The organism is Xanthomonas sp. F1 (assembly GCF_014199855.1).
The window spans coordinates 114601-158587 of the sequence record NZ_JACHOK010000002.1 but is presented as its reverse complement, the minus strand read 5'-3'; the positions used below and the strand labels follow the sequence as shown (position 1 = coordinate 158587).

General features: G+C 70.1%; 49 protein-coding genes (1 of these 49 cut by a window edge). 33 read left to right on the top strand and 16 right to left on the bottom strand.

The annotated features are described in order from the left end of the window. Positions 1–243: 243 nt before the first annotated feature. Positions 244–1836 carry a murein biosynthesis integral membrane protein MurJ gene (murJ, locus tag GGR71_RS05430; RefSeq protein ID WP_184451837.1) on the bottom strand — a complete coding sequence of 531 codons (1593 nt, stop codon included), beginning with the start codon at positions 1834–1836 and terminating at the stop codon, positions 244–246. Between the two features lie 116 nt (positions 1837–1952). On the opposite strand from murJ, the gene rpsT reads away from it, so the two are divergent. Continuing rightward, entirely contained in the window at positions 1953–2225 is a 273-nt protein-coding gene (gene rpsT, locus GGR71_RS05425; protein WP_010341167.1) for a 30S ribosomal protein S20, read from the top strand. A 121-nt stretch (positions 2226–2346) separates the two neighbouring features. Here rpsT and cgtA read toward each other — a convergent pair whose 3' ends face one another. The 3 genes from cgtA to rplU form a co-directional block, all read right to left on the bottom strand. Next, positions 2347–3402, bottom strand: coding sequence for an Obg family GTPase CgtA (gene cgtA, locus GGR71_RS05420; RefSeq protein ID WP_160962761.1), 1056 nt, complete (start codon positions 3400–3402; stop codon positions 2347–2349). A 224-nt stretch (positions 3403–3626) separates the two neighbouring features. Beyond that, positions 3627–3887, bottom strand: coding sequence for a 50S ribosomal protein L27 (gene rpmA / locus GGR71_RS05415; protein WP_010341169.1), 261 nt, complete (start codon positions 3885–3887; stop codon positions 3627–3629). Positions 3888–3899: 12 nt separating this feature from the next. Next, the gene (gene rplU / locus GGR71_RS05410; protein WP_010341170.1) at positions 3900–4220 is read right to left on the bottom strand and encodes a 50S ribosomal protein L21; all 321 of its coding nucleotides are present in this window, start codon (positions 4218–4220) and stop codon (positions 3900–3902) included. A 296-nt stretch (positions 4221–4516) separates the two neighbouring features. On the opposite strand from rplU, the gene uvrA reads away from it, so the two are divergent. Together uvrA and GGR71_RS05400 are read left to right on the top strand one after the other, a co-directional pair. Next, a complete protein-coding gene (uvrA, locus tag GGR71_RS05405) occupies positions 4517–7519 on the top strand; it encodes an excinuclease ABC subunit UvrA (RefSeq protein ID WP_160962763.1) in 3003 nt (1000 codons plus the stop codon). Next, entirely contained in the window at positions 7519–7926 is a 408-nt protein-coding gene (locus GGR71_RS05400; RefSeq protein ID WP_048491466.1) for an acyl-CoA thioesterase, read from the top strand. Before uvrA ends, GGR71_RS05400 begins: the two co-directional genes overlap by 1 nt. A gap of 218 nt (positions 7927–8144) precedes the next feature. On the opposite strand, the gene GGR71_RS05395 is transcribed toward GGR71_RS05400, so the two are convergent. Then, positions 8145–8591, bottom strand: coding sequence for a copper chaperone PCu(A)C (locus GGR71_RS05395; protein ID WP_160962765.1), 447 nt, complete (start codon positions 8589–8591; stop codon positions 8145–8147). Positions 8592–8625: 34 nt separating this feature from the next. On the opposite strand from GGR71_RS05395, the gene GGR71_RS05390 reads away from it, so the two are divergent. The 3 genes from GGR71_RS05390 to GGR71_RS05380 all read left to right on the top strand — a co-directional run bounded on the left by GGR71_RS05390 (position 8626) and on the right by GGR71_RS05380 (position 11048). After that, positions 8626–9405 carry an enoyl-CoA hydratase/isomerase family protein gene (locus GGR71_RS05390; protein ID WP_160962767.1) on the top strand — a complete coding sequence of 260 codons (780 nt, stop codon included), beginning with the start codon at positions 8626–8628 and terminating at the stop codon, positions 9403–9405. Positions 9406–9607: 202 nt separating this feature from the next. Then, on the top strand, positions 9608–10516 hold the full coding sequence (gene tesB, locus GGR71_RS05385) for an acyl-CoA thioesterase II (RefSeq protein WP_010341175.1): 909 nt from the start codon (positions 9608–9610) through the stop codon (positions 10514–10516). A gap of 10 nt (positions 10517–10526) precedes the next feature. Continuing rightward, the gene (locus GGR71_RS05380) at positions 10527–11048 is read left to right on the top strand and encodes a putative signal transducing protein (protein ID WP_160962769.1); all 522 of its coding nucleotides are present in this window, start codon (positions 10527–10529) and stop codon (positions 11046–11048) included. Between the two features lie 253 nt (positions 11049–11301). Here GGR71_RS05380 and GGR71_RS05375 read toward each other — a convergent pair whose 3' ends face one another. Next, the gene (locus GGR71_RS05375; RefSeq protein WP_160962771.1) at positions 11302–11901 is read right to left on the bottom strand and encodes an EF-hand domain-containing protein; all 600 of its coding nucleotides are present in this window, start codon (positions 11899–11901) and stop codon (positions 11302–11304) included. Positions 11902–11929: 28 nt separating this feature from the next. Here GGR71_RS05375 and GGR71_RS05370 point away from each other — a divergent pair, with 28 nt between their 5' ends. From GGR71_RS05370 to GGR71_RS05340, 7 genes are all read left to right on the top strand, one after another. After that, on the top strand, positions 11930–12862 hold the full coding sequence (locus tag GGR71_RS05370; RefSeq protein ID WP_456362598.1) for an arginyltransferase: 933 nt from the start codon (positions 11930–11932) through the stop codon (positions 12860–12862). Positions 12863–12952: 90 nt separating this feature from the next. After that, the gene (locus GGR71_RS05365; RefSeq protein WP_160962792.1) at positions 12953–14185 is read left to right on the top strand and encodes an endonuclease/exonuclease/phosphatase family protein; all 1233 of its coding nucleotides are present in this window, start codon (positions 12953–12955) and stop codon (positions 14183–14185) included. 359 nt (positions 14186–14544) lie between these two features. Beyond that, positions 14545–14907: a roadblock/LC7 domain-containing protein gene (locus GGR71_RS05360; RefSeq protein WP_048491514.1), complete on the top strand. Its 363-nt coding sequence runs from the start codon at positions 14545–14547 to the stop codon at positions 14905–14907. 9 nt (positions 14908–14916) lie between these two features. Then, positions 14917–15417, top strand: coding sequence for a PAS domain-containing protein (locus tag GGR71_RS05355; RefSeq protein WP_160962794.1), 501 nt, complete (start codon positions 14917–14919; stop codon positions 15415–15417). Continuing rightward, complete coding sequence (locus GGR71_RS05350) at positions 15414–16169, top strand: PhnD/SsuA/transferrin family substrate-binding protein (RefSeq protein ID WP_160962796.1); 756 nt, start codon at positions 15414–15416, stop codon at positions 16167–16169. The genes GGR71_RS05355 and GGR71_RS05350 overlap by 4 nt, the downstream gene beginning before the upstream one ends. A 7-nt stretch (positions 16170–16176) precedes the next feature. Further along, positions 16177–16818: a hypothetical protein gene (locus tag GGR71_RS05345; RefSeq protein WP_237474547.1), complete on the top strand. Its 642-nt coding sequence runs from the start codon at positions 16177–16179 to the stop codon at positions 16816–16818. Beyond that, a complete protein-coding gene (locus GGR71_RS05340) occupies positions 16815–17450 on the top strand; it encodes a hypothetical protein (protein ID WP_160962798.1) in 636 nt (211 codons plus the stop codon). Before GGR71_RS05345 ends, GGR71_RS05340 begins: the two co-directional genes overlap by 4 nt. A 79-nt stretch (positions 17451–17529) precedes the next feature. On the opposite strand, the gene purT is transcribed toward GGR71_RS05340, so the two are convergent. Continuing rightward, positions 17530–18717 (bottom strand): formate-dependent phosphoribosylglycinamide formyltransferase, encoded by a 1188-nt coding sequence (gene purT / locus GGR71_RS05335; protein ID WP_160962800.1) that lies wholly within the window; start codon positions 18715–18717, stop codon positions 17530–17532. A 34-nt stretch (positions 18718–18751) separates the two neighbouring features. Beyond that, positions 18752–19624 carry a LysR family transcriptional regulator gene (locus tag GGR71_RS05330; protein WP_160962802.1) on the bottom strand — a complete coding sequence of 291 codons (873 nt, stop codon included), beginning with the start codon at positions 19622–19624 and terminating at the stop codon, positions 18752–18754. A 131-nt stretch (positions 19625–19755) separates the two neighbouring features. On the opposite strand from GGR71_RS05330, the gene GGR71_RS05325 reads away from it, so the two are divergent. From GGR71_RS05325 to GGR71_RS05270, 12 genes are all read left to right on the top strand, one after another. Further along, the gene (locus tag GGR71_RS05325) at positions 19756–20754 is read left to right on the top strand and encodes a quinone oxidoreductase family protein (protein WP_160962804.1); all 999 of its coding nucleotides are present in this window, start codon (positions 19756–19758) and stop codon (positions 20752–20754) included. Between the two features lie 166 nt (positions 20755–20920). Next, entirely contained in the window at positions 20921–22072 is a 1152-nt protein-coding gene (locus GGR71_RS05320; RefSeq protein ID WP_160962806.1) for an aromatic ring-hydroxylating oxygenase subunit alpha, read from the top strand. Beyond that, positions 22062–22688: a DapH/DapD/GlmU-related protein gene (locus tag GGR71_RS05315; RefSeq protein WP_160962808.1), complete on the top strand. Its 627-nt coding sequence runs from the start codon at positions 22062–22064 to the stop codon at positions 22686–22688. The genes GGR71_RS05320 and GGR71_RS05315 overlap by 11 nt, the downstream gene beginning before the upstream one ends. A gap of 410 nt (positions 22689–23098) precedes the next feature. Continuing rightward, complete coding sequence (locus tag GGR71_RS05310) at positions 23099–23971, top strand: SPFH domain-containing protein (RefSeq protein WP_160962810.1); 873 nt, start codon at positions 23099–23101, stop codon at positions 23969–23971. A gap of 13 nt (positions 23972–23984) precedes the next feature. Next, on the top strand, positions 23985–24275 hold the full coding sequence (locus tag GGR71_RS05305; protein ID WP_160962870.1) for a hypothetical protein: 291 nt from the start codon (positions 23985–23987) through the stop codon (positions 24273–24275). Further along, positions 24272–24451: an Arc family DNA binding domain-containing protein gene (locus GGR71_RS05300; protein ID WP_160962812.1), complete on the top strand. Its 180-nt coding sequence runs from the start codon at positions 24272–24274 to the stop codon at positions 24449–24451. Before GGR71_RS05305 ends, GGR71_RS05300 begins: the two co-directional genes overlap by 4 nt. After that, entirely contained in the window at positions 24448–24624 is a 177-nt protein-coding gene (locus GGR71_RS05295) for a DUF4177 domain-containing protein (protein ID WP_160962814.1), read from the top strand. The genes GGR71_RS05300 and GGR71_RS05295 overlap by 4 nt, the downstream gene beginning before the upstream one ends. 1 nt (position 24625) lies before the next feature. Continuing rightward, positions 24626–25951: an alpha/beta hydrolase gene (locus GGR71_RS05290; RefSeq protein ID WP_343160848.1), complete on the top strand. Its 1326-nt coding sequence runs from the start codon at positions 24626–24628 to the stop codon at positions 25949–25951. Next, positions 25948–26541, top strand: a complete 594-nt coding sequence (locus GGR71_RS05285) for a hypothetical protein (RefSeq protein ID WP_237474548.1) — start codon at positions 25948–25950, stop codon at positions 26539–26541. Before GGR71_RS05290 ends, GGR71_RS05285 begins: the two co-directional genes overlap by 4 nt. Before the next feature lie 248 nt (positions 26542–26789). Continuing rightward, complete coding sequence (locus GGR71_RS05280) at positions 26790–27608, top strand: APH(3') family aminoglycoside O-phosphotransferase (RefSeq protein WP_160962816.1); 819 nt, start codon at positions 26790–26792, stop codon at positions 27606–27608. Between the two features lie 83 nt (positions 27609–27691). Next, a complete protein-coding gene (locus GGR71_RS05275) occupies positions 27692–28501 on the top strand; it encodes a M15 family metallopeptidase (RefSeq protein ID WP_160962818.1) in 810 nt (269 codons plus the stop codon). Continuing rightward, positions 28498–29094 carry a hypothetical protein gene (locus tag GGR71_RS05270; protein ID WP_160962820.1) on the top strand — a complete coding sequence of 199 codons (597 nt, stop codon included), beginning with the start codon at positions 28498–28500 and terminating at the stop codon, positions 29092–29094. Before GGR71_RS05275 ends, GGR71_RS05270 begins: the two co-directional genes overlap by 4 nt. Positions 29095–29292: 198 nt before the next feature. Here the strand turns inward: GGR71_RS05270 and GGR71_RS05265 are convergent, their stop codons facing one another. The 4 genes from GGR71_RS05265 to GGR71_RS05250 all read right to left on the bottom strand — a co-directional run bounded on the left by GGR71_RS05265 (position 29293) and on the right by GGR71_RS05250 (position 33223). Continuing rightward, on the bottom strand, positions 29293–29664 hold the full coding sequence (locus tag GGR71_RS05265; RefSeq protein ID WP_048491486.1) for a DUF423 domain-containing protein: 372 nt from the start codon (positions 29662–29664) through the stop codon (positions 29293–29295). 101 nt (positions 29665–29765) lie between these two features. Beyond that, the gene (locus GGR71_RS05260; protein WP_160962822.1) at positions 29766–30935 is read right to left on the bottom strand and encodes a polyketide cyclase; all 1170 of its coding nucleotides are present in this window, start codon (positions 30933–30935) and stop codon (positions 29766–29768) included. 456 nt (positions 30936–31391) lie between these two features. After that, positions 31392–32033 carry a response regulator gene (locus GGR71_RS05255; protein ID WP_048491488.1) on the bottom strand — a complete coding sequence of 214 codons (642 nt, stop codon included), beginning with the start codon at positions 32031–32033 and terminating at the stop codon, positions 31392–31394. Continuing rightward, positions 32033–33223, bottom strand: a complete 1191-nt coding sequence (locus GGR71_RS05250; protein ID WP_048491489.1) for a sensor histidine kinase — start codon at positions 33221–33223, stop codon at positions 32033–32035. The genes GGR71_RS05255 and GGR71_RS05250 overlap by 1 nt, the downstream gene beginning before the upstream one ends. A 140-nt stretch (positions 33224–33363) precedes the next feature. On the opposite strand from GGR71_RS05250, the gene GGR71_RS05245 reads away from it, so the two are divergent. From GGR71_RS05245 to GGR71_RS05225, 5 genes are all read left to right on the top strand, one after another. Further along, positions 33364–33957, top strand: a complete 594-nt coding sequence (locus tag GGR71_RS05245) for a GNAT family N-acetyltransferase (RefSeq protein ID WP_010341204.1) — start codon at positions 33364–33366, stop codon at positions 33955–33957. Between the two features lie 2 nt (positions 33958–33959). After that, positions 33960–34715: a septum site-determining protein MinC gene (gene minC, locus GGR71_RS05240; protein ID WP_160962824.1), complete on the top strand. Its 756-nt coding sequence runs from the start codon at positions 33960–33962 to the stop codon at positions 34713–34715. Positions 34716–34751: 36 nt separating this feature from the next. After that, entirely contained in the window at positions 34752–35561 is an 810-nt protein-coding gene (gene minD, locus GGR71_RS05235) for a septum site-determining protein MinD (RefSeq protein ID WP_048491491.1), read from the top strand. Between the two features lie 2 nt (positions 35562–35563). Beyond that, a complete protein-coding gene (gene minE / locus GGR71_RS05230; protein WP_010340245.1) occupies positions 35564–35821 on the top strand; it encodes a cell division topological specificity factor MinE in 258 nt (85 codons plus the stop codon). Positions 35822–35943: 122 nt separating this feature from the next. Beyond that, positions 35944–36441: a hypothetical protein gene (locus GGR71_RS05225; protein ID WP_160962826.1), complete on the top strand. Its 498-nt coding sequence runs from the start codon at positions 35944–35946 to the stop codon at positions 36439–36441. 4 nt (positions 36442–36445) lie between these two features. Here GGR71_RS05225 and GGR71_RS05220 read toward each other — a convergent pair whose 3' ends face one another. Together GGR71_RS05220 and GGR71_RS05215 are read right to left on the bottom strand one after the other, a co-directional pair. Further along, positions 36446–37762, bottom strand: coding sequence for a sensor histidine kinase (locus GGR71_RS05220; protein ID WP_160962828.1), 1317 nt, complete (start codon positions 37760–37762; stop codon positions 36446–36448). Further along, positions 37752–38453 (bottom strand): response regulator transcription factor, encoded by a 702-nt coding sequence (locus GGR71_RS05215; protein WP_010340248.1) that lies wholly within the window; start codon positions 38451–38453, stop codon positions 37752–37754. The genes GGR71_RS05220 and GGR71_RS05215 overlap by 11 nt, the downstream gene beginning before the upstream one ends. Before the next feature lie 349 nt (positions 38454–38802). On the opposite strand from GGR71_RS05215, the gene GGR71_RS05210 reads away from it, so the two are divergent. From GGR71_RS05210 to GGR71_RS05200, 3 genes are all read left to right on the top strand, one after another. Then, a complete protein-coding gene (locus GGR71_RS05210; protein WP_160962830.1) occupies positions 38803–39582 on the top strand; it encodes a phosphatase PAP2 family protein in 780 nt (259 codons plus the stop codon). Then, a complete protein-coding gene (locus GGR71_RS05205) occupies positions 39579–41240 on the top strand; it encodes a phosphoethanolamine transferase (protein WP_160962832.1) in 1662 nt (553 codons plus the stop codon). Before GGR71_RS05210 ends, GGR71_RS05205 begins: the two co-directional genes overlap by 4 nt. 124 nt (positions 41241–41364) lie before the next feature. Continuing rightward, a complete protein-coding gene (locus GGR71_RS05200; protein WP_160962834.1) occupies positions 41365–43383 on the top strand; it encodes a M2 family metallopeptidase in 2019 nt (672 codons plus the stop codon). 30 nt (positions 43384–43413) lie between these two features. Here the strand turns inward: GGR71_RS05200 and GGR71_RS05195 are convergent, their stop codons facing one another. Continuing rightward, positions 43414–43944, bottom strand: a complete 531-nt coding sequence (locus GGR71_RS05195; RefSeq protein WP_160962836.1) for a GNAT family N-acetyltransferase — start codon at positions 43942–43944, stop codon at positions 43414–43416. Between the two features lie 4 nt (positions 43945–43948). After that, on the bottom strand, positions 43949–43987 hold the 3' portion of the coding sequence (locus GGR71_RS05190) for a hypothetical protein (protein ID WP_160962838.1). The gene runs 375 nt beyond the window's last position; 39 of the gene's 414 nt are visible here — the last part of the coding sequence; its start codon lies beyond the right edge, outside the window; its stop codon occupies positions 43949–43951.

The following is a 43987-nucleotide window of genomic DNA, read 5'->3' as shown; positions in this document are numbered from 1 at the left end:
CCGCGTGCACCCGCGGGACATCCCGGGCCCAAGTCCCGGCCCCTCTTGCTCTCGCCCGGAGCCAAACCATTGCCAAGCGATCCGGCAAAAAACAGAGGGGTCGTTTTTTTGTGGAAGGGGCTTCAGCCCCGACGGGCTTTCCCGGGAAAGCCCGTCGGGACTGAAGTCCCTCCCACAGTGCAATCGCAGCCGCCGTGTACCCGCGGAACATCCCGGGCCCCGGGCCCCGGGTCCCGGCCCTTCTCAACTCTCGCGCAGATCCCGCGGCCGGAACCCCAGCGCCAGCAAGGCAGCCAGATACACCACGCCGCCGCCGCCGACCAGCAGCAACAGGCTGCCGATGCGGTGCCACTTGTCCATGGTGGTGAACGCCGGCAGCCAGTGCAGGCCCAGCGCCAGCACCGTCGCCATGGCCGCGCAGGCCACGCCCAGCCGCAGCAGATAGCCGCCCCAGCCCGGCTTGGGCTGGTAGACCTGGTCGCGGCGCAGCCAGCGCCACAGCAGCGACAGGTTGAGGTAGCTGGCGACCGCGCTGGCCAGGCCCAGCGCCAGGTGCAGGCCCGGCACCGCCTCCAGCGCCGCGCGCACGCCCTGCGCGCGCAGTTCCGCCGGCACCCACAACTGGTACAGGATCGCCAGGAACAACAGGTTCAGCACCATGTTGGCGACCAGCGCGGCGACGCCGGCGCGCACCGGCGTGCGCGTGTCCTGGCGCGAGTAGAAGGCCGGCAGCAGCACCTTGAGCAGGGCGAACGCCGGCAGGCCGAAGCTCAGCCCGAACACCGACATCGCCGCCATGCGCGTGTCGAAGGCGGTGAACTTGCCGTACTGGAACAGGGTCGCCACCAGCGGCTGGCTCAGCAGCATCAGCCCCAGCATCGCCGGCACCGCGATCAGCAAGGTGGTGCGCAAGCCCCAGTCCAGCGCACTGGAGAACCCGGCGCGGTCGGTCTTGACGTGGTGCCGCGACAGCGCCGGCAGGATCACCGTGCCCAGGGCCACGCCGAACACGCCCAGCGGCAGTTCCAGGAAGCGGTCGGCCTGCGACAGCCAGCTCTGCGAGCCGGCGTACAGGAACGAGGCGATCACCGTGTCCAGCAGCAGGTTGATCTGCGCGATCGAGGAGCCGAACAGGGTCGGCACCATCAGGGTCAGCACCCGGCGCACGTCCGGGTGCTGCCAGCCCCAGCGCGGCAGGGTCAGCAGGTCGATGCCGCGCAGGGCCGGCAACTGGAACAGCAGCTGCAGCACGCCGGCCACCAGCACCGCCCAGCCCATCGCCAGGATCGGCACGTCCAGTTTCGGCGCCAGCCACAACGCGCCGGCGATCATGCACAGGTTGAGGATCACCGGGGTCAGCGCCGGCAGGCCGAAGCGGTGGAAACTGTTGAGCGCGCCGCCGGCCAGGGCGGTCAGCGACACGAACAGCAGGAACGGAAAGGTCAGCCGCAGCAGGTCGACGATCAGCCCGAACTTGGCCGGATCGTCGCTGGCGCCGGGATTGAACAGCAGCGCCACCTGCGGGGTGAAGATCAGCCCCAGTGCGGTGACCAGCAGCAGCACCCCGCCCAGGGTGCCGGACACCCGCGACATCAGCGCGCGCAGGTCGGCGTGCGGGCGGGTCTCCTTCACTTCGGTGAACACCGGCACGAAGGCCGTGGCGAACGAGCCCTCCGCGAACAGCCGGCGCAGGAAGTTGGGAATGCGGAACGCCACCCAGAACGCGTCGGTGGTGGCGTTGGCGCCGAAGGAAATGGTGATGGCCTGGTCGCGCACCAGGCCCAGCACGCGCGAGACCATGGTCATGCTGCTGAAGGAGAGCAGCCCGCGGAGCATGCGCGGCGTGCTCATGCGGCAGCCCTCTTGACAATTGACTTGACGCGAATATTCGGACGCTTCATACTCTCCCGCTTGTTTTTATCCACCACACAGCTTTCCAGGAAACCACCACCGTGGCCAATATCAAGTCCGCCAAGAAGCGCGCCAAGCAGACCGTCGTGCGCAACGCGCGCAACACGGCTCAGCGTTCGATGCTGCGCACCGCCGTCAAGAAGGTCATCAAGGCCCTGGACGCCAACGACGCCGCCGGCGCCGAAGCCGCTTTCGCCATCGCCCAGCCGATCCTCGACCGTTTCAGCTCGCGTGGCCTGATCCACAAGAACAAGGCTGCCCGTCACAAGAGCCGCCTGAGCGCCCGCATCAAGGCGATCAAGACCGCCGCCTGATCGGCTGCCGTCGACGCCGGGAGCGCCCGCGCTTCCGGCAGCACCACGAAAAAGCCCGGCCTTGGCCGGGTTTTTCGTGTGCGCATCACCCCGCCCCGCGCGCCGCAGGACGGCGCAGCGCTCAGGCGCCATTGGCGGCCGCCTCCAGCGCCTCCTCGCGCTGGCGGTCGAAGAACGCCATCACGTCCTTCATGATCGGCCAGGTGCCTTCGCGGCCCAGCGCCGACACCAGGTACCAGGGCTGGGTCCAGCCGAGCTCGGCGACCACCTGTTCGGCCAGCGCACGCGCCTCGTCCTCGAACATCAGGTCGGCCTTGTTCAGCACCAGCCAGCGCGGCTTGGCCAGCAACTCCGGATCGTGCTTCTGCAGCTCGCGCTCGATCGCCCGCACCTGCTCGGTCGGCGAAACGCCATCCACACCGCCCTCCATGGGCGCCAGATCCACTAGGTGCAGCAGCAGGCGGGTGCGCTGCAGGTGGCGCAGGAACTGCGCACCGAGGCCGGCGCCATCGGCGGCGCCCTCGATCAGCCCGGGAATGTCGGCGATCACGAAGCTGCGATAGGCCTCGACGCTGACCACGCCCAGGTTCGGGTACAGCGTGGTGAACGGATAGTCGGCGACCTTCGGCGTGGCCGCGGAGACCGCGCGAATGAAGGTGCTCTTGCCGGCATTGGGGAAACCCAGCAGGCCCACGTCGGCCAGCAGCTTCAGCTCCAGCTTGAGCGTGCGCTCCTCGCCCCCCTCGCCCGGCGTGGCCTTGCGCGGCGCGCGCGTCACCGAACTCTTGAAGTGCATGTTGCCCAGGCCGCCCTTGCCGCCCTGCGCGACCAGCAGGCGGTCGCCGTGCGCGACTAGGTCGCCGATGACCTCGTCGGTCTCGACGTTGATCACCACGGTGCCGACCGGCACGGTGATGGTCAGATCCTCGCCGGCCTTGCCGTACATCTGCCGGCCCATGCCGTTCTCGCCGCGCTGCGCACGGAACGCGCGCTGGTGGCGGAAGTCGACCAGGGTGTTGAGGTTCTCGTCGGCGACCAGCCACACGCTGCCGCCATTGCCGCCGTCGCCACCGTCGGGCCCACCCAGCGGGATGAACTTCTCGCGGCGAAAGCCGATGCAGCCATTGCCGCCATTGCCGGCCGTGACCTGGATTTCCGCTTCGTCTACCAACTTCATGGGATTCGGGATTCGCGATTCGGGATTGGAAAAAACCACCGGACGCCGCAGTTTAGCGGCCCCGGCAAAAGAACGGAGGCAGGAATCGCAGGACGCAATGGAATCCGCTTTGGCGAATCCCCAATCCCCAATCCCGCCATCGCCGCCACCAACGAAAAACCCCGCCGAAGCGGGGCTTTCGTCAGCAAGCCTGCGCCACGGCGCAGGCCCTGGACACCGGCGACTTACGCCTCGGTGACCACGCTCACGGTGCGACGCTTCTTGGCGCCCTTCACCGAGAACTCGACCTTGCCGTCGACCAGCGCGAACAGGGTGTGGTCGCGGCCCAGGCCGACGCCGGCGCCCGGGTGGAACTGGGTGCCGCGCTGACGCACGATGATGTTGCCGGCTTCGATGGCCTGGCCGCCGAACATCTTCACGCCCAGGTACTTCGGGTTGGAGTCGCGGCCGTTGCGCGAGGAACCTACGCCTTTTTTGTGTGCCATGACTGCTGCTCCTTACTTCTTGTCGCCACCGGCGATGCCGGTGATCTCGATTTCGGTGTAGTGCTGCCGATGACCCTGACGCTTCATGTGGTGCTTGCGGCGGCGGAACTTGATGATGCGCACCTTGTCGGCGCGGCCATGGGCCACGACCTTGGCGGTGACGGCGGCGCCCTTCAGCGCGTCGCCGATCTTGATGCCATCGCTGTCGCCCAGCATCAGGATGTTGTCGAACGTGATCTCGTTGCCGGCTTCGACTTCGAGCTTTTCCACGCGGAGCGTTTCGCCCTGCGCGACGCGGTATTGCTTACCGCCGGTGACCAGTACTGCGTACATGACCAGACTTCCTCTGTAGTTATTGTGGTCGTTCCCGTCGTGCCGTTTCGGGCAGACAGGAGCGGGATTGTAAGCCGCCGCGCGCGGCAGGGTCAAGCCCACCCAGGCCCGGGCTGTCAAGCCCCGCTGGCCGGCACGGCTGCCTGAATCAGCCAGCCGCCGGCGCCCGGCGGCGCTGGGATCTGCGGCAATTGCCCCCACCTGACAAGCTGGGTACGCTGATCGATTGCCGTCCCCTTTCCGCCCCCACACTGGCCAGCGGCACCGCCGCGGCCGGCACACTCCGGAATCTCTTCATGGCGATGGATTACATCCGCATCCGCGGCGCGCGGACGCACAACCTCAAGAACCTCGACCTCGACCTGCCGCGCGACAAGCTGATCGTGATCACCGGCCTGTCCGGGTCCGGCAAGTCCTCGCTGGCGTTCGACACCATCTACGCCGAAGGCCAGCGCCGCTACGTGGAGTCGCTGTCGGCGTACGCGCGGCAGTTCCTCAGCGTGATGGAGAAGCCCGACATCGATCACATCGAAGGCCTGTCGCCGGCGATCGCGATCGAGCAGAAGTCGACCTCGCACAACCCGCGCTCCACCGTCGGCACCATCACCGAGATCTACGATTACCTGCGCCTGCTGTACGCACGCGTCGGCCAGCCGCGCTGCCCCGACCACGGCTACCCGCTGGAGGCGCAGACGGTCAGCCAGATGGTCGACCACGTGCTGACCCTGGACCCGGAGCAGCGCTACATGCTGCTGGCGCCGGTGATCCGCGAGCGCAAGGGCGAGCATGCCCAGGTGTTCGAACAACTGCGCGCGCAGGGTTTCGTGCGCGTGCGCGTGGACGGCGAGCTGTACGAGATCGACGCGGTGCCGGCGCTGGCGCTGCGCCAGAAGCACACCATCGAGGCGGTGATCGACCGCTTCCGCCCGCGCGAGGACATCAAGCAGCGCCTGGCCGAGAGCTTCGAGACCGCACTGAAGCTGGCCGATGGCATGGTGTCGGTGCAGTCGCTGGACGACACCGCGGCCGCGCCGCACCTGTTCTCCTCCAAGTACAGCTGTCCGGTCTGCGACTACTCGCTGCCGGAACTGGAACCGCGCCTGTTCTCGTTCAATGCGCCGATGGGCGCCTGCCCGAGCTGCGACGGCCTGGGCGTGGCCGAGTTCTTCGATCCGGATCGGGTCGTGGTGCATCCGGAGCTGTCGCTGTCGGCCGGCGCGGTGCGCGGCTGGGACCGGCGCAACGCGTACTACTTCCAGCTGATCGCCTCGCTGGCCAAGCACTACAAGTTCGACGTCGACGCGCCGTGGCAGTCGCTGCCGGCGAGCGTGCGCCAGGCGGTGCTGTACGGCAGCGGCGACGAGACCATCACCTTCACCTACTTCACCGACGCCGGCGGCCGCACCCAGCGCAAGCATCGCTTCGAAGGCATCATCCCCAACCTGGAGCGCCGCTACCGCGAGACCGAATCGCCGGCGGTGCGCGAGGAACTGGCCAAGTACATCAGCGAACGGCCGTGCCCGGACTGCAAGGGCGCGCGCCTGAACAAGGCCGCGCGCAACGTGTTCGTCGCCGACCGTCCGCTGCCGGACCTGGTGGTGCTGCCGATCGACGACGCGCTGAGCTTCTTTCGTCAGCTCGACCTGCCCGGCTGGCGCGGCGAGATCGCCAGCAAGATCGTCAAGGAGATCGCCGAGCGGCTGGGCTTCCTGGTCGACGTCGGCCTGGATTACCTGACCCTCGAGCGCAAGGCCGACACCCTGTCCGGCGGCGAGGCGCAGCGCATCCGCCTGGCCAGCCAGATCGGCGCCGGCCTGGTGGGCGTGATGTACGTGCTCGACGAGCCCTCGATCGGCCTGCACCAGCGCGACAACGAGCGCCTGCTCGGCACCCTCACCCGCCTGCGCGACCTCGGCAACACGGTGATCGTGGTCGAGCACGACGAGGACGCGATCCGCCTGGCCGACTACGTCCTGGACATCGGCCCCGGCGCCGGCGTGCACGGCGGCGAGGTGGTCGGCCAGGGCAGCGTGCAGGACTTGCTCAAGGCGCCGCGCTCGCTGACCGGGCAATACCTGTCGGGCAAGCGCCGCATCGAGATCCCGGCCAAGCGCCACAAGGCCAATCCGAAGATGACCCTGCACCTGCGCGGGGCCACCGGCAACAATCTCAAGAACGTCGACCTGGACATCCCGGCCGGCCTGCTGACCTGCATCACCGGCGTGTCCGGCTCCGGCAAGTCGACGCTGATCAACGACACCTTGTTCACCCTGGCGGCGAACGAGATCAACGGTGCCTCGCACAGCGTGGCGCCGTACCGCGAGATCGAGCACCTGGACCTGTTCGACAAGGTCGTGGACATCGACCAGTCGCCGATCGGGCGCACCCCGCGCTCCAACCCGGCCACCTACACCGGCCTGTTCACGCCGCTGCGCGAACTGTTCGCACAGGTGCCGGAAGCGCGCTCGCGCGGCTACTCGCCGGGCCGCTTCAGCTTCAACGTGCGCGGCGGCCGCTGCGAGGCCTGCCAGGGCGACGGCCTGATCAAGGTGGAGATGCACTTCCTGCCGGACGTGTACGTGCCCTGCGACGTCTGCCACGGCAAGCGCTACAACCGCGAGACGCTGGAGATCCTGTACAAGGGCTTCAACATCAACGACGTGCTGGAAATGACCGTCGAGGATGCGCTGAAGCTGTTCGAACCGGTGCCGTCGATCGCACGCAAGCTGGAAACCCTGGTCGACGTGGGCCTGAGCTACATCAAGCTCGGGCAGAGCGCGACCACCCTGTCCGGCGGCGAGGCGCAGCGCGTGAAGCTGTCCAAGGAACTGTCGCGGCGCGATACCGGGCGCACGCTGTACATCCTCGACGAGCCGACCACCGGCCTGCACTTCCACGACATCGAGGCGCTGCTGGGCGTGCTGCACAAGCTGCGCGACGAAGGCAACACCGTGGTGGTGATCGAACACAACCTGGACGTGATCAAGACCGCCGACTGGATCGTCGACCTGGGCCCGGAAGGCGGCCACCGCGGCGGCACCATCCTGGTCACCGGCACGCCGGAAGACGTGGCGGCCTGCCCGCAGTCGTACACCGGCCAGTTCCTGGCGCGGATGCTGCCCTCCACCAGCGCGCGCCCGGAGCAGCCGGCGGCGATGGCCAACAAGCCCGATGCGCGCCCGCCGCGCAAGGTCAAGCCGGAAAAGCCGGCGAAGAAGCAGGCCGTGGCCGCCAAGAGCGGCGGCAAGGCCAGCAAGAGCACCACCAGCACCGGCACCAAGAAGAAGAAGGACGTTTGATGAGCAGCGAACACAAGATCCTGGCGCGCATCCCGATCAGCGTGCGCTGGCGCGACATGGACAGCATGGGCCACGTCAACAACGCCAAGTACATCTCCTACCTGGAAGAGGCGCGCGTGCGCTGGATGCTGGGCGTGGAGGGCGTGTCCATGAGCGATCGCATCGCCCCGGTGGTGGCGGCGACCAACGTCAACTACCGCGCGCCGATCGTGTGGCCCAACGACATCCTGGTCGAACTGTTCGTCGAGCGCCTGGGCACCAGCAGCGTGACCATCGGCCACCGCATCGTCGACCAGCAGGATGAGAGCCGGCTGTACTCCGACGGCAACGTGGTGGTGGTGTGGATGGACACCCAGACCGGCAAGAGCGCGCCGCTGCCGGAGGCCGTGCGCAAGGCATCGAGCTGACCCCTGCGCTTGCGCCGGACACGGTCCGGCGCATCGTCGGCCTTTGCAGTGGCACTGCCCACGTAGGAGCGGCGTGCGCTCCTTGTGGGAGGGACTTCAGTCCCGACGACGGGTGCCGTCAACCGACGTTGGGCTTCGCTCGTCGCGGCTGATCCCACAAAAGGGGACAAGAGCCGCGCTTACGACATGGAGAAGGCTTCTTCTCGCGATGGAGCTCCTTACATCGCCTGCTTGCGCACCGTCAGCGTCGCATCGGCCTTGCCGCCGCCTTCCAGTTGCAATTGCAGCGGCACGGCCTGCCCGTCGGTCAGCGCGCCCTTGCCCTGCATCAACATCAGGTGCATGCCGCCGGGCTTGAGTTCGACGCGGGCGCCTGGAGCCAGCGGTACGCGCTCGACCGCGCGCATCCGGCTGACGCCAGCCACGACCGTGGTCTCGTGCAGCGACACATCGCCGAAGCTGGCACTGCTGGCGCCGACGACCGTCACCGGCTTGCCGCAGCCGTTGTGGAGCACGCCGTAGCCGGCCGTCATCGGCATCGCCGGATTCGGCGGCAGCCGCGCCCAGCCCTGCTCCAGGGTGAGGCACGCCGGTTCCGCGGCAGACGCCGCGGTGGCGGCCGCGCACAGCACGAACAATACGCCAGCGAATGGTTTGGTTATCATCGCCGAGGTTCCTTCTTCGAAAGCAGACCGCAGCATGACGACGCTCATCGACGTGATCAACCACGGCCCCATCCGTGAACTGCGCCTGGCGCGGCCGCCGGTCAATGCGCTGGACACCGCGCTGTGCCAGCAGCTGATCCAGGCGATCGAGCAGGCCGCGGCCGACGGCGCGCACGGCATCGTGCTGTCGGGCAACGAACGGCTGTTCTCCGCCGGCATGGACGTGCCGCACCTGCTCAGCCATGGCGACGACCGCGCCAAGCTGCTCGGCAGCTGGCAGCAGTTCTTCGGCGCGGCGCGCGCCTTGGCCGCCAGCCCGATCCCGGTGGTCGCGGCGCTGACCGGGCACGCCCCGGCCGGCGGCTGCGTGTTGGCGCTGTGCTGCGACTACCGGGTGATGGCGCGCAGCCCCGAGCCTGCGCGCCCGGTCACCATCGGGCTCAACGAGACCCAGGTCGGCCTGGTGGCGCCGGAAGGCATCCAGCGCCTGCTGCGGCGCGTGGTCGGCGCGCACCGCGCCGAGCGCCTGCTGGTCGGCGGCGACCTGGTCAGCGCCGAGCGCGCGCTGGAGATCGACCTGGTCGACGAACTGGTCGACGCCGACCTGGTGGTGGCACGTGCGCTGGCCTGGCTGCTGGAATTGCTGAAGCGGCCGCGGCAGCCGATGCTGCAGACCCGTGCCATCGCCCGCGCCGACCTGGGCATGGCCCTTGCCGACGAGCACATCGGGCTGGAGCGGCTGATCGACGACTGGCAGGCGCCGGACACCCAGGCCGCGCTGCGCGCGCTGGCGGCGCGGCTGGGCAAGGGCTAGGACAAGTCCTCCATCCCCGAGCATGCGGCGCCGCGGTCGCGCATACCTGTGGCAAGGAAGCGCGGGGAAATGGACGCCCGTCCACGCCCGAGCGTTGACGCGGCCACCGGCACGCGCAGCCACAGCCCTTAGGCTTGGACCTCGCGGGCGGGCGCGGACGGCCCGCTATAATCGGCGCACGTCCGTCGCCAGGCCCCGCCTCTTGTCCGCCAAGCCCGCCCCCGTCGTCTCCGAACTGATCGAGCTGCTGTCGCTGGAGCGGCTGGAGGACAACCTGTTCCGCGGCCAGAGCCGCGACATCGGCACCAAGTACGTGTTCGGCGGCCAGGTGCTGGGCCAGGCGCTGTCGGCGGCGCAGGCCACGGTGGAGAACGCGCGCCGCGTGCATTCGCTGCACGCCTACTTCCTGCGCGCCGGCGACATCGAGCATCCCATCGTCTACGACGTGGACCGTACCCGCGACGGCGGCAGCTTCTCGGTGCGCCGGGTCACCGCGATCCAGCACGGCAAGGTGATCTTCTTCTGCGCGGCCTCGTTCCAGGAGCAGGAGGACGGCGCCACGCACCAGTTGAAGATGCCGGAAGTGCCGCAGCCGGAAGACATCGAACCGACCCCGGCGGCGCGTCCGGAAGTGCTGGCGACGCTGCCGACCAAGGTGCAGCGCTGGCTCTCGCGCGGCGGCCCGTTCGAGTTCCGCCACGTGTATCCGCGCGACGAACTGAACCCGCCCAAGCGTCCGCCGTTCCAGCAGATGTGGCTGCGCCTGAGCGAGCCGGTCGGCGATGCGCCGGAGCTGCACCAGGCGCTGCTCGCCTACGCCTCGGACTTCCACCTGCTCGGCACCGCCACCTTCCCGCACGGCATCAGCTACTACACGCCGAACGTGCAGATGGCCTCGCTCGACCACGCGCTGTGGTTCCACCGCCCGTTCCGCGCCGACGACTGGCTGCTGTATTCGCTGGACAGTCCCAGCGCGCAGGGCGCGCGCGGCCTGGCGCGCGGGCAGTTCTTCACCCGCGACGGCACCCTGGTGGCCAGCACTGCGCAGGAAGGCCTGATCCGCGTGGTTCCAGACGCCGACGCCGCGGCGCAGGTGCCGGCCAAACGCTGAGGACACGAACATGCGTCAGATCTTCAGCAGCCAGCGCGTGGAAACCGCCGAAGGCGTCGCCGCGCTGCTGCGCGATGCCGGCATCGACGTGCGGCTGAGCAACGGCCGCTCCTACCGGACCCGCCGCAGCGGCCAGTTCAGTTATCTGGATCCGGTGGCGGCGCAGGCCCAGCCCACGGTGTGGGTGGTGCATGCCGACGACCAGCCGCGCGCGCGCGAACTGCTGCGCGACGCCGGCCTGCTCGACAGCACCCGCCGCGATCCGGAACAGGGCCGTGCCCCCTATCTGAACGAGTTCCGCTCGCAGGTGGAAGCGGACACCGGCCAGCGCTGGGCCTGGCGCATCCGCATCGCCCTGCTGCTGGCGATCGGTGCGGTGGCGATGGTCATCGCGCTGCGCCACCTTGGCCAGCAGAAGCAGGCCCCCACGCCGGCTGCAGCGCCAGCGGCCAGGCCGACCACCGCGCCACCGGCGGAGGCCGGCGACGACGAAGTGCGGGTGCGGGTGCAGCCGGCACCGCGCGACAACTGAGCCACGCCGACCGCTGGTCCGCGCATGCGGCGGACGCCGCCCGTGGCGATGACGTTCTGCCGAGGATCGCCCTTGCCTGACGGCGCGGCGCGCCGCACGGCCATGCGCGTACCGCGCTGCACCTGCCGCTGTACTGCCCGGCGCGCGGCAGCAACATGGTTCCCCAAACAAAAGCGCCCCTGCGCGGGCGCAGGGGCGCTGTCGATCGGCGCCTTGGTGCAGTGACGCCGCGGCCACCGCCGCGGCGGATGGCTCAGTTGCTGTCCGGCGCCGGCATCGGCGGCGGCGCGTCGCCGCCGCGTTGCCCGCCCGGGCGATGCGCCCAACGCTTGGCCTGCGCCGCATCGAACTCGGCGCGACTGAGCATGCCGTCCTTGTTGGTGTCGGCGGCGGTGAACCAGGCATCGCGATGCTGCTTGGCGCGCAGCTCGAAGTCGGCACGGTCGATGTAGCCGTCCTTGTTCACGTCCATCTTGTCGAAACGCGCGGCGAGCTTCGGATCGGCCTGCGCTTCGGCGCGGCTGATGCGGCCATCCTTGTTGGTGTCCAGCTTGGCCATCATCGCGCCGGGCACGCCGTGCCCACCCGGGCCGCCGTGGCGGCCGTGCCGCGGCCACTCGTCGCGGCTGAGCTTGCCGTCGTGGTTCTTGTCCAGCGCATCGAAATGTTCGGCCAGACGCGGATCGGCGGCGGCCTCGCTGCGGTCGATGACGCCATCGCCGTTCTTGTCGAGCGCGGCGATGCCGCCGGCATCGGCGGGCGCGGCGGGATTGGCCGGCGGCGGAACGGCGTAGGCGGCACCGGACAGGACGGCCAGCACGGCCAGGGCAAGCAGCGGGTTGCGAGACTTCATGGGTCACTCCCTGAGGATGATGAGGCACCTGCCGGGACGGCAGGCGTCCGGCGTCGCGAGCGGTCCGTGCAGCGGACCGGCACCGTGGCGCCTTCCCTGCAGACAACGCCCCGTCGTCGCCGCGGTTGACCCGTCGCCAGGCGCATTCATGGACGGGACAGTCGCGGCCTCTGCGATGGCGAAGCGCTATGCTCGACGCATGGCCATCCATTCCGACGCCAGCGACGACCTGCGGCTGTTCCAGACCGGCCAGCACGCATGCGGCTACTGGCCGGAGCGGCAAGCCCGCGACCTGGTACTGGACCCACACGACCCGCGTCTGGGCGCGCTGTATCCGCTGGCGTTGAGCTGGGGCTTCCGCCGCTCCGGCGATCTGGTCTATCGCCCGCACTGCGACCACTGCCGCGCTTGCGTTGCGGTGCGCATCCCGATCGAGGACTTCGTGCCCGATCGCAGCCAGCGCCGCTGCCTGGCGCGTAATGCCGATGTCGACGTGCGCATCGTCGCCGCCGAGCGCAGCGAGGAACAGCTGGCGCTGTATCAGCGCTATCTGCGCCATCGCCATCCCGGCGGCGGCATGGACGATCACGGCGCGCACGAGTTCGATCAGTTCCTGATCGGCCACTGGTCGCATGGGCGCTTCCTGGAGCTGCGGCAACGCATGCCCGATGGACGGCGCGGGCCACTGCTGGCAGTGGCGGTCACCGACATCGCCGCGCAGGCGCTGTCGGCGGTCTACACCTTCTACGACCCGGACGCCGGCGCACGCGGCCTGGGCACGCTGGCGATCCTGCAGCAGATCGCATGGGCGCGACGCGAAGGCCTGGGCCATCTGTACCTGGGCTACTGGATCCGCGGCCACCAGAAAATGGACTACAAGCGCCGCTTCCGGCCGCTGCAGGCCTACGACGGCCGCCACTGGCGCGACTTCGACGACTACCTGCGCCAGCTCGGCGGCTAGCCGACGGCGACTGGCATCGCGTTGCCGAGCCGTGCCGCCGCCCGCGGTCGCGCCATCGTGCGGACATGCAGCGCATGCGAAACTTGGCGCATGACCTCACGCCTCCTCCTGCTCGCCCTGATCCTGCTGTGCGGCGCCTGCGCGCACACCGCTCCCGCCACCCGCCTGATGACCGACGCCGCCGCGCCTGCCTCCACGACACTGCGGCTGGCCACCTACAACACCTCGCTCAATGCCGACGAACCCGGCGGGCTGATCGCCGCACTGCAAGGCGACAACGCGCAGGCACGCAAGATCGCCTCGGTGCTGCAGCAGGTGCGCCCAGACATCGTGCTGCTCAACGAGTTCGACTACGACGATGCGCACCGCGCCGCCGACCTGTTCGAGCAGCGCTACCTGGCGGTGCCGCAACCGCACGGCGGCGCGGCGCTGCGTTATCCGTACCGCTACCTGGCCCCGGTCAACACCGGCGTCCCCAGCGGCCTGGACCTGGACAACGACGGCCACGTCGGCGGCGAAGGGCGTGCGCGCGGCAACGACGCCTGGGGCTACGGCCTGCATCCCGGCCAGTACGGCATGCTGCTGCTGTCCAGGTACCCGATCGACGCCGCGGCGGTGCGCAGCTTCCGCCTGCTGAAGTGGAGCGCGATGCCCGACGCGCTGCGCCCGGTCGACCCGGCTACCAGCCGCTTCTTCCACAGCGACGCGGTGTGGGCGCAGCTGCGGCTGTCGTCGAAGTCGCACTGGGACGTGCCGGTGCGCACGCCGCTGGGCGTGCTGCATGCGCTGGTGTCGCATCCGACCCCGCCGGTATTCGACGGCGCGGAGAAGCGCAACGCGGCACGCAACCACGACGAGCTGCGGCTGTGGCGCGAGTACCTGGACGATGCCGGCAGCGGCAAGGCGCGCTGGCTGTGCGACGACGCCGGCCGCTGCGGCGGACTGGCCGCCGATGCGCAGTTCGTGATGCTCGGCGACCTCAACAACGACGTGATCGACGGCGACGGCCGCCACGACGCGATCCGCGCCCTGGTGACGCATCCGCGCGTCCTGCAGTACCCCACCCCGCACAGTGCCGGCGGCGAAGAGACCACGCGCGTGTATGCGGCCACCGGCATCGCCCATCGCGGCCCGCCGCAGCAGGTCACCGGCGATTTCGGCCCCAAGGCCGGCACAATGCGCCTGGACTACGTGCTGCCGTCGCGCAACTTCCGCTACCTGGACAGCGGCGTGTTCTGGCCGGCATCCAGCGATCCCGCCGCGGCCATCGCCGATGGCAGCGACCACCATCTGGTCTGGGTCGACGTCGCCGCGGGGCCGTAAGCACAGGCGACAGAACACAACCCAGGTCGCGACGCGGCCCGTACAGCACACCACCGGCGGCTCCATGGGCCGCCGCGTTCTTTCTGGCAGAGCATTGCCCGCTTTACGCGTGGACCGCCTGCCGCGCGGCACGCGACAGTCGTCGTACCGACCGGCGCCATTGCGGGAGGGGCTTCAGCCCCGCCACGCGTGCCTCCACCGCGTTCCGCAGCGCGGCCTTCCCACAGCCAGCCCGCGGCGCTCGCCGGACTGCCGCGCCCAGCACCGCCATCGGCCTTGATCCAGATCAAGGGCAACACCGCGCCGACGCGGTCCAATGCCTCCCGCACCCGGTCGGGATGCGCAAGCGGAAGGCGAGCATGCGAACGCAACAGTTGCAACAGGCGCTGGAGGGGCTCAACGGCGCCACCGCCGATATCGAGGCCTCGGCGCTGATCTCCCTGGACGGGCTGATGATCGCCTCGGCGATGCCGCAGGGCATGGACGAGGACCGCGTCGGCGCGATGTCCGCGGCGCTGCTCGCGCTGGGCGAGCGCAGCGCGCGCGAACTGGCGCGCGGCGCGCTGGAGCGGGTGCTGATCCAGGGCGAATCGGGCTACGTGATCATGAGTGCGGCCGGCCGCGAGGCGGTGCTCACCGTACTGGCCAAGCCCAGCGCCAGGCTGGGCCTGGTGTTCCTGGACATCAAGCGCGCCGCGCAGGCGCTGCAGCAGATCCTGTAGGGGGCCGCCATGCCGCTGCCGCCGATGGATCCGCCGCACGAGCCGCACCGCAGCGCCGAACTGCGCTATCACGACGGCAGCCGCCGCACGGTGTACTGGAGCGAACGCGAGGTAGCCTATCCGGACGGGCGCCTGATCGTCTCGCGCACCGACCTGGACGGCGTCATCACCCACGCCAACGAGGCCTTCGTCGAACTCAGCGGCTGGCCGCGCGCGCTGTTGATCGGCGCGCCGCACTGCATCCTGCGCCACCCGGAGATGCCGCGGCGCGCGTTCCGCGAGCTGTGGGACACCGTGCTGGCCGGCGAGAAGTGGCACGGCTACGTCAAGAACCTGCGGCGCGACGGCGCCTGCTACTGGGTCTACGCCACCGCCTTGCCGAACGTGCGCGACGGCCGCGTGGTCGGCTTCACCTCGGTACGGCGCAAGCCCTCGCGGCGGCGCATCGACGCGCTGCAGCCGCTGTACGCGCAATGGCTGCAGGACGAACGCACGCAGGCCCCGGCATGAGCTGCACCTTCCTGGTCGCGCCGGACTTCGCGCCCGAATACTTCGGCGGCTGGTACCTGCTCAGCACGGTGCTGCAGCGCCGCGCCGGCATCGGCCTGCGCCTGCTGATGCCGGCCGACGCCGCCGAACAGCGGCAGTTGCTGGACGACAGCGTCGTCGACCTGGTGTACGCCAGCCCGTTCGACGCCAGCGCGCTGATCCGCGAACGCGGCTACCTGCCGCTGGTGCGGCCGCGCGGACACGCCGACGAGGTGGTGATCGCGACCGCGGCCGAAGCGCCCGCGCGGTGCGTGGAAGACCTGCCCTATGGCTGCCGTATCGCGCTGACCGCCAACCAGGACGTGCGCCTGATCGGCCTGCGCCTGCTGGAACCGGCCGACCTGGAGCCGGAGCGCATCGCCTGGCGCCCGGCCAGCAGCTATGCCGCGGTGGCGCGACTGCTGCTGGAAGGCGAAGCCGACGCCGGCCTGTTCCTGGCCACCGCCTACCACGGCCTGTCGCGGCTGACCCGCGCGCGGTTGCGCCCGCTGGTGGAAAGCGCGCTGTGCGACATCGGCCACGTGCTGCTGGCGCATCCGCGCCTGGGCCCGCAACTGCCGGTGCTGCGCGACGCATTGCTCACGCTCGGCGATGCCGCGCACCGCGACGACCAGGCGGTGCTGGACGCGCTGGGCCTGGAGCGCGGCTTCGAAGCGATGTCCGCGGAGGACGCCGAATTCATTATCGACCTGATCGACACCTTGCTGGACTGAGGCGCCCATGCCCACTCTTCCCGCTCGCGATCCCGCACGCCTGGTGATGCGCACCCACGCCCGCGCCCTGCTGCGCGACCCGCGCGATGCCGCCGCGCACCTGGCGCGGCTGCACGCGGCGCTGCAACTGCACGACAACGAACCGACCCAGGGCGTGCTCGCCGACCTGTTCGTCGCCCTGCCGCGGCATGACGTCGCCCTGCGCCAGTTGGCGCTGCAGATGGCCGCGGCGCATCTGGCACCGCACGTGGCCGAAGCCTTCCAGCGCCACAGCCAGCGCCACGCGCTGCTGCCGATCAACGCCCTTGCCACGCGCTGGAGCGTGCTGGCGCGGCCGTCCGCCGACGTGCCGGCGCGGGTGCGCCGGGCCAGCCCGGACCATTCGCGACGGATGGTGCGCGAGGTGGTGGATGCGCTGTGCGACGGCGCACCGATCGCCGCGGCGCGCTGCGAACGCGAGTTCCTGGACTACTGCATCAGTTGCCAGGACAAGCTCGCCTTCATGCTGGCCACCCGCGAACTGCGCCGCCATGCGCTGGCCCTGGGCGACCGCTGGGACAGCACTGCGCGCTGGCTGCAGCAGCGCGAACCGCTGGGCGGCCGCAGCGTCGACGCCCTGTCCTTTTCCAGCGCGAGTGCGCCGCGATGACCGCCTCCGAACCGAGCAACTCCGAACCGACCTGGCTGATGCCGACCCCGCACGGCGTGCTGCACGGCTTCGCCAGCGCCACGCCGGACCGCATGCAGCGCGCGCTGCAACTGCTGCTCGGCGCGCACGGCGCGCTGTCGCTGCAGGAATGGCGCCAGCGCGTGGGCGGCGACGCGCAGCGCCTGCTGCAGGACGCGCGCGAACAGCAATGGGTGCAGTTGCTGCGGCGCGCGTTGCCGGGCCCGGAAATCCGCCTGGACGATTTCGCCCAGCACGTGATCGCCCCGCTGTCGGCCGAACGCCGCGCGGTGCTGGCATCCGACAGCGGCTTCTGCCTGGGCCATGCCGGCCTGGACCAGGAACAGGCCGAGACGCTGAGCGTGGCCGCGGCCGACTTCTCCGGCTTCGCCCAGCGCCAGAGCGCGCGCGGCTGGCACGGCGCGCACCGCTACGTGGCGTTCTACAGCGAGCCGCAGTTGCTGCTGCCGGACTGGTCGTTCGTGCCGTTCTGGGTCGACGGCGCCGGCTACTGGCTGGTGCTGGGCGGCGAGGCCCTGCTCAATAACCTGGCCATGGTGGAACTGGTCTGGAGCATCCGCCTGGCGGCGGCACGATTTGCGCCGCCGGCTTGAGAGGCCGGGAATGGGGAATCGGGAGTGGGGAATGGGAAAGCGGGTCCACTTTGGCCCCGCTTTCCGTGCGCTCGTAGTCTTATGCGTCTAGATCGATGGTGAGGACGGCGGCGGCGTCGCGGGCGATCTGCCGCGCTTCGTCGATGCTCGCGCCGCGGGCCAGGGTCACGCCGACGCGGCGGTGGCCGTGCACGCTGGGCTTGCCGAACAGGCGCAGGGCCGTGTCCGGCACCTGCAGGGCGGCGTCGACGTTGCCGAAGCGCGGCACGCCCTCGCCGTGCGCCAGCAGCGCACACGAGGCCGACGGGCCGTTCTGGCGGATCGCCGGAATCGGCAGGCCGAGGATCGCGCGCGCATGCAGGGCGAACTCGCTCAGTTCCTGCGACACCAGGGTGACCAGCCCGGTGTCGTGCGGCCGCGGCGACACCTCGCTGAACCAGACCTCGTCGCCCTTGACGAACAGCTCCACGCCGAACAGGCCCCAGCCGCCGAGATCGTCGGTGACCGCGCGGGCGATGTCCTGCGCGCGCTGCAGGGCCAGCGCCGACATCGGCTGCGGCTGCCAGCTCTCGCGGTAGTCGCCGTCCTTCTGCCAGTGCCCGATCGGATCGCAGAACGCGGTGCCGCCGGCGTGGCGCACGGTCAGCAGGGTGATCTCGTAGTCGAAGTCGATGAAGCCTTCGACGATGCAGCGGCCGGCGCCGGCGCGGCCGCCGGTCTGCGCGTATTCCCAGGCCGCGTCGATGTCGTCGGCGCTGCGCAGCGTGCTCTGGCCCTTGCCGGAGGACGACATCACCGGCTTGACCACGCAGGGCAGGCCCACCGCGGCGATCGCCTCGCGATACTGCTCGGGCGTGTCCACGAAGCGGTACGGCGAGGTCGGCAGGCCCAGCGTCTCGGCGGCCAGGCGGCGGATGCCTTCGCGGTCCATGGTCAACCGTGCCGCGCGCGCGGTGGGGATCACCCGCTGGCCGTGGTCGCGCTCCAGCGCCACCAGGGTCTCGGTGTGGATCGCCTCGATCTCCGGCACGATCAGATGCGGCCGCTCGCGCGCGATCACCTCGCGCAGCGCCATCGCATCGAGCATGTCGACCACGTGGCTGCGGTGCGCGACCTGCATCGCCGGCGCGTCGGCATAGCGGTCCACTGCGATCACCTCCACGCCGAAGCGCTGCAGTTCGATCGCCACCTCCTTGCCCAGTTCGCCGGAGCCGAGCAGCAGCACACGGGTGGCGGAAGCGGACAGCGGGGTTCCCAGAGTGACCATGGCGGCGGCGCCTGCGCGAAGAGGGGTGGCTATTCTAAAGCCGCCCGTCCGCCGCCTGCACCGCATCGGCGATGGCCTCGGCGACCCGCTGCACGCGCGGCGCGCGGCGCACGTCCGGATGCACGACCAGCCAGATCTCACGCTCGACGTCGCAGCGTGGCGCCTCGGGCAGTTCGACCAGCGCCCCGCCGGCGCTCGCCGCGGTCGCCTCCAGCAGGAACCGCGGCAGCAGCGCCACGCCGGCCCCGGCCGCGCAGGCATGCAGCTGCGCGGCCAGATCGTTGGCGACGAACGCGAACCGGCGCCCGCCCGCGAAGCGCAGCAGCCATTGCTGCTGCGGAGTGTGCGCGAGCGCATCGTCGTAGCCGACGAATGGCCAACTGGCAGGCGCCGCGTCGGCCCACTCCGGGCTCGCGCACAACGCGAACCGCATGGTGCCGATGCGCCGTGCCACCAGTCCCGGCGCCTGCGGCCGCGACAGCCGCACCGCCAGATCAGCATCGCGCGCGTACAGGTTGGCCGCCTGCGCCTCGCCCAGCAGATCGATGCGCAGCGCCGGCCAGGCACGCTGCGCGCGGGCCAGGCGCGGCGCCAGGAAGTGGCTGGCGAACACCGGCGAGGCCGAGATCCTCACGACGCCTTCCAACGTCGTGGCGCCCTGCGCGGCGCGGCCGAAGGCATGCGCTTCGGCTTCCAGGCGGGTGCCGTGCTCGGCCAACTGCAGCGCTTCGGCGGTCGGCAACCAGCCGCGCGGCAGGCGATCGAACAGGCGCAGGCCCAGTGCGGCCTCCAGCGCATCGATGCGCCGCGCCACCGTCGAGTGCTGGACCCGCAAGGTCCGCGCCGCCGAGGACAGGCTGCCGTCGCGCAGGACGGCCAGGAAGTAGCGGACGTCGTCCCAGCTCATCGCGGGAGATGCGGCAGGGAGCGCGCCGGTTTCGGTCGAATTTTGCACAATGACTGGGCGAAAGACGGGAATTCCGCCGAATTATGCACGGCCGGATGATGACGGCTTCCTCCCCACGCCGAGAAACCGCCATGTCCCTTCCCCGCACTGCCCTGCGCATCGGCATCGACCGCTACGGCGCCGCCGACGTGCTGCGCCGACTGGATGCGCCGGTCGCCGCCCCCGGCCCTGGCGAGGTCCGCATCCGCCAGACCGCCATCGGCGTGAACTTCGTCGACATCTATTTCCGCAGCGGCGCCCATGCCTTGCCGCACCTGCCGGCGGCGCTCGGGATCGAGGCGGCCGGGGTGATCGACGCAGTGGGTGCCGACGTATGCACGCTGACGCCCGGCCAACGGGTCGCCTATGCAGGCCTGCCCAATGGCAGCTACGCCAGCCTGCGCACGCTGCCGGCCGCGCGCGTGCTGCCGCTCCCCGACGCGCTGAGCGACGAAGCCGCCGCGGCCGGGCTGCTGAAAGGCATCACCGTGCACATGCTGCTGCATCGTGTTCGCCAGGTCGCGGCCGGCGACACCGTGCTGATCCACGCCGCGGCCGGCGGGCTCGGCCTGCTGGCGACGCAGTGGGCGCGCGCGCTCGGCGCACGCGTGATCGGCACGGTCGGCTCGGCCGCCAAGGCCGAGCTGGCACGCCGCCATGGCGCCGAGGCGGTGGTGGAGTATCGGCAGGAGGATTTCGTCGCCGCCGCGCGCGCGTTCGGCGGTGGCGACGGCGTCGACTACGCCATCGACGGCATCGGCGGCGAGGTGCTGACCCGCACGCTCGGCGCCGTGCGCCCGTTCGGCCTGGTCGCGAGCATCGGCCAAGTCGCCGCGGTGGGCGCACGGCACTGCGTGGACCTCGACGATCTCGGCCCGGCGCGCTCGATCGCGCTGGCACGGCCGAGCGTGCTGGGCTTCATCGCCCGCGACCTGGACGGCTATCGCGCCGCGGCGCAGGCGACGCTGCAACGGCTGGCCGATGGCCTGCAGGTCGAGATCGGTGCGCGGCTGCCGTTGGAGCGCGCGGCCGACGCGCACCGGCTGCTGGAATCGCGCACGAGCACCGGCGCCATCGTGTTGCTGCCTTAGCGTTGCGACCGTGCGTGGCGATACCGCAGCATCCATGCAAGGACCGGGAAGGCGGCTGCGCGCGGCGAGGTGCTATCTTCCGCAGCGTCACTGGGGATGTCGCCATGCACGCACACAGCGCCGAACACCGCCACGGCACGCCCTGCCGCACCGCCGAGAAGCGCCCATGCAGTCGTTGATGCCGGCCGAGGCATACATCGACGAGGCCTGGTTCGCCCGCGAGCGCGAAAAGCTGATGATGCCGCTGTGGCAGTTCGTGGCCCCGCGCATGCTGCTGGACAAGCCCAACGCCTTCGTGCGCCGGTCGGTGTGCGGGGTGGACGTGGTGGTGCAGAACATCGACGGCGAACTGCGCGCCTTCGACAACCTGTGCCTGCACCGGCAGAACCCGCTGCAGCAGCAACCGCAGGGCGTGCGCCCGCTGGTCTGCAGCTATCACGGCTGGCGCTACGGCGCCGACGGCGGCGTGGACAACATCCCGTTCCAGGACGATGCCTACCGTCTGGCCCCTGAAGCACGCGCCTGCCTGCGGCTGCGCCGCTTCGCGGTTGCCTGCATCGGCAAGCTGGTGTTCGTGAACCTGTCGGCCGAGCCGATGCCGCTGGAGACGCAGTTCTCGCTGGAGGCGCTGGAGATGCTGCGCGCCGCTTCCGAGCAGTTCGACGACGAGGTGCTGGTGGCGACCTTCGAAGCCGACTTCAACTGGAAGCTGGCCTACGAGAACCTGCGCGATGCGCTGCACCCGCGCTTCGTGCATGCGCGTACGCTGGCGCAGCAGGTGAAGTTCCAGGTGCAGATGGACGACGCCGGCATTGCCGACGCGCGCCGCTACCACACCGAGGGCAGCGCCTCGCGCGAGGCGCATCTGGCGCGCCTGCGCGATTTCAGCAGCGGCGGCCTCAACGAGCCGCTGCTGGCGATGGCGCACTACCCCTGGCACGCGCACGTCGAACGCTTCGGCAACGACGACTGGTATCTGAACTGGCTGCTGTATCCGAACCTGCACATCGCCTCGGGCTCGGGCGGCTACTCCTTCATCATCGAGCACCACCAGCCGGTGTCGGCGCAGCGCACCGACCTGCTGGTCTACTACGTCACCGCACGCAAAAAACAGCGCTATCCGGGCTCCGACGCGGTGCTGCTGGGGCATCTGCATGGCGCCGAGAAGGTGCTGCGCGAGGACATCGAGATCATGGAACAGGTGCAGTCGGGATTGCGCGCCGGCGCCCCGCGCGCGGTGCTGGGCGACTACGAGCACGCCAACATGCAGATCGAACGCTGGTACATGGACGTCATGGAGGGCCGCCATGACCTCTGAGAAATACGTGGTCGGCAGCGGCGCGCTGCTGCGCTGGGCGCTCGCCGCCTGGGCCGAGGCGGCGCCGGACTGCGTGCTGCACCCGGTGGACGTGGCGCAGGGCAAGGACTACCGCTTCGACCTGGATGCCCTGCACGCGCTGGCCGATACCGGCGCCACCGCCTTCGTCGCCTGGGGCGCGCAGTTCCTCAATTTCCGCCGCCAGGAGCTGATGGGCGAACTCAAGGCGCGCGGCTTCAAGATGCCGCCGCTGATCTGCCGCGGCGCGCAGGTGGCGGCCAGCGCGCGCGTCGGCGAGAACTGCGCGATCGGCGCCGGCGCCATCGTCGATGCGCACTGCGACATCGGCTTCAACGCCTGGATCGGCGCGGCGGCGGTGCTGGAATCGGCGGTCAAGGTCGGCGCCTCGGCGTGGATCGAGGCCGGCGCGACGCTCGGTGCGGAGGCGCAGATCGGCGCCCAGGCCACGCTCGGCCGGCAGGTGGACATCGGCCCCGGCGTGCGCATCGGCAAACGCTGCCAGATCGAGATCCCCGGCCGCTACCGCAGCGACATCGCCACCGACACCCACCACCTCAGCGGTTTCCGCTCGCCGGTGTTGATCCTCGGCGGGTGAGTGGCCGCCTGCGGCGGCCGGGAATCGGGAATCGGGATTGGGGATTGGCTGAAAAGCCGGGATTAGGGAATCGGGATTGGGGATTCGCCGAACGGCCGGGATTCGGCAGTGGGGATTGGGGATTCGCAAGAGCGGATCGCAGCCAGTCTGACGCCGTACCGGCGGCCCTCGGCCGGCTGGGGACATGTGCTTCCAGCATGCACTCGGCGAATGCGGCCAGGTCGCGCCTGCTCGCTGTCGCAGCGGCATTCCATTGAGACCGCCAGATCGGGGGATTTGCGCAAGCGAACCCTTGGCCCGCCCGCGTGCCTCGCTTCTACCAATCCCGAATCCCCAATCCCCAATCTCCACCTCTTGCAACCTGATATCAATTTGATATCTTTTCGTCCAACCACCCAAGGACGTCCACCATGAAAGAGCAGCCCCGTTCCTCCCTGCCCGGCATCCCGATGATCCTGGTCCTGGTCCTGGTGTTCGTGGCCGGCGCCGGCGCGATCATCGCCACCGGCGTGCTGCAGCCGTCGGCGATGCCGTGGACCCTGCTGGTCGCGATCCCGGTGCTGGCCGTCGCGCTGTTCCTGGTGGTCGGCCTGTACGCGCTGGAACCGAACCAGGCCGCGGTGCTGAGCCTGTTCGGCCGCTACGTGGGCACGGTCAAGGACCAGGGCCTGCGCTGGAACAACCCCTTCTTCAGCAAGCGCAAGGTCAGCCAGCGCGTGCGCAATTTCGAGAGCGGCCGGCTCAAGGTCAACGAGCTGGACGGCAGCCCGATCGAGATCGCCGCGGTGATCGTGTGGCAGGTGATGGACGCGTCCGAGGCGGTCTACAACGTCGACGACTACGAGAGCTTCGTGCACATCCAGTCGGAAGCGGCGTTGCGTGCGATGGCCACCAGCTATCCCTACGACCAGCACGAGGACGGGCAGATCTCGCTGCGCAGCCACCCCAACGAGATCAGCGAACAGCTCAAGCGCCACCTCGACGAACGCCTGACCCAGGCCGGCGTGGACGTGATCGAGGCACGCATCAGCCACCTCGCCTACGCCCCGGAAATCGCCCAGGCGATGCTGCAGCGGCAGCAGGCCAACGCGGTGATCGCCGCGCGCACCCGCATCGTCGCCGGCGCGGTGGGCATGGTCGAGATGGCCCTGGCCGAACTGCAGAAGAACGGCGTGGTCGAGCTGGACGAGGAGCGCAAGGCGCACATGGTCAGCAACCTGCTGACCGTGCTGTGCTCGGACCGCGGCACCCAGCCGATCGTCAACGCCGGCTCGCTGTACTGAGGTGCCGATGGATATGCATGCCGCCATCGCGCCGCTGGCGCTCGCCCTCTCCGGCCTGCCGGCCCTGGTCATCGCCGCCTGGATCGGCGGCAAGGGCGACGACCGCGCGCGCGGGCTGGGCCTGCGCTGGGCGCTGATCGGCCTGGCGATCCTGGTCGGCGCCGCGGCGCTGTACTGGACAGGCGGCCAGCGCGTCGGCGTCTACGCGGTGGCGATCGCGCTGCTGCTGGCGGTGAACGCGCTGATCGTGTCGATGCTGCTGCATCTGCGGCGCAGCGACGCCGCGCGGCAGGGGCGGTCATGAGCGAGAAGAAGGCCTATCCGCTGCGCATCAACGCCGACGTGCTGGCGGCGGCGCAGCGCTGGGCCGACGACGAACTGCGCAGCCTCAACGCGCAGATCGAATACGTGTTGCGCGACGCGCTGCGCAAGGCCGGGCGGCTGCCCAAGCCGCGTGACGACAAGGAGCCGGAATCATGAGCAAGCGCTGGGAGTACCTCACCGTCGAGGCCAAGACCAACCTGATGCTGGGCCTGAAGCTGGACGAACTGCAGGCCGACCTGAACAAGCACGGCAAGCTCGGTTGGGAACTGGTCAACGTCCTCACCCTGCCTGGCACCAAACCGCTGATGATGTTCAAGCGGGAGCTCTGACGTGCGCCCGCATCGGGTTCTTGCGCTTGCACTGACGGCGCTGCTGGCTCCGCTCACGGTGCTGGCCGCGACGCCGCAACAGACCGCCAGTGCGCTGCTGGATCGCCTGCAGGCCGGCGACCTGGCCGCGGTCGAAGCCGAGTTCACCCCGGCGATGGCCAAGGCGGTGCCATCCGACAAGCTGGCCGAGGCCTGGCGCATGCTGTCCACACGACTGGGCGCGCTGCAGCAGCGCGGGCCGGCCAGCGAACGCGAGCAGAACGGGCTGCGGGTGATCGAACAGCGCCTGCAGTTCGAGCGCGGCGCACTGCTGGCGCATGTGTCGATCGACGCGGACGGCAAGATCGCCGGCCTGCTGTTCACTCCCGCACCACCGCCGGCGCCTCCGCCTCCCGACGCCGACGCCGGCTTCAGCGAACGGGCGTTCGCGGTCGGTCCGCTGCCGGGCACGCTGGCCCTGCCGGCAGGCAAGGGTCCGTTCCCGGCGGTGGTCCTGGTGCACGGCTCGGGCCCGCAGGACCGCGACGAGACCATCGGCCCGAACCGTCCGTTCCTCGACGTCGCCCGCGGGCTCGCCGCGCAGGGCATCGCGGTGCTGCGCTACGACAAGCGGACCTTCGCCGTGCCGGAGAGCTTTGCCGGGCGCATCGACCAGGGTTTCACCATGGACGACGAGACCACCGACGACGCCGTCGCCGCGGTGGCGGCGCTGGCGCGCACGCCCGGCATCGACCCTGCGCGCATCGTGGTGATGGGCCACAGCCAGGGCGGCATGCTCGCCGCCCGCATTGCACGCCGCTCCGGCAAGACCGCCGGCATCGTGCTGTGGGCGGCGCCGGCGCGACCGCTGCTGGACCTGTTGATCGAGCAGAACCGCTACCTGCTGAACCAGGAACATCCGCTGTCGCCGCAGCGGCAGGCGGCGCTGGCCGAGATCGAGCGCCGCGTGGCCAAGGTCCGCGGCAGTGGCGAGGTCGCGCGCAACGATTCGCCATTGGACGTGCCTGCCACCTATTGGCGCGCGATCGAGCAGGTCGATCCGGTCGCCGACGTCCGCGCGCTCGGGCCGATGCCGGTGCTGTGGCTGCAGGGCGAGCGCGATTTCCAGGTCACCGCGCCGGACTGGCAGCGTTGGCAGCAGGCGCTGGCGCACGATCCGCACGCCACCCTGCACCGCTACGCCGCACTGAACCATCTGGGCATCGCCGGCACCGGCGCACCCGGGCCGGGCGAGTACGCGACGCCCGGCCACGTCGACCCGGCCCTGATCGCCGATGCCGCCACCTGGGTGCGCGCCCTGCCCGCCAGCCACGGCGCCGCGCCATGAGCCGGCTGCGATCCACGTTGCCCTCGCCGGCACGACGGTATCCGGTATCGCCGGCGCATCGGCTGGGCCTGGCCTTGTGGCTGTGGCTGCCGCTGCTGGCCGTGGCCGCGGTGATCGGCGGCGTCGCGCTGCACGCCGCGCGGCCCGGCGCGCTGTGGTGGCATTTCGGGCTGCTGGCACTGATCGGCGTGGCCGGCACCGCCACTTTCGCGCGGCAACGCGTGCTGCTGCACGACGGCCTGGTGGAGGTGCGCGCAACCTTCCTGACCAAGCGCGTGCCGTTGGCCGCGCTGCGCCTGGAGGCCGCGCGCGTGGTCGCGCTGTCCGAGCACACCGGCTTCAGGCCGGCACTGAAGGTGTTCGGTTTCGGCTATCCCGGCTTCCACGCCGGCCATTACCGCACCCGCGACGGGCACAAGGCGTTCTGCCTGATCACCAGCGATCGCGTCCTGGCCGTTCCGTTGCACGATGGCGGCTGGCTACTGCTCAGCGTCGAACAGCCCCGGCAGGTGCTGCAGGAATGGCAGACGCGCGCGGCGCAGGCGCGTGATGGCGAAGACACCTGCGGCACGGCCCGCCGCCTGGCGTGAGTGCGGCGCGCGTTGCCGCGTCGGCTGCCGCTGCGACCGGCCTTGGTGCAGGGCACGACACGCTGCGCGCGGTGCGATCATTGCTCGCGGTTGGCACGCGCCGGCTACGTCGAGGACGCCAGGTCGAGCGTTCCGATGTACCCGAGGCGATATGCTGGAACACCAGCAACGTTCGTCCTCGTCGCAGCCGCAGGCATCGCGACGGTGGCGGCGACTTCGCCCTCCACCATGACGCCAGGATCAGCCCGATGGACGACGCGGCCCCACGCGAGATTCCCGCCACCGCACCGGCCCTGCCGCCGACGCTGTCGGCACGGCTGCACGGCCTGCTGTGGCACCGCAATCTGGTCGGCGAAGCCGGCGCCCAGGTCTATCGGCTCGGCGGCGCCGGCACGCCGGATCTGTACCTCAAGCGCGGCACCGGCACGACGCACGACGACGTGGTGGACGAGTTCGCCCGCCTGCACTGGCTGCGTGGCACGGGCTGGGTGCCGCGCGTGCTGCATTTCGAGGCCGACGCCGCCGGCGCCTGGCTACTGAGCGCAGCCCTGCCGGGCAAGACCGCCTACCAGTGGCTGCAGGACGCACCCGCGCAAGCGCAGCGCATCGTGCAGGCGCTGGCCGAGTTCCTGCGCCGCCTACACGCCACGCCGATCGACACCTGCCCGTTCGAGGCAGGCCACCCGCTGCGCCTGGCCGCGGCGCAGCGCCGCCTGCAGGCAGGCCTGGTCGACACCGAGGATTTCGACGCCGCGCGGGCCGGCTGGTCGGCGGACGCGGTGTGGCAGGCGATGACCGCACTGTTGCCGCTGGCCAGCGAGCGCGTGCTGTGCCACGGCGACTATTCGCTGGACAACATCCTGCTCGACGCGCCGGACCGCGTCGTCGGGGTGATCGATCTCGGCCGCGCCGGCGTTGCCGATCCCTACCAGGACCTGGCGATCCTGGCCAACTGCCTGGACGAATTCGGCCCGCAGCTCGCCGACCATTTCTTCGCCGCGTACGGCATCGCCACGCCGGACCCGCAGCGGCTGCAGTTCCACCAGTTGCTCGACGAGTTCTTCTGAGTCGCACCTGCCGCATCGTGCGCGGCGCGGCAGGATCGCCCCCGCGACTGGTCGCCCGCGGTGCTTGGCTCTACCCTGTGCCGATGCGCACCGTTCCCAATCTGCTGCTCAACACCGAAGCCATCGAACTGCTGCCGGCCGCGCGGCTGCGCGCCCGCAGCAACGCCGACGCGCGCCAGCTCGCGCAGGCGACCTGGCTGCTGCGGCGCAAGCACGATGGACGCTACCTGGCGACCGCGAACGCACACGGGCTGCATGGGCTGGTGCCGCGGCTGATGCACGAGCCTGGCATCGACGCGGCGCTGGATCGTCTCGACGCGCTGCCCGCGCGTGGCGCGATGGCGGCTGATGAGACCTGGTTGCCGCTGCACGCTCTGCAGCAGCGGCTGGACCAATTGGGCCTGGCCGCCGACGCCTACGCGCAGCGCACCGGCCTGCCGCTGCAGCCGGAACCGGCCAGCCTGCACGCGGCCGGCAACGACCGCTACCGACGCCCGCTGTGGCTGAGCGCGGGCGCAGCGCGCGCCTGGCACGCGCTGCACCATGCCGCTGCGCGCGATGGCGTGGTGCTCGAGGCCATTTCCGGTTATCGCAGCCACGCGTATCAACTGGGCATCTTCGCGCGCAAGTTCGCCCGTGGGCAGACCCTGGAGCAGATCCTCGCGGTCAATGCCGCGCCGGGCTTCAGCGAGCACCACAGCGGGCACGCGCTGGACATCGGCACGCCCGGCGAACCGCCGGCCGAGGAAAGCTTCGAGCGCACGCGGGCCTTCGCCTGGCTGCGCGACCACGCCGGCGCCTTCGGCTACCGCATGAGCTATCCGCGCGACAACCCACATGGCATCGTCTACGAACCCTGGCACTGGTGCTGGCAGGAGGCCGCTTGCGCATGATCCGTTCCGACACCCGCCGGCCGCGCGCCGGCACCGCCGCCTGGCGGGCATTGACCCTGCTGGCCCTGGCGCTGCCCACCTGCGCCGCCGCGCAATGGCACGACCGGCAGGGCCAGGCCCTGCCGGACAGCGCCGAGCGCGGCCACGACAAGGCCTTCGCCGCCGCGCTGCAGATCGCCGACGACGCCGACTTCGCCGCGTTCGCACAGGAATGGGGGCAAACCGAGGCCGCGCATGCGCCGCAGCTGCGCACGATCGCGCGGGTGCATCGCGGGCAGTTGCTGCGGGTGGCACTGCTGTACTCCGGCTGCGCGCCCAGCCCCAACAACGGCGGCGCCTGCGATGCGCAGATGAGCCTGCGCATGCTCGGCCCCGATGGCAGTACCACCCTGCAGGACCCGATGCGCCCGCTGGGCATGGGCGGTCCACCGGCCGCCGCCGGCCTGCTGGAACTGGCGCCTCTGTCGGTGCAGTTGCGCTTCGAGGACAGCGACCCGCTCGGCACCTACACCGTGCAGGTCACGGTCAACGACCCCAGCCAGGACGCGTGGGTGCGGTTGAAGGCGCAGGTGGAACTGGTCGGGGACCGCTGAGCGCGGCGCGGCACCCCAAGCCGACCAGCGCGGACACGCCCTCTGGCACGCGTGTCGCACCGGCACCTTGAGTCCCCGCGGCGACAGCATCGCGCCGCACCGCTTCAGCTTCGCAAGCGCAAGGTTTCAAACGCTTCTTTGCGCATCGACCCGCCACTGCGCTTGGCTTGCCTCACCCTGTGCCGAAGCGCATCCGGCTCAGCGCCGCAGCGCGTCCACCGCCCACAGCAGCCAGCCCAGCATCAGCGTGGTGCCGCCGATCGGCGCCAGCCGCGTCGGCCACTGCGCCAGCGCGTTGCCGGCCAGGCTGCCGGAGAACAGCAAGGTGCCGAGCAGCAACAGGCACAGCGCACTGCGGCCGAGCAGGCGTTCGCTGCGGCGGCCCAGCGCCGCCAGCGCCACGCCGTGGCCGAAGGCGTACAGCGCCGCGGTCTGCAGGTGCGATTGCGCCAGGGGCTCGGCAACGCCGTGCGAGGCATAGGCGGACAGGCCGATGGCCACGGCCGCGAGCAGCGCGCCGGCGCTGCACAGCCAGAACGGCCCGCGCGTACGGCGATCGAACGTCAGCATGTGCATTCCCTCCGGGAGCGCGGCAGCGTTTGCCGCCCCCAAAAACAGAACGCGCCGCAAGATGCGGCGCGTTCCGGTTCACTCGTCCACCAGGGCAGGACTTACTTGATCGCCCAGTAGATGTCGTAGGTGCCTTCCGGCGTGAACGACTTGTCCACTCCGCCCTTCCAGGCTTCGTACGGACGGTCGGTCACGTCGTAGCCGCTGGTCGCGGCCCAGGCACGCAGCGCATTGCGCGCCGCATCCAGGCCGGCCATGTGGCCGGTGTAGCTGGCGAAGGCGGAACGGTGCGCTTCGGTGCGCAGGTAGGTCACCGGGGCGCCCTGCGGGATGGTCACCTTCAGCGGCTCGCCGGAGGCGGCAACCGGGGTGGCATCGACCGGCGCGGCAGCGGCGGCAGCATCCTGCTTGTCGTCCTTCTTCTCCTCCTTCTTGGCGTCGTCCTTCGGCGCGCCACCGGCACGCTTGCGCACCGGCTGGGCGACGTCGAAGGCGTACTTGTCGGCGCCGAAGTCGGTGGTGACGATGCGCACCGGACCGGCCGCTTCCAGGCCGTTGGCGTCCATCACCCGCTTGATCCACTCCTGGTTGTCCTTGATGGACTTCTTGATGGAGTCGTTGTCGCGGTCGATGTTGCCGGCGTTGACCACCAGCAGATCCTCGGCCGGAACATCGACGACCTTCAGGTCCTTCAGCGGGGTGTCGTCGGAGCGGTAGTCCACGTTCGGCACGGTGGCCAGCACGTTGCTCAGGCGCGACAGGCCCAGCTTGATGTCGTCGCCGACATGGCGGCTGACGTACAGGCCGGCGTAGCGACCCAGCAGGTCCCAACCGTACTTGACGGTGTAGTCCTGGGTGATCTTCACGTTGCGGCCGTTCTTGCCGGTCGACTCGAGCTTGAACGAGGTGGTCTTGTCCTTGCCCTTGGTCTCGTCCTCGATGGCGATGACCACGTCCTTGTTCTTCTCGGTCGAGGTGATGGTCCAGCTACCCTTGCCGATGTAGCCCTCCTTGGAGCTGTAGTCCAGGCGCGCGCCGACGCCGGATTCCGGGCCGGAGAGCTTCAGCTCGATGCGCGGGTCGCGCAGCACCAGGGGGTTCCAGTCCTTGAACCGACGCAGGCTGTTGACCGTGTCATAGACGATGGTCATGCGCCGATTGGTCTCGACGCTTTCGGACATGTGACGCTCCGAGGGCAGCACCACGCCGACAATGACGAACAGGCCAGCCACGATCCCCAGGGCGATCAGGAACTCGATAATACGGGTCATTCAGGAGGTCTCCGGGGCCGATCCCACGGCCGGGTTGATGAAGCGAAGCGCCCATCCTAGCAGGCTTCGCTGTCCGTGGTCAGCACATCACGGAATGCCGCTGCGCGCCCTGTCGCAATGGCCTGGCGCGGTGGCGGCAGCGGCCGTGGGAGCGGTAACGAGGGCGACCAGACCATTGTCTTGGCGCCAGCACCGGACAGGCGCGCGCGCCGGTACTCCGAGCGCACCGGAGCGAGCAACGGCGGCGCCATCGGGTGGGTGGATGTGCCCGCAGCGAGCGCGCCCCAGGCCAGACCACTTCCCTGCACGGGACACGCTCGACAGCCCGCTGCCGGCACCGATTGCATGGCCCCCGGTTGCACCGGACCCGCCCGGCGTGCGCGATTCCTGCCGCCGCGGGCCGTCATCCTGCCTCGTTCAGACCGCCTGCAGCGCCGGGCCGGGCCTCCCGTCCCGTCAGACCAGTTGCAACTCGAACGCCTTCAGTACCGCCCGGGTGCGGTCGCGCACCCCAAGCTTGGAGAGGATATTGGAGACGTGGTTCTTGATCGTGCCCTCGGCCACGCCCAGCGAGTTGGCGATCTCCTTGTTGGAGAAGCCGCTGGCCATCAGCCGCAGGATCTCGGTCTCGCGATCGGTCAGCGGGTCGGGCCGGTCCAGGCTGACGAAGTCGTTGCGCATGTGTTCCAGGCCCGAGAGCAGGCGCTGGGTCACCGCCGGCTGCACCAGCGAGCCGCCGGCGGCCACGGTGCGGATCGCGCCGACCAGTTGCTCCAGCGACACGTCCTTGAGCAGATAGCCCTTGGCCCCGGCCTTGAGCCCGGCCAGCACCAGTTGGTCGTCGTCGAAGGTGGTCAGGATGATGGTCGGCGGCAGCGCGGCGGCGCGCGACAGCGTCTGCAGCGCCTCCAGCCCCGACATCGACGGCATGCGCATGTCCATCAGCACCACGTCGGGCAGCACCTGCGGGATCAGGTCGACCGCCTGGCGGCCATCGCTGGCCTCGGCCACCACCTCGATGCCGCCGTCCAGCGCCAGCAGCGAGCGGATGCCCTGCCGCACCAGGGTTTGATCGTCGACCAGGCAGACACGGATCATCACAACACTCCTTGGGGAACGGCGGGCGGCAGCAGGGTGGCGGCGCCGGGGACGGCGGCGCGCAGGCGGAAGCCGGCGCCGGGCGCGGCGGCCACGTCCAGGCTGCCGCCGTACTGGCTCAGGCGCTCGCGCATGCCGCGCAGGCCGTTGCCGGGGGCCAGGGTCTCGCAACCGCGGCCGTCGTCGCGCGCCTGGATCACCACCTGCGGACCATCGCGGCGCACCTCGATCCACAGATTGTCGGCCTGGGCGTGGCGCACCGCGTTGGTGATGATCTCCTGGGTGCAGCGCAGCAACACGTGTGCGCGCTCGGGATCCTCCACGGTCAGCGGCTCCTCCACCTGCAGGTGGATGTGCAGCGACGGCACCCGCTCGGCCAGCGGCCGCAGCGCCGCCGCCAGGTCGATCGCACCGCTGTCGCGCAACTGGCTCACCGCCTCGCGCACATCGGTCAGCAACAGCTTGGCCAGGGTATGCGCCTGCTGCACGTGCTCCTGGGCGCGGCCCTCGGTGATGTGGCCGGCCACTTCCAGGTTCAGGCTCAGCGCGGTCAGGTGGTGGCCGAGCAGGTCGTGCAGTTCGCGCGAGATGCGGGTGCGCTCGTTGACCCGGGCGCTCTCGGCCAGCAGCGCGCGGGTGGCGCGCAGTTCGGCGTTGAGCTGGCGCTGTTCTTCGCGGGCCTGGGTCTGCTGGCGCGCGACCAGGCTGGTGACGAAGATGAACATGGAGAAGCCGCCGTACAGCAGCGACTGCATCAGCGCCTCGAACGGCGGGAAGCCGATGGTCAGGTACACCGGCAGCACCGCCAGCTGGCTCAGCAGCAGCCAGGCCACGCCGGCGCGCACCGGCAGCAGCCACGGGATCACCCCGGCCGCCACCATCATCAGGATGCTGCCCAGCCCGGAGCGATGCAGGTAGCCGACCGCCAGCGCGCAGATGGTCAGCAGCACCAGCATGCCGCGGTCGTACCAGCGCACGCCGTCGCCGCTGTGCAGGCGCCGGGTCAGCAGGAAATAGACCACACCGAAGCCCAGATAGCTTGCCAGCAGCAGCCACACCTCGCCGCTGGGCATCCGCCCCGATTCCTCGACCGGCTCCCAGTACAGGTACAGCAACGGCATGCAGATGACCGCCCAGGTGAACAGGCCGGCATAGCGCAGAACGCGGGTATGGCTGAGATATCCCAACATGCCGCCATCTTAGGATGAACGGCGCGCATTGCACTCCCACGGAAGTCATGCCGGCGCGGCTCGCCGCCCCGGGTCGCGCGTGCGATAATCCGGCCCGGCGGCCCGCACGGGGCCGCGCGCGCATCAGCAATGGAGTCTCAATGTCGATCGTCATCCGCGACGTGCGCGAGCACGAGCTCGATTCGGTCCTGGCCCTGAACAACAACGCCGGACTGGCGATCCTGCCGCTGGATTCGGCCAAGCTGCACCGCTTCTACGAAACCGCAGAGTACTTCCGCGTCGCCGAGCGCGACGGCAACCTGGCCGGCTTCCTGGTCGGCTTCGGCAGCGACAGCGACCACGACAGCAGCAATTTCGCCTGGTTCCGCGAGCGCTACCCGCAGTTTTTCTACATCGACCGCATCGTGGTGGCCAGCCGCCGCCGCGGCGGCGGTGTCGGTCGGGCGTTCTACGCCGACGTGCAGAGCTACGCCGAGTTGCGCTACCCGCAACTGGCGTGCGAGGTTTTCCTGGACCACGGCGCCGATGCGGCGCTGCTGTTCCATGGCAGCTTCGGTTTCCGCGAAGTGGGCCAGAACACGATGAACGAAGTGGAGGTGCGTGCGAGCATGCTGTTGAAGGATCTGTGCAGTTACGCCTGGGTGCGCGAAACCTATGGCGACACCCTGCCCGACCTGCCCTGGGCCGGCCACGCCCACCGACTGCAGCGGGCGCAGCGCCCGACCGGGACCTGAGCGTGTCGTCGGTGAATCTGGATTTCGAGCAGGCCGGCGAACTGAAGATCGGCCAGGTCGGCATCGCCAACCTGCGCGTGCGCACACTGGACGTGGCGCGGCTGAGCCAGGAGATGCGCGAGCGGGTGCAGCGCGCGCCCAAGCTGTTCGGCCGTGCCGCGGTGATCATCGATTTCGGCGGCTTGGCACAGACCCCCGACACGGCCACCGCGCAGGCGCTGCTGGACGGCCTGCGCGACGCCGGCGTGCTGCCGGTGGCGCTGGCCTACGGTACCCGCGAGATCGAGGAGCTGTCGGTGTCGCTGGGCCTGCCGCTGCTGGCCAAGTTCCGCGCGCAGTACGAGCGTTTCGATGGCGGCGCGCCCGCCACCGCGCCGGCGCCGGTCTCGCCACCGCCTCCGCCGCCGCCCGCGCCGGCGGCGCGCCCGCAACCCGGGCGCATGCAGAAGAGCGCTGTGCGCTCCGGGCAACAGCTGTATGCGGAGAATTGCGACCTGACCGTGGTGGCCACCGTCGGCGCCGGTGCCGAGGTGATCTCCGACGGCAGCATCCATATCTACGGCAGCCTGCGCGGCCGTGCCCTGGCCGGCGCGCAGGGCAACACCGAGGCGCGGATCTTCTGCCGCGACTTCCACGCCGAACTGGTCGCCATTGCCGGCCACTACAAGGTGCTGGACGATATTCCCAAGGAACTGCGTGGCAAGGCCGTCCAGGTCTGGCTGGAGCAGGACCAGATCATGATCGCCGCGCAAGACTGACGCGGCCCAACCACGAACGTATCAGGAGATAGTCCTTTGGCTGAAATTATCGTTGTCACCTCCGGCAAGGGCGGCGTCGGCAAGACCACCACCAGCGCGAGCCTGGCCTGCGGGCTGGCGCGACGCGGCAAGAAGGTCGCGGTGATCGACTTCGACGTGGGCCTGCGCAACCTCGACCTGATCATGGGCTGCGAGCGCCGCGTGGTGTACGACTTCGTCAACGTGGTGCACAACGAAGCCACGCTGAAGCAGGCGCTGATCAAGGACAAGCGCTTCGACAACCTGTTCGTGCTGGCCGCCTCGCAGACCCGCGACAAGGACGCGCTGACCCAGGAAGGCGTGGAGAAGGTGCTCAAGGACCTCGCCGCCGACGGCTTCGACTACATCGTCTGCGATTCGCCGGCCGGCATCGAGAAGGGCGCGTTCCTGGCGATGTACTTCGCCGACCGCGCGGTGGTGGTGGTCAATCCGGAAGTGTCCTCGGTGCGCGACTCCGACCGCATCCTCGGCCTGCTCGACTCCAAGACCCACAAGGCCGAGAGCGGCAAGAGCCTGCCCGCGTTCCTGCTGCTGACCCGCTACAGCCCGGCGCGCGTGGAAACCGGCGAGATGCTCAGCATCACCGACGTGGAGGAAGTGCTCGGCCTGAAGGCGATCGGCGTGATCCCCGAATCCGGCGACGTGCTCAACGCCTCCAACAAGGGCGAGCCGGTGATCCTGGACGGCGAATCCCCGGCCGGCCAGGCCTACGAGGACGCCGTGGCGCGCATCCTCGGCGAGGAACGTCCGATGCGTTTCATCTCCGTGGAGAAGAAGGGCTTCTTCACCAAGTTGTTCGGAGGGTGAGCATGGGACTATTCGATTTCCTCAAGACCAAGAAGAACACCGCCGAAACCGCGAAGAACCGCCTGCAGATCATCATCGCGCAGGAACGCAGCCACCGCGGCGGCCCCGACTACCTGCCGCTGCTGCAGCGCGAGCTGCTGGAAGTGATCAAGAAGTACGTCAACATCGACGCCGACGCGGTCAAGGTGGATCTGGTCAAGGACGGCGAGCACGACGTGCTCGACATCTCCGTCGCCCTGCCGGAAGGGCCGACGCCCTGAGGCCGCGCGCCGGCCGTGGCCGGTGCCGCAGCTGACGCACCGGTCGCGCGGCGCCACCGCACCGTGCCTGCCGTGATCGGGCGCGCCCGCCGCGCCTTTTCCGTCCCAACGAACTCCATACGATGCAGAGCGACACCGCCCTCCCCGCTGCCGCCGCTCAGGTGCTGACCGTGGGTGCGATCGGCCTGGACGCGCCGCGCGCGCTGCTGGCCGGCTACGGGCTGGCCCTGCACCGCGTCGCCGACGGCGCCGCCATTCCCGGCAGCTACTGGGGCGAGCCGGAAGCCGGGGTCATCGCCAGCGACGTCTACGTGCGCGACGACACGCCGGTGCATTCGCTGCTGCACGAGGCCTGCCACCTGATCGTGCTGCCGCCGCAGCGGCGCGCGCAGGTGCATACCGATGCCACCGACTCGGTGGAAGAGGAAGACGCCACCTGCTACCTGCAGATCGTGCTGGCCGACGCTCTGCCCGGGGTGGGCCGTGCGCGGCTGATGGCGGACATGGACGCCTGGGGCTACACCTACCGGCTCGGCTCCACCCGTGCCTGGTTCGAACAGGACGCCGACGACGCGCGCGCCTGGCTGGCGCAACGCGGCCTGCTGCCGGCGCGGCCCTAGCCGGTCACTCCGACGCGGGCGACGGCGGCAACGCGCCGGGGCGCTTCAGCGCGCTGCTCAGGTCCAGCGTCGCGCGGGTGCCGGTGCCGGCCAGCGAATCCAGGTGCAGCGCCCAGCCCAGGTGTTCGCACAGCCGCGCGATCAGGTCCAGGCCGATGCCGCTGCCTTCGCGGCTGCCGCCGCCGCGCGCCATGCGCATGTAGATCGCGCTGATCTCTTCCGGGCTCATGCCGTGGCCGGGATCGTCGATGCAGACCACGCCCGGTGCCAGCAGCGTGATCTGGATCTGGCCCTTGTCGCTGTTCTCGATGGCGTTGCGCAGCAGGTTGCCGATGGCCACCTGCAGGATCGCCAGCGGGGTCTCCACCTCGCACGGCGGCAACGGCGCCAGGGCAAGTTCCAGGCGCTTGTCCGCACACAGGTGGCGGTGGTCCTCGACGATTTCCGGCAGCAACTGGTCCAGCCGCACCAGGTCGCTGCCGCGCGCCAGCCGCGCCGGGTCCTTGGCCAGCACCAGCAGCAGCGAAATGAGCTGGCCGACGCCGCTGGCGGTGCGGCGGATGCGCAGCAACTGGTTGCGCACGCTGGGCGGCACGTCGTGCTGCTCCAGCGCCAGCTCGGCGGCGCCGCCGATCACCGCCACCGGCGTGCGCAGCTCGTGGCTGGTGCTGTCGATGAAGGCGCGCTCGCGCTCCACGAACAGATCGTTGCGTGCCAGGTAATCGTTCAACGCTTCGGCGATCACCACCTGCTCGGCGCTGGCGCGCGGATGCACCTCGATGCGCTGCCCGGGCCGGTCCGGGCGCAGGCTGCCGATGCGCTGGGCCATGTCGATCAGCGGCTGCACCACGCGGCCCATGCCCCAGGCCACCAGCGCGCCGAGCAGCAGCACCGCCACCGCGTTGGACACCAGCATCCACAGTGCCAGGTTGTCCTCGTGGTCGTGCAGTTCGGTGATGTCCAGCGCCAGCGCCAGGCGGCGCCCGCGCACGTCCTGCACCAGCACCACCTTCTCGCTGCCTTCCAGTTGCACTTCGTCGTGCAGGCCGGGGCCCAGCGCCGCCACCGCCGGCGGCAGCGGCGCACCGCCCTCGTCGCCGTACAGGCTCACGGTACGGGTGTCGATCCAGCGGTAGTCCGGATCGGCCGCGCTGCGTGCCAGGAAGTGGTCCAGTTCAGAGGTGAGCAGCGAGCGCCAGGTGAGCTGCTCGGCCTGGTCGTTGACGATGTAGCCATGCACGAACACCGCCAGCGACAGCAGCGCCGCGTAGCCCACCAGCCACAGGGTCAGCCGCTGCCGCAGCCCGGCCCTAGTCGGCATGCTCGCCCTCGTGGGGGCCGACCACCGCCAGGCGGTAGCCGATGCGCGGCAGGGTGTGGATCAGCTTGGCCGCGAACGGGCCATCGACGCTGCGGCGCAGGTCGTAGATGTGCGAGCGCAGCATGTCCCCGTCCGGCGGCTCGTCGCCCCACAGCGCCTGCTCCAGCCGATCGCGGGTGACCGCGGCCGGGCTGGCCTGCATCAGCACCTCCAGCAGCTTGCGGCAGGCCGGATACAGGTGCAGGGTGCGCCCGCCCCGGGTCACTTCCAGCGTGGACAGGTCCAACTGCAGGTCGCCCACGCGCAGCAGCTTGCTGCGGCCACGGCCACTGGCGCGCACCAGCAGCGCCTCCAGCCGCACTTCCAGCTCCGGTAGCGCGAACGGCTTGGTCAGGTAATCGTCGGCGCCAGCGCGGAAGCCGGCGATCTTGTCCGGCAGCTCGTCGCGCGCGGTCAGCATGATCACCGGCACGTCGGCATGGTGCTCCTCGCGCAGCGCGCGCAGCACCTGCTGCCCGTCCAGGCGCGGCAGCATCCAGTCCAGGATCAGCGCGTCGTAGCGCTGGGTGGTGGCCAGGTGCAGCCCGGTGACGCCGTCCGGCGCCGCATCCAGGGTGTGGCCGCGCACCTCGAAGTAGTCGAACAGGTTGGCGACCAGGTTCCGGTTGTCTTCTATGACCAGCAGCCGCATGGGGGCGCTCGAATTCGGGGGACGGACCCGCCCATGCTAGCGGAACCATGTCGGAACGCCGTCAGAACGGCGACGCGTCTTGATCGAATCTCGACAAAACCTGGAAAGGATCCCAACACGACCGCGTCAGGCTGCCCTCCCCGCACGCCGCCACCGCGCCCCGACCCGCACCGTTTCTCGCCACTCGCCACATGTGCGACGCCGGTGGCCCGGCGCTTGCATCACCGCGGCCGTGCGCAACCTTTGCTGAAGCCTCGGCTCTCTTATTCCGCAGTTCCGACAGCTATCCGACACCTGCAACCCGACCATGCCCCCACTTTCCCGCCGTCCCTGGCCGCCTTCGTCGACCATGCTCAGTACGCCTCTGCGATTGTCCGCTGCGGCGGCGCCCCACCTCGGCGCACGCCGGCACTTCTATCTCTCCCATCTGTGGGTGCCGCTGGCCCTGGTGCTGCTGGCCAGCACCGTGCTGATGGGCCTGGGCGGCGACTTCTGGATCGCCGACCTGCTGTACCGCTGGGAAGGCGGGCAGTGGGCACTGAAGGATGCGGCGCTGACCCGTAGCCTGATCCACCACGACGGCAAGCTGCTGAGCGCTGCGGCGTGGGCGGTGACCGCAGGCCTGGCAGTGTGGGCCTGGCGCCGTCCCGACGGCCGCCGCTACCGGCTGCCGCTGCTGTATCTGCTGCTGGCGGTGGGGCTGAGCACGGGCGTGGTGTCGCTGCTGAAGTCGGTCACCCACATGGACTGCCCCTGGGATCTGGCCCGCTACGGCGGCGAGCGGATTTTCGTGGGCCTGTTCGAGACCCGCCCGGCCGGCATGCCGCGCGGGGTATGCTTCCCCGCCGGTCATTCCAGTGCCGGCTATGCCTGGGTGGGGCTGTACTTCGTCGCGCTGGCGCTCAAGCCAGCCTGGCGCTGGCCAGCACTGGCGATCGGCCTCGGGGGAGGCTTGCTGTTCGGTCTCGGCCAACAGCTGCGCGGCGCGCATTTCATGTCGCACGACCTGTGGACGCTAGCCCTGTGCTGGGGCGTGGCACTGGGCCTGTACCGGGCGATGCTGTGGCCGGACGCGATGGCGTCGCGGGCCGACCGGCGCCTCTCCATCACCAACGATTCCGCCGCATGAGCCATCCCGTCGCCTCGCCCTCGTCGTCCACCGCCCCCCGCGCCCGCTGGTGGGCCTGGCGTCCGCAGTTGAGCAACGAGACGCTGGCGCTGGCGGCCAGCGCGTTCTTCGCCCTGGCCTGCAACGGCATGTTCTGGCGCAGCGCGATGAGCGGCCACGGCGGCGACGTGAAGCTGGCGCTGTCGCTGTTCCTGCTGCTGCTGGCCGTGCACGGCCTGCTGCTCGGCCTGCTGCTGTGGCGCGGCATCGCCAAGCCGGTGCTGACCCTGCTGCTGATCACCACCGCGTTCGCCGCGCACTACATGAACAGCTACAGCGTCTACCTGGACGCGGACATGCTGCGCAACGTGCTGGCCACCGACCACAAGGAATCGCGCGAGCTGATGACACCGGCGCTGATCGCGCCGCTGCTGTTCTACGCGGTGTTGCCGATCCTGGTGCTGTGGCGGGTACGGCTGATCCGGCGTTCGCCGCTGAAGGCGCTGGCGATCCGCGCCGGCTTCCTGGTCGGCATGCTGGCGCTGGGCGGCGTCGCCGCGATGCTCTCGTTCCAGGATCTGTCGGCGATGATGCGCAACCATCGCGAGATCCGCTACCTGGCCACGCCGATCAACTACCTTGTCGCGCTGCGGCAGAACTTCAAGTCCGACAGCCCCACGCGCAAGGCGCCCAAGCTGCCGCTGGAACACGACGCCAAGGCCACCGCGCGTGCACCGGGCAGCAAGCCGCGGCTGCTGGTGGTGGTGCTGGGCGAGACCGCCCGCGCGCAGAACTGGGGCCTCAACGGCTACGCGCGGCAGACCACGCCGGAGCTGGCCAAGCGCGACGTGATCAACTTCCCCGACATGCACTCCTGCGGCACCAGCACCGAGGTCTCGGTACCGTGCATGTTCTCGCCGTTCGGCCGCCACGACTACAACGAGAGCAACATCCGCAAGCACCAGTCGCTGCTGCACGTGCTCGAGCACGCCGGCATCGCCACGCTGTGGCGCGACAACCAGTCCGGCTGCAAGGGCGTGTGCGACGGCCTGCAGATCCAGCACCTGGACGACGCCAAGGATCCGCAGTTGTGCAAGGACGGACGCTGCATGGACGAGATCCTGCTGCAGGACCTGGCCGCGCAGGTGCGCGCCAAGCCCGGCGACCGCGTGGTGGTGTTGCACCAGCTCGGCAGCCACGGCCCCAGCTATTTCGAGCGCTACCCGGCCGCGTTCCGCCGCTTCACCCCGACCTGCGACACCGCCGACCTGGGCAACTGCAGCCGCGAGCTGATCACCAACGCCTACGACAACTCGCTGCTGTACACCGACCACCTGCTGGCGCGCACCATCGACACGCTGCAGGCCATGCCCGACTACGACACGGCGATGATCTACCTCTCCGACCACGGCGAGTCGCTGGGCGAGAAGGGCCTGTACCTGCACGGCGTGCCGTATGCGATCGCGCCGCAGGAGCAGACCCACGTGCCGATGGTGATGTGGTTCTCGCCCGGCTTCGCCAACGCGCGCGGCCTGGACCTGGCCTGCCTGCAGGCACGGTCGCGCACGTACGCCGACCAGGACAACCTGTTCCCGTCGGTGCTGGGCCTGATGCAGGTCAGGACCGGCGTCTACGACCACACGCGCGACCTGTTCGCGCAGTGCGCCAAGCCGCGGTAACCCCGTCCACGCGCGGTCATGGCATGACGGGACGCGGCGGCGCGGCCAAGGCTGCGCCGCCCGAACTTGCGGCGGTGCTGACGGGCCACTAGCCTTCCGGGCAATCGCCCTGCAAGGATTCGCCGTGACCCTCCGCTCTCCTCTGCTCGCGCTGTGCCTCGGCGCGGGCCTGCTGACGCTGTCCGCCTGCCGCAAGGAACCCGCGGCCGAGACCGCCGCCCCCGCCGCGGCCCAGCCCCAGGGCGAGAGCGCCGACCAGTTCGTCGCCCGCATCAACGAGGAGTACCGCGCGCTGCTGCCGGAACTGACCGCGGCGCAGTGGCTGTCGGCCACCTACATCAACGGCGACAGCGAGCGGCTGGCGGCCAGGGCCAACGCGCGCTGGCTGACCACGCTCAACGGCTGGATCGCGCAGGCGCGGCGCTACGACGGCAAGCCGATGTCGGCCGACAGCGCCCGCGCGCTGCGCCTGCTGCAGCAGATGACCGCGATGCCGGCACCGCGCGATCCGGCGCGGCTGGCCGAACTGGCCGCGCTGGCGACGAAGATGGAAGGCGCCTACGGCGCCGCGTCCTACTGCACCGGAGAAGGGGATGCGCGCCGCTGCCGGCAGTTGGGCGAACTGGAGGACGTGCTGCGCCGCAGCCGCGACTACGACCAGCAACTGGACGCGTGGCAGGGCTGGCACGCCGCCGTGCAACCGATGCGCAAGGACTATCAGCGCTTCGTCGAACTGGTCAACGAAGGCGCGCGCGACATGGGCTACGCCGACACCGGCGCGCTGTGGCGCAGCGGCTACGACATGCCGCCGGCACAGCTCGCGGCCGAGACCGACCGGCTGTGGACCCAGGTCAAGCCGCTGTACGAACAGTTGCACTGCTACGCGCGCGGCAAGCTCGACGCCGAATACGGCAAGGACAAGGGCGAACTCGCCGGCGGCCTACTGCCGGCGCACCTGCTCGGCAACATGTGGCAGCAGGACTGGAGCAACCTGTGGGACCTGCTGCAGCCCTACCCCGGCGCCGGCAGCCTGGACATCACCGACGCGCTGGAGCGGCAATACCAAGGCAACCTGAGCGCGGCGCTGGCGCGGCGCAACGGCGACACCTCGCCGGAGGCGCGGTTCATGGCCCAGCGCGAGGCGCAGTTGCTCAGCGCGCGGCAGATGACCGAGCGCGCGCAGGATTTCTACACCTCGCTGGCGATGCCCAAGCTGCCGGACAGCTACTGGTCGCGCAGCCAGTTCATCAAGCCGCTGGACCGCGACGTGGTCTGCCACGCCAGCGCCTGGGACATGGACATGGCCGGCGACGTGCGCACCAAGATGTGCGTCAAGCCGAACGAAGAAGACTTCACCACCATCTACCACGAGCTCGGCCACCTCTATTACGACCTGGCCTACAACCCGCTGCCACCGCTGTTCCAGGGCGGCGCCAACGACGGCTTCCACGAAGCGATCGGCGACACCGTGGTGCTGGCAGTGACCCCGCAGTACCTGCATTCGATCGGCCTGGTCGACGCACCGCAGGTCGGCCGCGAGGCGCTGATCAACGCGCAGATGCGCATGGCGTTGAGCAAGGTCGCGTTCCTGCCGTTCGGGCTGATGATCGACCGCTGGCGCTGGGGCGTGTTCGACGGCTCGATCGCCCCGGACCGCTACAACCAGGCCTGGTGGGAGCTGAAGGCCAGGTACCAGGGCGTGGCGCCGGCGACGCCGCGCGGCGAGGACTTCTTCGACCCCGGCGCCAAGTACCACGTGCCGGCCAACACGCCGTACACGCGTTACTTCCTCTCGCACATCCTGCAGTTCCAGTTCTACAAGAGCCTGTGCGACGCCGCCGGCTACAAAGGCCCGCTGTACGAGTGCACCTTCTACGGCAACAAGGAAGCCGGGCAGAAGTTCTGGTCGATGCTGCAACGTGGCGCCAGCCAGCCGTGGCAAGCGACGCTGAAGGAACTGACCGGCAACGAGCGCATCGACGCCGGCCCGCTGCTGGAATACTTCGCGCCGATGCAGGAGTGGCTCAAGCAACAGAACCAGGGTCGGATGTGCGGGTGGGAAGCGTCGGCGCCTGTATCGGCGCAAACCACCTCGCCCGCATCCCCTACGCCGGCCCCGACGACGCCACCGTCTCGGCGCTGAGCGCTGCCAGCCGCATAGGTCACCGCCAGCTCAGTCGTCGGCCAGCCGCGCCCAACGCTCGTGGTCGCGCCACACCCCGCCGATGCGCAGGTAGCGCGGCGAATAGCCCTCGCGGCGAAAGCCGGCGCGCTGCGCTAGCGCCAGCGAGCGGGTGTTGTCCGGCTGGATGTTGGCTTCCACCCGGTGCAGGCCCAGCTCGGCGAAGGCGTAGGCCACGCACAGGCGCAGCGCATGCGTCATCAGTCCGCGGCCTTCGCAGCCGGCCATGGCGTGGTAGCCGAGGTAGGCGCTCTGGAAGCAGCCGCCGACCACCTGGCTGAAGGTGAACAGGCCGGCAAGCGCGCCGCTGCTGCGTTCGCGCGCCAGCAGCGCGATGTTGCTGCCGTCCAGGGTCTGCGCGTACCAGGCCTCGAATCCGGGCACGTCGGTGAACGGATAGCTCCACGGGTGATGCAGGGCGACGCTGGCGCGGTGCGCCTGGACCAGCGCGATGCCGTCGCGGCGACGCACCCGCGCCAGCGACACGGCCTCCTGCGCAGCCTGGCCGGCACTCTGGCCCATGGGCTCAGGCCGGGGCCGCCGCGCCGCCGTCGTCGCGGCCCAT

Coding starts and splice junctions, on each gene's coding strand:
- murJ (WP_184451837.1), bottom strand. CDS start 1,836: ATGCTCCGCGGGCTGCTCTCCTTCAGCAGCATGACCATGGTCTCGCGC.
- cgtA (WP_160962761.1), bottom strand. CDS start 3,402: ATGAAGTTGGTAGACGAAGCGGAAATCCAGGTCACGGCCGGCAATGGC.
- rpmA (WP_010341169.1), bottom strand. CDS start 3,887: ATGGCACACAAAAAAGGCGTAGGTTCCTCGCGCAACGGCCGCGACTCC.
- rplU (WP_010341170.1), bottom strand. CDS start 4,220: ATGTACGCAGTACTGGTCACCGGCGGTAAGCAATACCGCGTCGCGCAG.
- uvrA (WP_160962763.1), top strand. CDS start 4,517: ATGGCGATGGATTACATCCGCATCCGCGGCGCGCGGACGCACAACCTC.
- GGR71_RS05400 (WP_048491466.1), top strand. CDS start 7,519: ATGAGCAGCGAACACAAGATCCTGGCGCGCATCCCGATCAGCGTGCGC.
- GGR71_RS05395 (WP_160962765.1), bottom strand. CDS start 8,591: ATGATAACCAAACCATTCGCTGGCGTATTGTTCGTGCTGTGCGCGGCC.
- GGR71_RS05390 (WP_160962767.1), top strand. CDS start 8,626: ATGACGACGCTCATCGACGTGATCAACCACGGCCCCATCCGTGAACTG.
- GGR71_RS05380 (WP_160962769.1), top strand. CDS start 10,527: ATGCGTCAGATCTTCAGCAGCCAGCGCGTGGAAACCGCCGAAGGCGTC.
- GGR71_RS05375 (WP_160962771.1), bottom strand. CDS start 11,901: ATGAAGTCTCGCAACCCGCTGCTTGCCCTGGCCGTGCTGGCCGTCCTG.
- GGR71_RS05365 (WP_160962792.1), top strand. CDS start 12,953: ATGACCTCACGCCTCCTCCTGCTCGCCCTGATCCTGCTGTGCGGCGCC.
- GGR71_RS05360 (WP_048491514.1), top strand. CDS start 14,545: ATGCGAACGCAACAGTTGCAACAGGCGCTGGAGGGGCTCAACGGCGCC.
- GGR71_RS05355 (WP_160962794.1), top strand. CDS start 14,917: ATGCCGCTGCCGCCGATGGATCCGCCGCACGAGCCGCACCGCAGCGCC.
- GGR71_RS05350 (WP_160962796.1), top strand. CDS start 15,414: ATGAGCTGCACCTTCCTGGTCGCGCCGGACTTCGCGCCCGAATACTTC.
- GGR71_RS05345 (WP_237474547.1), top strand. CDS start 16,177: ATGCCCACTCTTCCCGCTCGCGATCCCGCACGCCTGGTGATGCGCACC.
- GGR71_RS05340 (WP_160962798.1), top strand. CDS start 16,815: ATGACCGCCTCCGAACCGAGCAACTCCGAACCGACCTGGCTGATGCCG.
- purT (WP_160962800.1), bottom strand. CDS start 18,717: ATGGTCACTCTGGGAACCCCGCTGTCCGCTTCCGCCACCCGTGTGCTG.
- GGR71_RS05330 (WP_160962802.1), bottom strand. CDS start 19,624: ATGAGCTGGGACGACGTCCGCTACTTCCTGGCCGTCCTGCGCGACGGC.
- GGR71_RS05325 (WP_160962804.1), top strand. CDS start 19,756: ATGTCCCTTCCCCGCACTGCCCTGCGCATCGGCATCGACCGCTACGGC.
- GGR71_RS05320 (WP_160962806.1), top strand. CDS start 20,921: ATGCAGTCGTTGATGCCGGCCGAGGCATACATCGACGAGGCCTGGTTC.
- GGR71_RS05315 (WP_160962808.1), top strand. CDS start 22,062: ATGACCTCTGAGAAATACGTGGTCGGCAGCGGCGCGCTGCTGCGCTGG.
- GGR71_RS05310 (WP_160962810.1), top strand. CDS start 23,099: ATGAAAGAGCAGCCCCGTTCCTCCCTGCCCGGCATCCCGATGATCCTG.
- GGR71_RS05305 (WP_160962870.1), top strand. CDS start 23,985: ATGCATGCCGCCATCGCGCCGCTGGCGCTCGCCCTCTCCGGCCTGCCG.
- GGR71_RS05300 (WP_160962812.1), top strand. CDS start 24,272: ATGAGCGAGAAGAAGGCCTATCCGCTGCGCATCAACGCCGACGTGCTG.
- GGR71_RS05295 (WP_160962814.1), top strand. CDS start 24,448: ATGAGCAAGCGCTGGGAGTACCTCACCGTCGAGGCCAAGACCAACCTG.
- GGR71_RS05285 (WP_237474548.1), top strand. CDS start 25,948: ATGAGCCGGCTGCGATCCACGTTGCCCTCGCCGGCACGACGGTATCCG.
- GGR71_RS05280 (WP_160962816.1), top strand. CDS start 26,790: ATGGACGACGCGGCCCCACGCGAGATTCCCGCCACCGCACCGGCCCTG.
- GGR71_RS05275 (WP_160962818.1), top strand. CDS start 27,692: ATGCGCACCGTTCCCAATCTGCTGCTCAACACCGAAGCCATCGAACTG.
- GGR71_RS05270 (WP_160962820.1), top strand. CDS start 28,498: ATGATCCGTTCCGACACCCGCCGGCCGCGCGCCGGCACCGCCGCCTGG.
- GGR71_RS05265 (WP_048491486.1), bottom strand. CDS start 29,664: ATGCTGACGTTCGATCGCCGTACGCGCGGGCCGTTCTGGCTGTGCAGC.
- GGR71_RS05260 (WP_160962822.1), bottom strand. CDS start 30,935: ATGACCCGTATTATCGAGTTCCTGATCGCCCTGGGGATCGTGGCTGGC.
- GGR71_RS05255 (WP_048491488.1), bottom strand. CDS start 32,033: ATGATCCGTGTCTGCCTGGTCGACGATCAAACCCTGGTGCGGCAGGGC.
- GGR71_RS05250 (WP_048491489.1), bottom strand. CDS start 33,223: ATGTTGGGATATCTCAGCCATACCCGCGTTCTGCGCTATGCCGGCCTG.
- GGR71_RS05245 (WP_010341204.1), top strand. CDS start 33,364: ATGTCGATCGTCATCCGCGACGTGCGCGAGCACGAGCTCGATTCGGTC.
- minE (WP_010340245.1), top strand. CDS start 35,564: ATGGGACTATTCGATTTCCTCAAGACCAAGAAGAACACCGCCGAAACC.
- GGR71_RS05225 (WP_160962826.1), top strand. CDS start 35,944: ATGCAGAGCGACACCGCCCTCCCCGCTGCCGCCGCTCAGGTGCTGACC.
- GGR71_RS05220 (WP_160962828.1), bottom strand. CDS start 37,762: ATGCCGACTAGGGCCGGGCTGCGGCAGCGGCTGACCCTGTGGCTGGTG.
- GGR71_RS05215 (WP_010340248.1), bottom strand. CDS start 38,453: ATGCGGCTGCTGGTCATAGAAGACAACCGGAACCTGGTCGCCAACCTG.
- GGR71_RS05210 (WP_160962830.1), top strand. CDS start 38,803: ATGCTCAGTACGCCTCTGCGATTGTCCGCTGCGGCGGCGCCCCACCTC.
- GGR71_RS05205 (WP_160962832.1), top strand. CDS start 39,579: ATGAGCCATCCCGTCGCCTCGCCCTCGTCGTCCACCGCCCCCCGCGCC.
- GGR71_RS05195 (WP_160962836.1), bottom strand. CDS start 43,944: ATGGGCCAGAGTGCCGGCCAGGCTGCGCAGGAGGCCGTGTCGCTGGCG.